This is a genomic window from Pseudomonas sp. SWRI68, assembly GCF_014269165.1.
Classification (GTDB): Bacteria; Pseudomonadota; Gammaproteobacteria; order Pseudomonadales; family Pseudomonadaceae; genus Aquipseudomonas; species Aquipseudomonas capeferrum.
The window spans coordinates 1-57,671 of record NZ_JABWRU010000027.1; the positions used below are offsets into that span (position 1 = coordinate 1).

Below are 57,671 nucleotides of genomic sequence, written 5' to 3' on the forward strand. Positions count from 1 at the left end.
CGCCCCCCCCCCCCCCCCCCCACTCCGTCTGCAGAATCTTTCCACGGTGCCCCCTCGTTGTCGCGTGCATTTCTCGGTATGGTGGTGTCAAAGAAGGATGTTTTACCCGCACAGGAAAGACTTAGATGCCTCAACGCCATGTCATAAATGCATCCGTCAGCCCCAAAGGCAGCCTGGAGACGCTGTCGCAACGTGAAGTGCAGCAACTGAGTGAAGTCGGTACCGGTAGCCTTTACACCCTGTTCCGCCAGTGCGCCCTGGCCATCCTCAATACCGGCGCGCATGTCGACAATGCCAAGACCATCCTCGAGGCCTACAAGGACTTCGAGGTGCGCATCCACCAGCAAGACCGCGGCGTACGCCTGGAGCTGTTGAATGCCCCAGCCGATGCCTTCGTCGATGGCGAGATGATCGCCAGCACCCGCGAAATGCTCTTCAGCGCCTTGCGCGACATCGTCTATACCGAAAGCGAGCTGGCCAGCCAGCGCATCGACCTGGAAAGCTCCCAGGGCATCACCGATTACGTATTCCACCTATTGCGCAACGCCCGCACCCTGCGCCCCGGCGTAGAGCCGAAGATGGTGGTGTGCTGGGGCGGCCACTCGATCAGCACCGAGGAATACCAGTACACCAAGAAGGTCGGCCACGAGCTGGGCCTGCGCAAGCTGGACGTCTGCACCGGCTGCGGCCCTGGGGTGATGAAGGGCCCGATGAAGGGCGCCACCATCGCCCATGCCAAGCAACGCATGCACGGCAGCCGCTACCTGGGCCTGACCGAGCCGGGCATCATCGCTGCCGAGGCGCCGAACCCGATCGTCAACGAACTGGTGATCCTGCCGGACATCGAGAAACGCCTGGAAGCCTTCGTCCGCGTCGGCCACGGCATCATTATCTTCCCCGGCGGCGCCGGTACAGCCGAGGAGTTCCTCTACCTGCTCGGCATTCTCATGCACCCGGACAACCAGGGCCTGCCCTTCCCGGTGGTGCTGACCGGGCCGCGCAGTGCCGAGCCGTTCCTGATGCAGTTGCACGCGTTCGTCGGCGCCACCCTGGGGGACGCCGCCCAGCGCCACTACCAGATCATCATCGATGACCCGGCCGAAGTGGCGCGGCAGATGGTCGAAGGGCTCAAGGAGGTGAAGCAGTTCCGCCGCGAGCGCAACGATGCCTTCCATTTCAACTGGCTGCTGAAGATCGACGAGGGCTTCCAGCACCCGTTCGACCCGACCCATGCCAACATGGCCGAACTGGCCCTGCGCCGCGAGCTGCCGCCGCATGAACTGGCCGCCAACCTGCGCCGGGCGTTTTCCGGGATTGTGGCGGGCAACGTCAAGGACAAGGGCATCCGCCTGATCGAGGAACACGGGCCGTACCAGATCCGTGGTGACAGTGCGGTTTTGGCGCCGCTGGGGCACCTGTTGCAGGCGTTTGTCGACCAGCACCGGATGAAACTGCCGGGTGGCGCGGCGTATGTGCCTTGCTATCAGGTTGTGACCTGAGTGTTTGGGGGCCGCTTTTGCGGCCCCCAGCGTCAAGCGTTGCTAGCTACCCGAGCTGACCAGCGTCCGGTCAACCAGGCGAATGCTGTCGCGCCCACCGCGCTTGGACTGATACAGCGCTACATCTCCCTGCTCGATCAACGCCGCCAGGCTCGCGGGCGGCTGGTCGAACAGGTTGGCACCGATGCTCAAGGTCACGGCCTGCGGCGTGGGCACCGTTTGCAGCGCAAACTGCTGAAACTGTTCACGCAACTGGCTGCCCAGCGCCACCACGCGCTCGCTGGTCGCCGCACTGAGCAGGATGACAAACTCGTCGCCGCCAAGCCGCGCCGCCAGTGACCGCTCCGGCAACACCGCACGCATCATCTCGCTCAAGGCGATCAACAGCCGATCACCGGCAATGTGCCCGTGCAAATCGTTGACCAGCTTGAAATTGTCGATGTCGATCAGCAGCAAGGCGCCTGGCCGTGCCGGGCTCACCTCTTTGAAAAAGTGCGTCGCCCGCACTTCCAGCGCGCGGCGGTTGTACAACGCCGTCAGCGGGTCCCGTGCCGCCAGCCGGGCGATGCGCTCTTCACGGCGATAACGCACCGTGCCGGTCATCGACAGCGCAATCAGCATGATTGCCATCGCCCCCTCGACCAGGGAAACCTGGATGATCAGCCCGCCAAACGTCGCCAGGTCAATCAGCGTGCCCGGGGCAATCGCAATGATCGCCTTCGCCACATAGAACAGGCCATGAATCAGCAGCACATAACGCAACTGCACCGCGCCCACGCTCAACGACCTGCCGTGGGGCTTCAACAGGAAACTGGCTTTGAGCGTCAGCAACGCCACCAGCAACGAGTTGACCATCAGCATCACCTTCGACCACTCCGGGCCGGCGGGCAACAGCAGCAAGGCGAACCACACCCCCACCATCAGCAGCCAGGCGCGCGACAGGCGGTGCTGGGTGAAGCGCAACACCCCCAGCAGAAAAAACCCGTGCGCCACCACCAGCAAGCCATTGGCGAACCAGATACCGATCAGCAGCAAGCCGATGCCCCGCAACAGGGCCAGGGTGGAGCCGACGGTGATCGTGGCGAAGCCGGCGCTCCAGAACAGCAGCGAAGGCTCGCGAACACTGCGCCACTCGATCGCCAGGTACAAGGCAGCCGCAGCTGCCAGGGCGATGGTGATTGTCAGCATCGTTGGGGGGTCAAGCGCCATGGACGGTTTGGCCTATCTGGTTAACGTGGAAAAGGCCTGATTGTATGCGCTTGCAAGACTTTTTCAGAGCCCCCTCACCAGCGTTACAGCACCCGCTTGATCAACGGTTCCAGGCGGCTGTAGCGCAACCGCCGCAAGAACTTGCGCACTTCCTTGGGGTGCTCGGCCTTGACCCCCAGCTCGGCAGCTGAATCGATCCTGCGCGCATGCTGGCGCAACCCCGCCAACTCGGCTTCGCGCGGCACTAACCACTGTGCCTCGGGGTCATCGATCAGCAGGCCGTTTTCCAGGTCCAGGTTGAACCCTCGGGGGTTCAGGTTGTTGCCGGTCAACAGCGAGTAGCGCTGGTCGACCCACAGCCCCTTGGCATGGAAGGTGTGCCCTGGGTCGTTCCAGATACGCACTTCAAGCTGGCCACTGGCAAGGGCGGCCTGGCGACGGCGGGTGAAGGCGCGCAGGTTGTCCTCGTACAGGTAAGGCAACGCGCCGCTGGCACTGAACGGCTCGCCGGGCGCGATATAGAAGTCATTGGCGGTACGATCGCCGACAATCAGCTCCACCCGCACGCGTCGGTCGAGTGCATGGTCGATCTCGCGCATCAATACCCGTGGCGGGTTGAAGTACGGCGTGCTGATGACGATTTGCGTGCGCGCAGCGCCCAGCAGTGCGCAAAGCACCCGGTTGAGCAGATTGCCGCGCCCGACACCCAGCAGCGGGATCACCCGCAGGCCCTGCCCCGACGCGCTGGCAGGCACGTCATAGGCCATGCGCCGCAGCCGCGCGCGCAAGCGCCGGATGTCGCCGCGCAGGCTGCGGGACGAGGGCGGTGCCGGCAGGTCGAGGCGCGGCGTGGCAGTGTGGTGCAGCAGGCGACGCACCAGATCGACCATGGCATCGGCCAGGGCCGGTGAGTGGAACAGGTGGTAGCGATCCAGGCGGTAGCGGTCGAAACGGTGCAGGTAGACGTTGTTGAGACTGGCGCCGGTGTAGATCACGCAATCGTCGATGATGCTGCCTTTAAGGTGCAGTACACCAAACAGCTCGCGGGTTTGCACGGGCACGCCATGGATGACGATGTCCAGGCCATGGTGCTGGCGCTGGGCCTGATACCAGGCAGCGTTGCCCGGCTGCCGCCCTCCCCCCAGCAGGCCACGCCGGGCACGGAACCAGTCGACCACGATGGTGATCTCCAGGCCTGGCCGCGCGGCTTTGGCCTGGTACAAGACATCCAGCACTTCCTGGCCGGCTTCGTCTTCCTGCAGGTACAACGCGACGATAACGATACGCCGGGTCGCCGCCCTGATGCGCTCGAGCAGGCAGGCGCGGTAGGCCCTGGCATCGGGCAGCACCTCGATCGACGCGGGTGTCATGGCGAAACCTGGCAATGCCGCCAGCATGGATTCGGGGTTCACTGAACGTTCACCTTCTATAGGCAATCACTGTTGGCAGCCGCCAGCCGGCGGAGCCATTCCTGGCCGCTGCGCCGGGGGTGTAAGATCGACCCGGCAACGACCCATAACAACAAGAAACACGCGAGGCTTGGATTTTTCACTGCCCCTGACCAACTATGCCTCAGCTTGCACAGGAAGATCGCAATGGTCCACCCCGCTACAGCACCCGTATCACCCTGCACCGTCAAGACCTTCGGCTTTCTGATCCTGCCCAACTTCACCACCATCGGCCTGGCGTCGGCGGTGGAGACCCTGCGCATGGCCAACCTGGCCGCCCGCCGCCCGATGTTTCGCACTGTGCTGATCGCCGCCAGCCACGAGCCGGTAATGGCCAGCAACGGCATGCGCGTGCTGCCTGACCACAGTATCGACAACGCCCCTGCGCTGGACGCCCTGCTGGTGGTCGGTGCCAACCCGATCGACCGCAGCCGTGGCACCCGGCCACTGATCGACTGGCTACGCCAACTGGCCCGTCAACGCCTGCCGCTGGGCGGCATCTGCACCGGCAGCTATTTGCTGGCCAAGGCCGAGCTGCTCAAAGGCTACCGCTGTACCATCCACTGGGAAGACATGCAGACCTTGCAGGAGCAGTTCCCCGGTATCGTCATTTCCGGCCAGCTGTTCGAACTGGACCGCGACCGCTATACCTGCTCGGGCGGTGTGGCGGCCATGGACATGATGCTGCAACTGGTGGCCCGTGAGGAAGGTGGCCAGGGCATCGCCGCCAAGGCGGCCGAGCTGCTGCTGTGCGACCGGGTGCGTGGCGAGCGCGAACGCCAGCGGGTGCCGCTGCGCACGTTGCTCGGCAGCGCCCAGCCCAAGCTGAGCCAGGTGGTGGCGATCATGGAGGCCAACCTGGAAGAGCCACTGGGGCTGGAGGAGCTGGCCAGCCTCAACGAGGTGACCGTGCGCCAGTTGGAGCGGTTGTTCCATAAATACCTGCAGCGGACACCCAGCCAGTACTACCTGGAGTTGCGGCTGTCGCGCGCGCGGGAGCTGCTGCTGCGCAGCGATGTGCAGGTACGTGAGGTGGCGCTGGCGTGCGGCTTCAGCTCGCCGGCGCATTTCTCCAAGAGCTACAGCCGCTTCTTTGGGCTGTCGCCGTTGGGGGAGCGGCGCCAGGCTTCGTTGCACTGAGTGAGGTGATGCCGCTTCGCGGGTAACCCCGCGAAGCGGCCGGCAAAGCCCGCTAGTCTTTCAAGGCCGCATGCGCCGTCTCCCGGCACATCAACATCGCCACCAGCGCCACCAGTGCCGCCGCCAGCAGGTACCCGGCCGGCGCCAGCTTGCTGCCGGTCACTTGTATCAACCAGGTGGCAATGAACGGCGCCGTCCCGCCAAACAAGGCATTGGCCACATTGAAGCTCAGGGCAAAGCCGCTGAAGCGTACCCGGGTCGGGAAGATCTCCGCCAACAGGCACGGCAAGGTACCGTCGTTCATCGCCAGCATCGCGCCGAAGAGGATCTGGATGGCCAGGATCACCAGCAGTGGCTGCCCATCTAGCAGGGTGAACAGCGGCACGGTAAGCCCCAGAAACAACAGCGAGGCGATCACCAGCATGGTCTTGCGGCCGAAATGGTCAGACAGCCGCCCCATCAGGAAGATCAGGCCGATGTAGGTGGCCAGCGAGACGGTCGAGGCGATGAAGGCATCCCGCTCGCCCATGCCCAGCTCGGTGGACAGGTACGTGGGCATGTAGCTGAGCAGCAGGTAGAACGCGACCGCGTTGAGGCAGGTGACGCCGATACCGATGGCCAGGCTGCGGCGGTGCGCGGTCAGCAGCTCACGGATCGGCGCCGGGGCCATGCAGGCCTTGTTCTCCAGGCGCTGCTCCATCTCCAGAAACTTGGGGGTGTCCTGCAGGCTCATGCGGATATATCGGCCTACCAGGCCGAAGGGTGCCGCGAGCAGAAACGGCAGCCGCCAGCCCCAGCTGTGCAGGTCTTCGCTGCTAAGCACCTCATGCAGCACCGCCACGAACGCCGCGCCGAACAACAACCCCGCCGCCGTACTGGCCGGTACGATGCTGGTATACAGCCCGCGCCGGCCCTGTGGAGCGTACTCAGCCAGAAACGCCGACGCCCCCGCGTACTCGCCCGAAGCAGAAAAGCCCTGTACCAGGCGGATCAACAACAACAGACACGGCGCCCACACGCCGATTTGCGCGTAGCCGGGCAGCAGCCCGATGCAGAAGGTCGAAATCGACATGATAAGGATCGACAACGACAGCGCGTTGCGCCGCCCGTGGCGGTCGCCGAAATGGCCCCAGACCACACCGCCCAAGGGGCGAACGAGAAACGACAGGGCAAACACCGCGAAGGTTGCCAGCAAACCGCTGGTCTTGTCGGTTTGCGGGAAAAACGTAGCTGCAATGATGGTTGCAAGGTAGCCGTAGGCGGCGTAATCGAACCATTCGACGAAGTTGCCCATGAAACTGGCGCGCGCGGCCTTGCGCAAGGCCTGGCGTTCGGCGCTAGGCGCGGAGCCGTCGAGAGTGGAAGCGTTCAGGGTGGTGCTGGACATGACGGGTACCCTCTGATTCTTCTAATTGGAGGCAGGGTCTAATGGTCATTCAGTAATTATTGTGGTGTGCGTGCCGGCCTCTTTGCGGGGCAACCCCCCGCCCAAGAAGGCCGGCACCGGGCGTTATTTGCGAATGATGTTGTGCTCCGGGCCATACGGGAAGCGCGTGATGTTCTCGGCACCGTTGTCGTTGACGATCAGGATGTCATGCTCGCGGTAGCCGCCAGCACCCGGCCGACCCTCGGGCAGCATGATCATCGGCTCGATCGACACCACCATGCCGGGCTCCAGCACGGTGTCGATGTCTTCGCGCAGTTCGAGCCCCGCCTCGCGGCCGTAGTAGTGGCTGAGGGTGCCGAACGAATGGCCATAGCCGAACGTGCGGTACTGCAGCAGGTCGTGACGCAGGAAGATCTCGTTCAGTTCACGGGCAATGTCGCTGCAGCGCATGCCCGGGCGCACCAGTTTCAGCCCTGCTTCGTGCACCTCGACGTTGGCCTGCCACAGGCGCAGGTGATCATCCGGGCAATGGTCAAGGAACAGGGTGCGTTCAAGCGCCGTGTAATAGCCGGCGATCATCGGGAAGCAGTTGAGGCTGAGGATCTCGCCCTTGCCGACCTTGCGGCTGGTAACCGGGTTGTGCGCGCCATCGGTGTTGAGCCCGGACTGGAACCAGGTCCAGGTGTCCATCAGTTCGCCGTCGGGGAAGCGTTTGGCAATTTCACGCACCATGGCCTGGGTAGCATGCAAGGCCACTTCGTACTCTGGCACATGCTCACGCAGGGCCTCGACCACCGCAGCGCCGCCGATATCGGCCACCTGGGCACCGTGGCGGATCAACGCCTGCTCTTCGGCGGACTTGATCATGCGCATGCGCATGCACGGGGCGCCGATGTCCAGCAACTCGGCCTTGGGGTAGCAGGCGGCGAGCTTGCCATGGTTCTGCAGGTTGAGGTGGTCGTACTCCACGCCGATGCGCGAGGCCAGCGGCAGCGCCTGCTGGATGGCGACGAAGTAGTTGTCGCGTTGCCAGTCGGTGTAGACGATGTTGTCGGTGCCGACCGTGCGCCGCCAAGGTTGGCCGCCATCGATATTGGCGCTGATCGAGACGACCTTGTCCTGGGTCACGACCAGCGCGTACGGGCGGCCAAACGAGCAATAGAGGAAGTCGCTGTAGTAATTGACGTTGTGGTACGAGGTGAAGATCGCCGCCTCGATGTCCTGCTCGGCCATGTAGGCCCGCAGACGGGCGTGGCGGGCTGCGTATTCCTGTGCGGAGAAAGTCGCTTTGACCTTTTCGCCGTTACGGATCTTCAGGGTCTTTGGCATTTGCATGGTCGGGTTCCTTGTCGTTGTGAGCACGCTGTTCAGGCCGGCCGCCTGAGAAGCATTGCAACAGAACGAACAAGGACGCTTTTGTATCTATCCGACCTGGAATTGGCGGGATGGCCAGGGCTGCTTTGCCGGCCATTTGCGACAAAAGGCCGCCCCCACACCCTGTGGAAGCGGCCTTGCGCCGCGAATGGGGCGCACAGCGCCCCCACGTACTGATGGCGTTACTTCAGATCAAAGCGATCAAGCTCCATCACTTTTACCCAGGCAGCAACGAAGTCCTTGATGAACTTGGCCTGGCCATCGCTGCTGCCATATACCTCGCTCAGCGCGCGCAACTGGGCATGCGAGCCGAACACCAGGTCGACGCGGCTGCCAGTCCATTTCACCTGCCCGGTCTTGCGGTCCCGGCCTTCGAAGGCTTCGTTGTCGGCCGAGGTCGGCTTCCACTCCACGCCCATGTCCAGCAGGTTGCGGAAGAAGTCGTTGCTCAGGGTACCGGGCCGGTCGGTGAACACGCCGTCCTTGCTGCCACCCTGGTTGGCGCCCAGTACGCGCAGGCCACCGATCAGCGCGGTCAGCTCGGGGGCGGTGAGGGTCAGCAGTTGCGCCTTGTCCAGCAACAGCTTCTCGGCCTTGACGCTGTAACGGTCCTTGGTGAAATTGCGGAAGCCATCCGCCAGCGGCTCCAGCACCGCGAACGACTCGACGTCGGTCTGTTCCTGGGTCGCGTCGACGCGACCGGGGCGGAACCGCACGCTGCCCGTGTAACCGGCATCCTTGGCGGCCTTTTCCACCGCTGCAGTACCGGCCAGCACGATCAGGTCGGCCAGGGAGACCTGCTTGCCGCCGTTGTTGAACTCGCCCTGAATTTTCTCCAGCGCCGCCAGTACCTTGTCCACGCCCTGGTTGGCAGCCCAGCCTTTCTGCGGCGCCAGGCGCAAGCGCCCGCCATTGGCGCCACCGCGCTTGTCCGACCCGCGGAAGGTGGAAGCCGACGCCCAGGCGGTCGACACCAGTTCACCCACGCTCAAGCCCGAGGCCAGCACCTTGGCCTTGAGGGCAGCGATGTCCTGCTCATTCAGCGACGAGGGCTCGGCTTTGGGCAACGGGTCTTGCCACAGCAGTACCTCGTTGGGCATTTCCGGCCCGAGGTAACGCGCAAGCGGGCCCATGTCGCGGTGGATCAGCTTGTACCAGGCGCGGGCGAAGGCGTCTGCCAACTGCTCGGGGTTGTCCTTGAAGCGCCGGGCGATCGGCTCGTAGATCGGGTCGAAACGCAGCGCCAGGTCGGAGGTGAGCATCGAAGGTGCGTGTTTCTTGCCCGGGTCATGAGCATCCGGGACGGTGCCGGCGCCCTTGCCTTCCTTCGGCCGCCACTGGTGCGCGCCGGCCGGGCTCTTGGTCAGTTCCCAGTCGAAGTTGAACAGGTTGTTGAGGTACTCGTTGCTCCAGCGCGTCGGCGTCGAGGTCCAAGTCACTTCGAGGCCGCTGGTGATGGTATCGGGGCCTTTGCCGGTGCCGAAGGTGTTGGCCCAGCCCAGGCCCTGCAGCTCAAGCCCGGCGGCCTCGGGTTCGGCGCCGACATTGTCGGCGGGGCCGGCGCCGTGGGTCTTGCCGAACGCATGGCCACCGGCGATCAGGGCCACGGTCTCTTCGTCGTTCATGGCCATGCGGCCGAACGTTTCGCGGATATCCTTGCCCGAGGCGACCGGGTCGGGGTTGCCTTCCGGGCCTTCCGGGTTGACGTAGATCAGGCCCATCTGCACGGCGGCCAGCGGGTTTTCCAGGTTGCGCTCGGCCTGCAGGTCGCGGCTTTGCTCTTCGCCATGCTTGGCAGGCTCGGCCACCAGGTCACCCTGGCCGGGCGCCTGGGCCTTGAGCTGTTCCTTGCCGTAGCGGGTGTCGCCGCCCAGCCAGACCTTTTCCGAGCCCCAGTACACGTCTTCGTCCGGTTCCCACACATCGGCGCGCCCGCCCGAGAAACCAAAGGTCTTGAAGCCCATGGACTCCAGCGCGACGTTGCCGGTGAGCACGATCAGGTCGGCCCAGGAAATCTTGTTGCCGTACTTCTGCTTGATCGGCCATAGCAGGCGCCGGGCCTTGTCCAGGCTGACGTTGTCCGGCCAGCTATTGAGCGGCGCGAAGCGCTGCTGACCAGAGCCTGCGCCACCCCGGCCATCACCAATACGGTAGGTACCGGCGCTGTGCCAGGCCATGCGGATAAACAGCGGGCCATAGTGGCCGAAGTCGGCGGGCCACCAGTCCTGCGAGTCGGTCATCAGGGCCGTCAAGTCTTGCTTGAGGGCCTGGAAGTCGAGGCTCTTGAAGGCTTTGGCGTAGTCGAAGTCCGGGTCCATCGGGTCGGACTTGGACGAATGTTGGTGGAGGATTCTCAGGTTGAGCTGGTCAGGCCACCAGTCACGGTTGGTGGTGCCGCCACCTGCGGTTTGATGGAACGGGCATTTCGATTCGTTCGACATCTGTGGGTACCTTTGGGTCGGTTATCCAGATTTCCGGTCTATGCCAGGTGTTCTATCAGCCGAGCACTGGGGCTCGTGCCTACCCCTCATCAGGTCGGGTCGGTCTTTTGCCGACACGGGGCTTGCAACGCTGTCACGCCATGGCGGCAGGGTCTTGAATACAGGTGCTCAGACGCCGCCCACATGCGCAATTCGCAGGGCCAGAGGAAAGACTAGTCGAGCTTGGGCAGACTTCTAATAGAGCCAGTATTCCGGCGTAATAGGCTGGCTCTGTCAGCGCCGATCCGGCCCGCCATAAGGCCGGCACATCCATACAAGGCACAACGGCCGGCGCCGTGCTTCAATGCACCGCGAACCTTCCAGCCAACGTGAGCCAAGCCCCATGAACCGCAACGACCTGCGCCGCGTCGACATGAACCTGCTGGTGCTGTTCGAAGCCCTGATGATCGAACGCAACCTGACCCGCGTCGGTGAAAAGCTGTTCATCACCCAGCCCACCGTCAGCGCCGCCCTCGCCCGCCTGCGCGAGCTGTTCGACGACCCACTGCTGATCCGCAATGGCCGGGCCATGGAGCCCACGCCGCGGGCGATGCAGATTTTCACCGAGCTGGGGCCGGCCATGGATGTGATCTCCTCGGCCATCAGCCGAGCGCGGGCATTCGACCCGGCCAACAGCTGCAATGTATTCCGCCTCGGGCTGTCGGACGATGCCGAGTTCGGCCTGTTCCCCGCCCTGCTCCAGGCCCTGCGCGAAGAGGCGCCGGAGATCAGCGTGGTGGTGCGGCGGGCCAATTTCCTGTTGATGCCGGGGCTGCTGGCCAGCGGCGAGATTTCGGTTGGGGTGAGCTATACCACCGACCTGCCCGCCACCGCCAAGCGCCGCAAGTTGCGCGACATTGGCGTACGGGTGCTGCGCGCCGACGATCGCCCGGGGCCACTGACCCTGGACGAGTACTGCGCCCGGCCGCATGTGATGGTGTCGTTCTCTGGCGACATGAGCGGCAATATCGACCTCGACCTGGCGCGCATCGGCCGTTGCCGCAAGGTGGTGCTGGCCGTGCCGCAGTTCGGCAGCCTGCGTGCGCTGCTGCGCAACACCGAGCTGATCGCCACGGTACCGGACTACGCCGCCTGCGCCCTGGCCGATGACGGCAGCCTGCGCGCCGACCCGGCCCCCTTCGAGATCACCGAAGCGGAGCTGTCCATGGTCTGGAGTGGCGCCCAGGACAACGACCCGGCCGAACGCTGGCTGCGCGAGCGTATCCTGCAGTTCATGGCGTTGCCGTGAACACGGGCAATTTCACTTGCGCCGCTGCATCCAGGCGGCGCCCAGGCCACTGAGGCAGATGATCGAGATGCCCACCAGGCTCAGGCTGTCCGGCACCTGGCTGTAGAACAACATACCGAGCAGCCCGGCAAACACGATCTGGCAGTAACTGAACGGCGCCAGCAGCGCGGGGGCGGCATGGCGAAACGCCTGGGTCAGCAGCAGGTGGGCGGTCATGCCGAACCCGCCGAGCGCCAGCATCAACAGCGCGTGGTCCCAACGCGGTACCTCCCAGAAGAACGGCACCAGCGCACTCATCGCCAGGGTGTTGCACAGCCCTGCATAGAAGTTGCTGGTGGTAGGGCTGTCGTGAGCGGCCAGAATCCGCGTCAGCAACTGATAGAAGCAAAAGCCCAGCGCCGAGCCGAAGGGGTACAGGATTGCCGGTGTGAACATTGAGCCGCCGGGGTGCACCACCACCAGCACGCCGATAAAGCCCATCACCACCGCCACCCACTGCCCCACCGTCACCCGCTCCTTGAGCAGCGGGGCCGACAAGGCCGTGACCAGCACCGGCGCCAGGAAGTTGACCGCAGTGGCTTCGGCCAGCGGCAGATACTGCAGGCCGGTAGTGAACAACAGGCTGGTGCTCAACAGGCTCAGGGCACGCAGGGTCTGCAACAGCGGGCGGCGGGTGCGCAGCACATTGAGGCCCGACTTGGGCAGGAAGATCCCGGCCATCAGCAAGGTGTGCACCAGATAGCGCGCCCATACCACCATGATGATCGGGTACAGGCCACCGAGGAATTTGGACAGGGCATCGTGACTGGCAAACAGGAACGTCGCCACCACCACCAGGGCGATGCCACGCAGCGGTTGGTTGACTCCGGACAGCGGTGTGCTGGAACTCATGGCGTTCTCGACGGCGGCGCGGCTGAATGCAGCGCCCAGGGAAAGCCGCACAGGGCTGGCCTGGCGGATGTAACAGCTGGAATTCTAGAAGAGATGCACGAGCATAAGGAAGTTCAATTGCCGCCTGTCCAGGCCAAAAGCAATTTCCGTTCGCTGATCGACCACTTTCCGCCTGCCGCGCATGGTTCGCACCGGGCTGATCGAAGACCATCCGTTACGGACTCTGTAACCACTACAAGGAATCGTCATGCGAAGGCTCACCACTCACGACGGCCTGGACCTGCCCTGCATCGGCCTGGGTACCTGGCCGATGACCGGCACCGAGTGCACCCACGCCGTGCGCCAGGCCCTGGAACTGGGTTACCGACACATCGACACCGCCACTGCCTACGACAATGAATCCGCCGTGGGCCAAGCCCTGCGCGACAGCGACGTGCCACGCGAGCAGATCCACCTGACCACCAAGGTGTGGTGGGATCGCCTTGAACCCAAAGCCATGCGTCAGTCACTGGAAGACAGCCTGCGCGCCCTGGGCACCGATCAGGTAGACCTGTTTCATATCCACTGGCCCGGCAAGGACTGGGACCTGGCCCGCAGCATCGAGACCCTGGTAGCGCTGCGTGACGAGGGCAAGGCGCGCAGCATCGGCGTGGCCAATTTCCCCCTCGGCCTGCTGCGCCAGGTGATCGAGACGCTGGGCGCGCCGTTGTCGGCTATCCAGGTGGAGTACCACGTGCTGCTCGACCAGCAACCGCTGCTCGACTATGCCCGCAGCCATGACCTGCTGCTTACCGCCTATACCCCGCTGGCCCGTGGCCAGGCGGCGCAGCAGCCGGTGATCCAGTCGATTGCCCGCAAGCACGGCGTACTGCCAAGCCAGGTGGCGCTGCAGTGGCTGCTCGACCAGGACGGCGTCGCGGTGATCCCCAAGGCCAGCAGCCGCGAAAACCAACTGGCGAACCTGGCGGCGCTGGAGGTACGGCTGGATGATGAAGACCGGGCGTTGATCGCAGGCTTGCCGAAGGATCAGCGCGTGGTAAGCCCCGATTTTGCACCCGACTGGAACAGCTAAGGCCAACGCCCAGCCTATACGGTTGGGCGCACTTTACTGCACCATCTGCGCCTGCAAGAACCCAAGCAAAGCCTGCGCCGCCGGCGACAGGCTGCGGCCTTTGCGAGTCAGCATGCCAATCTGCCGCTCTACCTTCGGCGCCGCCAGGGGCAGGAATGCGAGCTTGTCGTTTTCCTGCGGGAACGCCAGGTACGGCAGGGTACTGATACCCACGCCCTCCTCCAGCATCGCAATCAGCGAAATCATGTTCGAGACAAACAGCCGGCTGTGGGCGAGCAAGCGCTCGGCATCCGTACCTTCGAGCAACCGCGAGGTGCCGTTGCGGATCATCGCCAGCCCCTGCAACTGTGACCAGTGCAGCGTCGCACCGGCCAGCACCAAGGGGTGGTCGGCCCGGCACACCACCCCGACCTGATCGTGGATGATCGGCGCAAAGGCGATCTGCTCATCGCTCAGCCACAGGCTGCTGATACCAAAATCCACCTGCCCGTGTGCCAGCAGATGCTGAACGCTTTCAGCGGTGCCGTCCTGGATGCTGACCTGTACGTTCGGGTGCTCGGCCACAAAGCGCGCCAAAGGCCCCGGCAGCAGGCGGCTGGCCACCGATGGCACGGTGGCGATACTGACCTGGCCGATCTCGTGCCGGGCCAGCAAGGTGGCCTCCCGAGCGATGCGGTCGTGGTGCTCCAGCAGGCCACGAAACAGGGGCAGGCAATGCTCGCCGAACGGCGTCAATTCGACCCGACCACCGCCCTTCTCCACCAACGCCTGGTCAAGCTTTTGCTCCAGCTCACGCACCGCCAGTGAGATCGCCGGCTGGGTGCGGCAGGCCTGGCGTGCGGCGGCGTGGAAGCTCTTGAGTTCAGCGACCAGCACAAAGTAGCGCAGCTGGGTGATTTTCAGCTCGGGCAACATGGTTAGCTTTCCTTATCGAAGAATTTTTTTTATTAATTTTTATTTGGGCCATATTGCTCGCAAGATGAACGCCAGGCAAACAGAGGCTTTCATCCATGTCACACAACACCTACAAAAACTTCATCGATGGCCAGTGGTGCGAAGGCCAGGCCACCCTTGCCAACCACAACCCCTCGGACATCAGCGACCTGATCGGTGACTACCATCAAGCCAGCACCGAGCAGACCCTGCAGGCCATTCAGGCGGCCCGAGCCGCACAACCACAGTGGGCGGCCATTGGCCTGGAGGCGCGCCAGCAAGCGCTGATGGCGATTGGCGATGAGTTGATCGCCCGCAAGCAGGAGCTGGGTGAACTGCTCTCACGTGAAGAAGGCAAGCCACTGGCCGAGGGCATCGGCGAGGTCAACCGCAGTGGTCAGTTCTTCCATTACTACGCCGCCGAGGTATTACGCCAGATGGGCGAAACCGCAGCGTCGGTGCGCGCGGGCGTAGACATCGAAGTGCACCGTGAACCGGTGGGCGTGGTCGGTATCATCACCCCCTGGAACTTCCCGATGGCCACTGCCGCCTGGAAGATCGCCCCGGCCCTGGCCTTCGGCAATGCCGTGGTGTTCAAACCCGCCAACCTGGTGCCGGCCAGCGCCTGGGCACTGACCGAAATCATCAGCCGCCAGCAGTTGCCGGCCGGCACCTTCAACCTGGTCATGGGCAGCGGCGCCAGTGTCGGCGAAACCCTCGTGCAATCCGCTGACATCGACGCGCTGACCTTCACCGGCTCACTGCAGACAGGCCGACGGGTCGCCGTGGCCACCGCAGGTAACTTGGTGCGCTGCCAGCTGGAGATGGGCAGCAAGAATGCCCTGGTGGTGATGGATGACGCCGACCTTGAACTGGCTGTGGACTGCGCCCTCAACGGTGCCTTCTTCGGCACTGGCCAGAAGTGCACAGCCTCTTCACGGTTGATCGTCTGCGACGCTATCCACGACCGCTTCGTCGAAGCCCTGCGCTTGCGCATGCGCCAGCTCAAGGTTGGCCATGCCCTGCACGCCGGCTCGCAGATCGGCCCGGTGGCCGAAGCACGACAGCTGGAGCAAAACCTGGAGTACCTGCGCCTGGGCCAAGCCGAAGGCGCGACCCTTATAGAAGGCGGCGAACGCCTGCACCTGGAAACTGACGGCTACTACATGCGCCCTGCGCTGTTCATCGACAGCCGCAACGACATGCGCATCAACCGTGAAGAAGTATTCGGCCCGATCGCCTGCGTGATCCGCGTCAGCGGCTTTGAAGAGGCCGTGGCGACCCTGAACGACACCGAGTACGGCCTCACCGCCGGCATCATCACCCAATCGCTGCGCCATGCCAGCGCGTTCAAGCGCCGCGCCCAGACCGGCTGCGTCATGGTCAACCTGCCGACCGCCGGCACCGACTACCACGTGCCGTTCGGCGGCCGCAAAGCCTCAAGCTTCGGCCCGCGCGAACAAGGCCAGTACGCCCGCGACTTCTACACCGTGGTCAAGACCACCTACCTGCGGCCCTGAAGGAGTACGGACCATGCACGACATCCTGATGATCGACGGCCTGCAATACTCCAACTGGAGCCCGGAAATATTCCAGCAGATGCAGGCCGGTGGCCTGAGCGCCGTTCACGCCACCATTGCCTACCACGAAAACGCCCGTGAAACCCTGTCACGGCTGGGCGAGTGGAACCGCCGTTTCGAGACCTGGCCCGAGCTGATCCGCCCGGTGCGCTCGGCAGGCGATATCCGCCTGGCCCAGCAGGAAGGCCGGGTGGGCATCTTCTTCGGCTTCCAGAACTGCTCGCCGATCGAAGACGACATTGCGTTGGTAGAGGTATTCCGGCAGCTCGGCGTGTTCGTCATGCAGCTCACTTACAACAACCAAAGCCTGTTGGCCAGTGGTTGCTACGAGCACGAGGACAATGGCATCAGCCGCTTCGGCCGCCAGGTAATCGCCGAGATGAACCGGGTCGGCATGCTGATCGACATGTCGCACAGTGCCGAACGCAGCACCCTGCAGGCCATCGAGCTGTCCAGCCGACCGGTGATCATCTCCCACGCCAACCCGTCGAGCTTCCATGCGGCCAAGCGCAACAAGTCTGACGCCGTGCTGCGTGGTATCGCCGAATCCGGCGGCCTGCTGGGCTTCAGCACCTACCCGTTCCACCTCAAGGGTGCTTCTGACTGCAGCCTGGAAAGCTTCTGCGACATGGTCGCGCGCACCGCCGACCTGATGGGTGTGGACCATATCGGCATCGGCACCGACCTGTGCCAGGCACAACCACTGGCGGTGCTGGAGTGGATGCGCAACGGCCGTTGGAGCAAGGACAAGGACTACGGCGAGGGGTCCAAGGACAACGCCAACTGGCCGGCGCCCCTGCAGTGGTTCCGTGACAGCCGCGACTTCCCCAACATCGCCCGGGGCCTGCGTGCCAGGGGCTTTGCCGAAGACGAGGTAGGCAAGATCATGGGGCTGAACTGGTTGCGCCTGCTGGAGACCGCCACCCCGGCGCCAGCTTGAGCCCTACGCACGGACAGCATCAACAATAACAACAATCGCAGGTTCCGGAGGCATCATGAAAAACCCCACCACCCTGCCGGCCGAAGGCCAGGCCATGCGCCTGCCACTGGCACGGGACATCGACTGGCCGCTGTTCCTGATCAGCGGCGGCTTTCTTGGCGCATTCCTGATTGCGGCGCTGGTCGACATCGATGCGGTGTCGGCGTTGGTCAACACGCTGTTCGCCTGGTCGACCAAGTTCTTCGGCCTGTACTGGCAGGTGCTGATGCTGGCGACCTTCGCGGTCAGCCTTGGCATTGGTTTCTCCCGCTGCGGGCGGGTGCGCCTGGGCGGTGTGGCTCAGCGCCCGGACATCAGCACCTTCAACTGGATTGCGGTGATCATGTGTGCGCTGCTGGCAGGTGGCGGTGCCTTCTGGGCCGCCGCCGAACCGCTGATGCACTTCGCCAGCCCGCCGCCCTTGTTCGCCGGCGTACAACCGCACAGCGCAGCCGCAGCAACCGCAGCACTGGCGCAGTCCTTCGTGCACTGGGGCTTCCTGGCCTGGGCCGTGCTCGGCAGCCTGTTGGCGATCGTGCTGATGCACCTGCACTACGACAAGGGCCTGCCACTGGCGCCACGTACCCTGCTCTACCCCCTGTTCGGCGAGCGTGCATTGAAAGGCCCGATCGGTACCCTGGCCGACGCCACCTCGATCATTGCCGTGGTCGCCGGCACCATTGGCCCGATCGGCTTCCTCGGGCTGCAGATCAGCAGCGCCCTGCACGCCGTATGGGGTGTGCCCAACGGCATTCTCACCCAGTCACTGACCATCGTCCTGGTCACACTGATGTACACCGTATCGTGCCTGGTGGGGCTCAAGGGCATTCGTTTCGTCAGCGAGATCAATGTCTGGCTGATGATCGGCCTGGCGCTGTTCATGGTGGTGTTCGGGCCGACCCTGTTCATCCTCGGCGGCTTCCCGGCAGCGTTCGCCCTGCACGTGGAGAACTTCATCCCCATGACCCTGTTTCGCGCCGACCCGAAATGGCTGGACTGGTGGACGGTGTTCTACTGGGGCTGGTTCATCGGCTATGCACCGATGGTCGCGCTGTACGTCGCCCGAATCTCGCGCGGGCGCACCATCCGCGAGATCATCATGACGCTGTCGATCATCGCCCCGCTGGTGACCATGTTCTGGTTCACCGTGGTGGGTGGCACCGGCATCGGCCTGGAACTGCAGACACCGGGCATCGTTACTGCCCATGGCACCCAACCGGAAGACTTGCTGCTGGGGGTGACGCAGAACTTGCCGCTGGGCGGCCTGATCAGTGCGCTGTTTCTGTTCCTGAGCTTCATCTCGGTGGCTACCAACGGTGATGCCATGGCCTTCACCGTGGCCCTGGCGATGTCCAGCAACGATAAACCGAAGAAGTGGCTGTGCGGCTTCTGGGCCATCGGCATGGGCCTGGCGGCGGTGGTGCTGATCACCATTGGCGCGGGCGGGGTGACGGCCTTGCAGTCCTTTATCGTCATTACTGCGGTGCCGGTGTCGCTGGTGATCCTGCCAGCGTTGTGGGATGCGGTGCGCATCGCCCGCCACATGGCCCGCGAACAAGGCGTCTGAACCATGAAGCATGCAGGTACAACAACAATGCCCAACCCCGTGTTTGCAACCGCCCCACTGCGCCCGGCCAGCCAGGTCATGGACCTGGCCCGCCTGGGCAGCCACTTCCAAAGCCCCTTGAGCTTCGTGCGCAGCAGCATGCGGCGGATGATGACGCAGCGCTGGCAAATCCGACGCTGGCGCTTCGACCTCGACCACCAGGGCTTCGGTACCGCCATCTACCGGATCGACACGCCGCACGCCCATTACCATTGCGTGCTCTTCTCGGCTTACCTGCCCCCGGAAAAGCGCAGCGACCGGGTGATCGCCGACCAATGGGACGTGACCTTCGTGCTGGTTGCCGGCGATGTCGATGACGCGCAATTGGCCGACCTGCAGCGCAATGTGCCCTTGCAGGAAGCCGGGCGCTTCGACGCCCGCGTACTGGTGCTGTCACGTGCCAACCGTAGCCTGCGCAACTTCAACCGCTTCCTCGCGGCGTTAGCCGAAGGTCACCAGCCTGCCGCGCAGCAACTGGCCGAGGTCGGCTACCTTTATCGCACCACCGCCGTGTACGGCAATGGCAAGTTCGGCATCGCCGACTTCGCCTGCCTGCAAGGCAACGCAGACTTCAATCAGCCTTTCAGCGCACAGATGTTCACGGTGTACCTGTTGCGCCATTTCAGCATCGAGCAGATCGAGCACATGGCCCGTGCGCTCAATCCGCATCGCGCAGCCCCCCTGGATGTAGCGTTGCAACGTTACCTGGGGGTGGGCAATGCCACCGGGCTGGGCATGGCGCCGTTCCTGATCAACCACCCGCAACTGGTCGAGCGCTGGGTCCACACGCGGGAAACCGCCTTGGCGCGGGTACTGGCTCAAACACCTGCGCCGGCAACGCTGGCCCGCCTGCACAACCTGCTGGCACGTGCCCGTGAGCATCTGCAGCAGACCCGCACCGAAGATCAGCGCCAACATCAACAGGACCAACAGACCCTCGTCGAGCTGGCTCAACTGGCCGACTGGCTCGCCTGCCAGCCTTGCAGCGAAGGGCTGTGGCAACGCGTGCAGGCCTGGGGCGAGGCACACGCGGGGGTGGGCTGCCAGGAACTGCTGGTGAGCGTACTGCTGGAGCTTTACCCCGAACAGGTTGCACCGCTGGCCGAGCAAATGGGGGTCGTCGAAGGGTGGCGCCTGGATGCACAGATGCCGCTGGGGCAGTTGCGCGAGCTTATCGAAACGCACTATGCCTGGGCCTTGGCCTACGACTTTGACAACGTCGAGGCCGAGCACTTCTTCTGGTACCGCTCAGCAGAAAAGGAAGAGCCACGCCTGGGCATGCGCAGTGAAGAACCTGGCGCCGAGAAAGAAATGCAACTGGGCATCGCGCGCAATATCCAGCGTTGCCACCGGGCCCTGCTCGCACACCTGCGCGCACAACCTCAGGCACTGACGGCACACTTCCTGATCGCCCAGCCGGGGTTCAAGGGCACGGTGCGTCGCCTGCAAGGCATGGCGCAGAGTGCCTATGGCGAAATACGCGCCAACCTGCTGGCCAGCGACATGCTGCCCATCCACCTGCTGCGCTGCAAACTGGCGTTTTTCGGCGCCGGCAAGTTCGACCCCAAATCAAGCCGTTGGGTGCGCATTACGCTGTTCCAGGGCGCGCCCCTGGTCAGTGAAATCGGCCAGCCGTTCGACGACGACTGGAACTTCGCCGTCATGCCGCACGGAGGCCTTTGACCATGCGCGTGTCACTCAACGAAATCCAGGTGATGTGCCGCAAGGCCTTCGAAGGCATGGGCTTTGCCGCCGGCGACTGCGAGGACGCCGCCGAGCTGGTCGGCTGGCTGCACCTTCAAGGGCTGGACGGCTTGGGCACGCTGGAAAAAGCCCTGGACTACCTGCACCACGAAGCAGCCCAGCCCTACACCCTGTGCCTGGAAGACAGCGCCCTGCTGGTGATCGACTGCCAAGGCCAGAGCGTGCTGCGCTGCGCGGCGACCGTGGTGGAGCTGGCCATGGACAAGGCGTTGCAGGTTGGCCACGGCGTGCTGCGCATCCAGCACTGCCACAACCGCGTGTTATTGCTGGGCTACCTGAGCCGGGCCGCCGAGTTGGGCCTTGAGGTACAGGCGCGGTGGGGCGATGCGCGCCAGCAGCATGCGGCGTTCTTCGCCGCGGGTGCCACCCGCCCGCAACTGCTCAGCGACGACCAGCCTTGCGCCGGTGCAGCAGTCGACCAGAGCATCACGGTGCTGCTCAATCGCCCTCTGCAAACGGCCCAGCCGGTTGCCCCCCATGCCCCGGTCAGCCTGGGGTTCACGGTGCAAGCGCACACCTGGCAGCGCCTCAAGCAGCTTGCCGAGCAGATCCTGGTCGAGAGCACCGATGCCTCGCGTCAGCATGGCGCAGGTGGCGGTAGCGATGCCGACTGAGCACTTCGAACACTCAAGGAATTACCCATGAAACATGCCATCAAGACTGATCTGTATGCCTCCAAAGCGCCGCTGGAATGGGCGGTGGTGGGTAACGGCACGCTGTACACGGCACAAATCCCCATCGACGCCCAGGGCCAGGTGGTCGCCGGTGGCATCGAGGCGCAGACTCGCCAGACCCTCGACAACCTGCGCCACACCCTGGAGGCTGCGGGCGCGTCACTGGACGCCGTGACCCAGGTGCTTATCTACGTTACCGACCGCAGCTACCTGGCAACGGTCAACAGCCTGTATGCCGAGTATTTTCAGCCGCCCTACCCTAACCGGGCAGCGGTCGTGGTGGCGGGGTTGGCGCGTGAGGAAATGCTGGTGGAGCTGGTGGTGTATGCCTGCGTGTAAGGCGTCAGGCTAGGAGGCCTCAAGCCGGGGGACTCAAGTCACAGCCCCCTCGGGGACACGAACGAACACGCTGTACTTGCCCCCCTCCATCTGCTCGAAGGCAATCAGCTTTTCCACCAACGCCGTACTCAGCACCTTGCCGGCATTGAGCAAGAGCATGCCGTTGTCCGCATTCAGATTGCGCACCAGGACCATGCCGGCGGCCAGGTCGCGGGTACCGAGGGCCTGCACCGTCGGGTCGGCCAGGGTCACATCGCTGAGAAACTCCGCGCAGACGTTTACAAAGTCTTCCACAAGCGCCGGGTCATACAGCTTGCCTGCGTATTTGCGGATGTACATCAAGGCCTCATCGCTGTTCATCTGCCGCTCCAGCACCAGGCCGCGTTGCAACTCGATGAAGTCCACGGCCAGCTTCAACCAGCGCGCCCCAAGGGGGATGGCCTCGCCCTTGAGATGGTCGGGGAAGCCGCTGCCATCCCAACGTTCCTGATGGTGCAAGATCAGTTGCGCCGCTTCTTTCATCGGCTCCAGGGTCATCACCAGCGATTCGCTCTGTTTCGGGTACGACCGGTACAGGTCGCGCTCGGTATGCGGCAGCAGGTCTACCGGGCAGGTCAGCATGCTGTCGGTCCAACTCATCTTGCCGATGTTGTACAGGGCGGCAGCCATGGTCAGGTCGCGGCGGCTGGCTTCGTCCAGGCCATGGCGGGTGCAGTACACACGAATCAGTTCGATGACCTGGCGGTTGGTCTGCTTGGGCTTGGGCAGGCGCAGGTTGGCCAGCAGCGAGAACACCTCGGTGCCGGTGACGTAACTGTGCTTGAGCTCTTCGTAGGCAAGGTCGAGCATGTCGGCCGTTTGCTGCAGCTCGGCGGTGCGCGCCGCGACACGCTGTTCGAGGCTGGCATTGAGCACCTTCAACTGCTGGTTCTGTGTCTGGGTCAGCGCCTCCAGGCGCCGTCGCTCGCTTTCCGAGTGTTGCAAGGCCAAAGCCTGGCGCACGGTCACCAGCATCTCTTCGTCATTCCAGGGTTTGCTGATGTAGCGGTGAATCTGGCCGTCATTGATTGCCTTGGTGATCGTGGCCATGTCGGCATAACCGGTCAGCAGGATGCGCAAGGTGCCGGGAAAGCGCTGGTGCACCTGGGCCAGCAAGGTCGCGCCATCCATGCCGGGCATGCGGGCATCGCTGATCACCAGGTTGACGGGGTGCTGTTCAAGCAGCTCAAGGGCCTGAGCGCCGCTTTCTGCCAGCAACACATCATAGGGCTGGCCACGCAGCAGCCGGCGCAGACTGTTGAGAATCGAGGCCTCGTCGTCGACCAGCAGCACAACGGCTTTCTCACAGGCGCTGTCGGCCACATCATCCATTACCGGTTGTTCCATGGTCCCCTCCGTGCACCGGGTAATCAAACGGGTCCTTGATTACAGGCTAGATGACATTTGCCCCACCGGTTAGCGCTGGCGCACGGCACTGACTATTCTCAGCGGCATAGCGCGTTGTCACCAGGGAGGGTTGCCCGATGCCTATCCACCCGCCGTTTCGCACGTGCGCGGGCGTGCTGTTGCTCCTGGTGCCTTCGATTGGGTTGGCACAGGCCATTGGCGGGCCCCTCACCCCATTGCCCGCGGTGCCTGCATTAGCGCCTGAGCGGGTCGAACTGGGCCGCAAACTGTTCAATGACCCGCGCTTGTCGAGCAACGCCAGCCTGGCCTGTGCCAGTTGCCACCGGCTTGACCAGGGGGGCGCCGACGGCCAGGTGCGCTCGCTCGGCGTCGATGGCAAGCCCTTGCCGGTCAATACCCCCAGCGTGTTCAACGCCAGCCTGAACTTTCGCCAGTTCTGGGATGGTCGTGCGCAAACCTTCGAAGAGCAGGCCCACCTGGTGGTCCAGCGCCCAGGCGAAATGGGCAGCGACTGGCAGGTGGTTGTGCAGCGCATCGCCGCAGACCCAAGCTACCGCGCAAAGTTTGCCAAAGCTTATGGCAAGGCGGTGGATGAACACACCCTTCAGGACGCGCTGGCCACCTTTCAACGCACGCTGTTGACCCCGGGTTCACGCTTTGACCGCTACCTGCAGGGCGACACCGAGATCCTCAGCAAGGACGAAAAATACGGCTACGCGCGGTTTCAGGAGTACGGCTGCATTGCCTGCCACCAAGGCGTCAATATCGGCGGCAACATGCTGCAGAAGTTCGGCGTGCTGGGCGATTATTTCGCTGACCGCGGCAACCCTATGCCTGCCGACCTGGGGCGCTTCAACGTGACCGGCGATGAAGAAGACCGGCATGTGTTCAAGGTGCCCAGCCTGCGCAATGTCGCGGTCACCGCCCCGTACTTTCACGATGGTTCGGCGCCGACCCTGGAAGCGGCGGTGGACGTCATGTTCCGCTACCAAGTGGGGCGCACGCCAAGCACCGACGACAAAGCGCTGATCATTCAGTTTCTCAAGACCCTGACCGGTGAATGGGAGGGCAAATCCCTATGAGGCTGACCCGCCGCCGCAGCTTGCTGTTGTTGACGACCAGTGCCGTGTTGCTGGCCTCGGTGCTGATCTACCTGTACTTGATGTCCAAGGCCGACGAGAGCGGTACCTACACCCAGGCCCGTGACCTGATCCGGCAGATCAAGCAAAACGACTCGCAATGGGAAAACGAAATACTCAAGGCCCGCACCAGCATCAACTACAACTACGACCCCTTGGTCTGGCCAGTGGTCGAGATGAAGCGCCTGTGGCGGGCTTTCGAAAGCATTGAAACCCGCAACCAGCACGGTGACTCCCCGGCATGGCGCCAGGCCTACGCCGACTACCAGCAGGCGTTCGAGGAAAAGGCAAACTACGTCGAGCGCTTCAAGTCGCATAACGCCGTGCTGCGCAACTCCCTGGCGTTTCTGCCCGCCGCCGCCGACGGTATCCAGGCACAACTGGGGCAGTTGGCCGATGCCGACGCACTGCGCTTGCACAACATTTCTACCGACACCTACGACCTGATGCTCAGCAGCCTTGAGTTCGCCCAGATGACCACGGATGACAAGGCGGCTGACATCCTCGTCGGCCTGAACAAGCTGGCGGTCAACAAAGAGCGCCTGCCGCTGGAGTTTCATGCGCCCATCGACACCCTCAGCAACCACATTGCGTTGATCCTGCGCGAGCAACCCAAGGTCAATCAATTGCTTGAGCAGATCGGCGCCTTGCCGGTCGCCGCGCACCTGGATGCCATTGCCATGATGCTCGACCGTGACGAACGCACGGCGCTGCTGGTCAATCAGCGCTACCACTTCTACCTGCTGGTGTTCTCTACCCTGTTGGTCTTGCTGTTGCTGTACATGGCGGTGTGGCTGTTGCGCAGCTTCGGCGAGATAAACCGGGTCAACCGCGCCTTGGTGGTCGCCAACGATGAACTGGAACAACGGGTCGCGCGCCGCACCCAGGCACTGACCCAGGCCAGCGCGGCGCTGCAGCGCGAGATCGATGAACGCAAACTCCTCGAAAGCCAGCTGGTGCAATCAGAAAAACTCGCCTCCCTTGGCCAGCTGGCGGCGGGCATCGCCCATGAGGTCAACAACCCGATCGGCTTCGTCTCCTCCAACCTGGGGGCGCTGGGCAGCTACTTCGCCCGCTTGCAGGACATGCTCAAGGCCTACCGTGACGCAGAGCCGGCCATCGGCCCGGCGACGCTGCAGGCAAGCTTGGTGAAGCTGCGCAGCGAAATGGAGCTGGCATACATTCTCGACGATATTCCGTTGCTGATCAGTGAGTCCAAGGACGGCATCAGCCGCGTCGGGCAGATCGTCAGGGACCTCAAAGACTTTTCGCGGGTGGACAGCAGCCAGGATTGGCAATGGGCCAACTTGCACCAGGGCATCGACTCGACCCTGAACATCGCGGCCAGCGAGCTCAAGTACAAGGCTGACCTGGTCAAGCAATACAGTGTGCTGCCAGAGGTCGAGTGCCTGCCGTCACAAATCAACCAGGTGATCATGAACCTGGTGGTCAATGCCGCCCACGCCATGGGCATCGAGCGTGGCACCATCACCGTGCGCACCGGTTGCGCCAACGACGACAAGGTGTGGATCGAAGTGGCCGACAATGGCTGCGGCATTCCTGCACAAAGCCTGCAGAAGATCTTCGACCCTTTCTACACCACCAAGCCGGTCGGCCAAGGCACCGGGTTGGGCTTGTCGCTGTCGTACGGCATCATCAAGCGCCACTGCGGCGAGATCCATGTGCACAGCGAGGTCGGCGTGGGCACCACGTTCAGGGTCGAACTGCCGGTGCGCCAGGCACAAGCGGCCATTCGTTGATCAAGGCAGGCGCTTTTCCATCGGCTGATAGACCAGCCCGGCAATCTCGCCTACATCCCCTGCCAGTGCGAATCCGTAGCGTTGGTAGGCGGCCACCGAGCTCAACGATGCGCTGACCGTCACTACCGCCGCTCTCGCCTGCTCCAGTGCTGCGTTCATCAGGCGCGTGCCCACGCCCCGACGCTGCCAACTCGGCGCGACAAACAGCATCGCCACGTGGCGCCCTTGCTTGAGTTCGATCAGCCCGGTGATCACGCCCCCTGCGACACAGACCAGCATCAGGTTGTCGCCGGTCATGCGTTCGGCAAACGCCTGCGCCGCAGCTACCTTGGCGAAGGTTTCCACCCCCTGTGCCGACAGCGAGGGCGCAACGGCCTGGGTGAATGCATCCAGGCACAGGGCGCTGGCGTGGGGCAGGTCATCGTGGGTCAGCTTGCGTACTTGCACGGTCGTCGTCCTTGTCTTGTCGAAACCGGATAATGCATGCATTCACGGGTGCGGCGCACGCCCTACCTGTGGCTCAGCCTTGGCCGTTGGCCTCATGTCGGGAGATAGGGCGATGGCGGCTAGGTGCCTGTTTTGGTTTTTCGGGGGGCGGGCTGCCCTCGATCTCCGCCCCACCGCCAACCCCAAGCCAGGCGCCGCATACGTATGAACTGGCCTGCGTCACGCGCGCAGCTGATACCAAGTGGTCTTGAGCTGCGAGTATTTGTCGAACGAATGCAACGACAGGTCGCGACCAAACCCCGACTGCTTGCCCCCACCAAAGGGCACCGTGACATCCAGCGCATCCACCGTATTGACCGAAACGGTGCCCGCCTTCAACGCCCGCGCCACGCGATGCACCTGGTTGAAGTCATCGCTCCATACCGACGCGGCCAGGCCATAGACACTGTCGTTGGCCAAGCGCACGGCCTGCTCCTCGCTGTCGAACGCGCTGACCGCCAGCACCGGCCCGAACACTTCCTCCCGGGCCAGGCTCATGCTCGCCTCGACCCCGGCAAAAATGCTCGGCTCGATGTAGTTGTCCGACCCGCCCAGGGTCAGGCGCCGGCCACCACACACCAGCCGGGCGCCCTGCTCGTGCGCATGGTCGATGGCGGCCTTGATGCGGCCGGTCTGCTCGGCATCGACAATTGCACCCGCGCGGCTCGCAGGGTCCAGCGGGTTGCCTGGCATCCATTGGCGGGCCTTGGCTTGCAGGCGTTCGATGAACTCATCGTGGATCGAACGCTGCACGTACAGGCGCGAATTGGCCGAGCACACCTCACCCTGGTTGAAGAAGATGCCAAATGCCGCTTTTTCCGCCGCCAGGTCCAGGTCCTGGCAGTTTTCGAACACCAGGTTCGGGCTCTTGCCGCCACACTCCAGCCAGACCTGCTTGAGGTTGGACTGCGCCGAGTACTGCATGAAGTATTTACCGACCTGGGTAGAGCCGGTGAACACCAGGCAGTCGACGTCCGGGTGCAAACCCAGCGCCCGACCCGCCTGTTCACCCAGGCCAGGCACCACATTCAGCACGCCTTCCGGCAAACCGGCCTCCAGCGCCAGTTGCGCCAGGCGCAGCGCTGAGAACGGTGACTGCTCGGCAGGCTTGAGCACCACGCTGTTGCCGGCGGCCAGCGCCGGCGCAAGCTTCCACGCGGCCATGTCGAGCGGGAAGTTCCACGGCACCACGGCGGCGACCACGCCCAGCGCTTCGCGGGTGATCGTGGCCAGCGCGTTGGGCGCCGTGGGGGCCACCTGATCGTACAGCTTGTCCAGCGCCTCGCCGTACCAGGCGAAGACATGGGCCGAGCCAGGCACGTCGAGGGTGTAGGCATCCATCACCGGTTTGCCCATGTTCAACGAGTCCAGCAGTGCCAGCTCTTCGCGATTGGCCATGATCAGCTCGGCCAAGCGCAGCAGGACTTTCTTGCGCTCGACCGGGGCCATGCGCGACCACGCGCCCTGTTCGAAGGCCCGCCGTGCGGTGGCCACCGCGAGGTCGACTTCGGCCTCAGCGCAGGCGGCAACCTGCGCCAGCACCTGCTGGGTGGCCGGGTTGATGGCCGCGAAGGTGGCGCCGGAGTTGGCGCTCACCTGCTGGCTACCGATCAAGGCCTTGTCGATAAAACGCAGGCCTGCGGCGCGGGTTTGCCAGTATTCGAGACTTTTCATTTGCGCTCCATACGACTGTCTTGGATTTTGCGGCTGCCTTGCGGCCCCAGATACTCAGAGCCTGCCCACCAACTTGGCAGTGCGGTCCACGGCAATGCGGGTCTTGTCGACCAGCTCGTCCAGCTCGGCGCGGTTGGCCACCAATGCCGGCGCCATGATCATCCGCCCCAACGTCGAGCGAATGATCAAGCCTTCCTCGAAACCGAAGGTGCGGCATTGCCAGGCCAGGTCGTTCTCGTTGGCAAAACGCTTGCGGCTGGGCTTGTGCTCGGCAAACTGCAGCGCCGCCACCAGGCCGGCACCCTGCACCTGGCCAATCAGCGGGTGGTCGGCGAACACTTCGCGCAGGATGCGCTGCAAGTACGGCCCGGTGTCGTCCTTGACCTGACGCACGATGCCTTCGTCACGCAGCGCCTTGAGGTTGGCGATGGCCACCGCCGCCGCCACCGGGTGGCCCGAATAGGTCAGGCCGTGGGCAAACACCCCGCCGCGCTCCACCAGTGCCTCGGCGATGCGCTTGCTCAACACCAGGCCACCCATGGGCACGTAGCCGCTGGTCAGGCCCTTGGCGATCGACAGCGTGTCCGGCTCGAAACCGAAATACTCATGGGCAAACCACTCGCCGGTACGACCAAAGCCGCCGATCACTTCGTCGGCACACAGCAACACGTCGTACTGGCGGCAGATGCGCTGAATCTCGGGCCAGTAGCTTTCCGGCGGGAAGATCATGCCCCCAGCGCCCTGGAAGGGTTCGGCGACAAAGCCTGCGACGTTTTCCGCGCCCAGTTCGAGGATCTTCTCCTCCAACTGCAGGGCGCAGCGCCGGCCGAACTCGGCCGGGGTCAGGTCACCGCCCTCGGCGTACCAGTACGGTTCGTCGATGTGCGCCACGTCCGGGATCAGCCCGCCCATCTCGTGCATGAACTTCATCCCGCCCAGGGCCGTGGCCGCCAGGGTCGAGCCGTGGTAGCCGTTCCAGCGGCCGATCATGACCTTCTTGTTCGGCTGGCCGACCACCTGCCAGTAACGGCGCACGGTGCGGATCAGCACTTCGTTGGCCTCGGACCCGGAGTTGGTGTAGATCGCATGGCTGTAGTGGCCTGGCAGCAAGCTGAACAGCAATTCGGACAGTTCGATCACCGCCGGGTGGGTGGTGTGGAAGAACATGTTGTAGTAGGCCAGTTGGTCCATCTGTGCGGCGGCCGCGGCGGTCAGGTCCTTGCGGCCGTAACCCAACTGGGTGCACCACAGGCCCGACATACCGTCCAGGTAGCGCTTGCCCTCGCTGTCCCACAGGTGCAGCCGTTCGCCACCGACCATGACCCGCGGGCCTTCGGCATTGAGCGCCTTCTGGTCGAGGAAGGCATGGATGTGGTGCGCCGCGTCAGCGGCCTGGTAGTCACGGGTCTGGCGTTTGGGGGCAAAAGGCGCGTTCATTGGCGGGTTTCCTTGTGGTTATAGGGGCGGGCGAGGCAGCTGCGCTCAGCGCAGCTTGCCCATGTAGCTTTCCAGCGGGTCCTTGCCCAGCACGCCCTGGGCATTGGCCAGCGCGTCGATGAACAAGGAGAACAGCTCGGACTGCGTGCCGATGTCGAGCTTGGCGTAGACGTGCTTGCGGTGTGACTTGATGGTGTCTTCCGAAACCCCCAGGCGCTCGGCCAGGGACTTGGTCGAGTGGCCACGCAAGATGAGCTGGGCAATGCGGCATTCGCGCATCGTCAGCAACGAACTGCCGAAGTTGTTGAGGGCGGCATGGATGCGTTGCTCCAGCACATTCTCGAAACGCCCACCGCGGCTGCCCAGCCCGGCAAAGTGCTTGCTGAGCACCGCCAGCACCCAGGGCGTGATACGCCCGAACAGATCGCGGCTTGGGGCGTCCAGCTTGTCGGTGAAGGCCAGCGACACTGCCAGGCTCTGGCCGGGCGCGACCTGCAGGATGTAATTGAGCTCATCCTCCAGGTGTGAATGGCGGTAGAACGACTGGTAGTACTCACTCACTTCGAAGTGGTCGGGCGCCACGTCGAACAGGCCATAGCAGCCCGACGCGACCTGCTCGACGCAGGCGCCGTAGAACGGGTCGAGCAGATAGAAGCCGGAAAGGTAGCGGCTGACGTTGCCTTCTGGCTGCCAGGGAGCCTTGTCATCCTGCTCGAACAACGCGCATGGCATGCCGTCATGCGGGTAGAGGTAGACCGTGGTGGCCTGGATGGGCCGGATCACCCCGAGCGCTGCGAACAAGGTGGCGGCAAAGCCCGGTTGGCCGATCATGTCGGTAACCCTGGCAATGTGCTCGAACCACTGTGTTGAAGCCAATTGATCACTGGTCACTGGAAATCTGCCGGTAGCGGGAAAACGGTATCGCCGTCGGGGCGGCGCGTTGTTTCCAGATACTCCCATGGCCAGGCGAAGACCGAAATCACCCTTTGGGGTGAGCGTTTTCAGGCGACCAGCGGCTCACCCCAAAGGGTGATTTCGAGCAGGCCCGGGGTATGGGAGCATCGTCCGGCCCCACCCCTGAGGGCTGCGCAACCCAAGCTGGCCCAGCCTCCTTTCATGGCCCCTCAACAGTATCGAGCCCGCTCGCATACTGCGGCGTCCTGCATCCGATTTCAGGAGTTCGCAATGCATACAACAACAACTACGGCCCAGACCCACTCCGCCAACGCCTCGTCACCCTCCGCGTCTTCCGGCCGCTTCAGAAAGTCCATGGGGCTCAGCGCCCTGGTGCTGTTCGGCCTTGCCTACATGGTGCCCCTGGCGGTGTTCACCACCTATGGCCTGGTCACCCAGATGACCAAGGGGCACCTGCCCACCGCCTACCTGCTGACCCTCGCCGCCATGCTGTTGACTGCCTACAGCTACGGCCGCATGGTGCAGGCGCACCCCTACTCCGGCTCGGTGTACACCTACACCCGCAAGGCATTTGGCACCCACATCGGCTTCATGGCCGGCTGGACGCTGCTGCTCGATTACATCTTTTTGCCGTTGCTCAGCTACCTGCTGATCGGCATCTACATGTCGGAGTACTTCCCGGCCATCCACGCCTGGGTATGGGTCGCCGGCTCCATCGCTTTGGTGACCTTCCTCAACCTGATCGGCATCGAGTCGATTACCCGGGTCAACTGGATCCTGGTGGTTGTGCAACTGGTGTTCATCGTCGTGTTCGTCGGCTTGTCGATCAACAACCTGGCGGGTCAATCGGCGCCGGTGTCACTGCTTGCCCCCTTCCACCACGAAGGGTTCAGCGTGCCGCTAATCATGACCGGTGCCGCGGTGCTGTGCCTGTCGTTCCTTGGTTTCGACGCGGTCTCGACCATGGCCGAGGAAACCAGCAACCCGACGTTTCGCATCCCACTGGCGATCATGGCCGTGTCGCTGATCGGTGGCCTGCTGTTTCTGGTGGTGTCGTACTGCGCGCAGAGGGTCTTCCCCGAGTGGGGCGCCTTCGCCGACCCCGATTCGGCCTCGGTGGACGTGATGCGCCGGGTCGGCGGTGAACTGCTGGTGACGGCGTTTACCGCCACCTACGTGGCCGGCTGCTTCGCCTCGGCCATGGTCTCCCAGGCAAGCGTGTCGCGGGTGCTGTTCGCCATGGGCCGCGATGGTGCGTTGCCAGGGGTGTTCGGCCAGTTGGTGACGAAAAAACGCGTACCGGCTGCGGCCATCATGCTGGTCAGCATCCTCTCGCTGATCGCCCTGGTCATCACCCTGGACACAGTCGCCAACATGATCAGCTTCGGTGCGCTGTTCGCCTTTTCGGCAGTCAACCTGGCGGTGGTCAAGCACTACCTGGTCGACCAGAAGCTGCGCGGCACCCGCAATTACCTGCTGTATGGCGCGATTCCAGGGTTGGGGTTTCTCAGCACGCTCTGGCTGTGGAGCAGCCTGTCGAGCCTGTCGTTCACCATCGGGCTGTGCTGGATGGCCGTGGGCTTCCTCTGCCTGCTCGGGCTGACCCGGGCGTTTCGGGTGAAACTGCCCGAGTTGCAGATGGCCGAATGACGCTCAGAGCGTCATGAGCATTTCGTGCCAGGCCATGCCGCCGTGGTCGGACGGCGACGGTTTAACGTAGGCGTAGCCGAGCTTGGCGTACAGCGCGACATGCTGTTCCTTGCACATCAGGTGGATGGTCTGCTTGCCTTGCGCCTTCATGCGCTGGATGAACGCGCCCATCAGCAGCTTCGCATAGCCTTTGCCCTGATGGGCGGGGTCGACCACGACCGACATGATCACCACGTTGGGCGCCGCCGGGTCATGGCCGACCAGTTCCTTGAAGGCTTCGTCGGACATGACCACGTCATGGGCACAGCCACTGTTGATGAAGCCGACGGTTTCACCCTCGGCTTCGAGCAGCAGGAACCCTTCAGGATACTGCGCGATGCGGGTGCGGATTTTTTCCAGGGTTGCCGCTTCATCCCCTTCATAGGCGCCGATTTCGATCGCGTAGCAGCGTTCAGCGTCGGTAGGTTCGGGGTTGCGGAACTGGGGGGCGCTCATGCGCTGACTCCTTTGGGACATGACAACAGACTGCATGATAAATCACTGCCGTTTATTTTCGGCGTGACAGGATCGTTTCCTAGGCTGAGTGATCTTATTACCATGCTCCTTTTGCCACTTCGACATGGAAATCCCCGATGACTGCAACCGCCACGCGTCTCACCGTCCCCGGCCGCTGCGCGCGCCTGAAGGCGTCCAGCAGCCGCGACCACGACAGTGTCGATGAACTGGTCATGGCCGCACGCCCCTTCGAAGACCGTGAGCGCTATGCGCGCTTTCTGCAGGTGCAACACCGCTTCCATGGCAGCCTGCTGGCGTTGTACCACGATGAGTTGCTCAACGATCGCCTGCCAGGGCTGATGCAATTGTCGCGCTTCGCGGCGGTCGAGCGCGATCTGCTTGACCTGGGCCTGGCGCTGCCTTCGGCGCCGCCGACGGTCATTGCCAGCCCGGCCCAGGCTTTGGGTTGGCTGTATTGCAGCGAGGGGTCGAACCTTGGGGCGGCGTTTTTGTTCAAGCAAACCCAGCGCCTGGGCCTTGACGGCAACCAGGGGGCTCGGCACCTGGCGCCCCATCCCGACGGGCGTGCCCTGCACTGGCGGGAGTTTGTTGCCAGGGTTGATGGCCTGGCACTTGATGCCGGGGAAGAGGCTGAGGCGATTGTGGGGGTGATTGCGGCGTTTGACAGTTATCGGGGGCATTTGCGTGCGGTGTTTGCCGGGGGGTGACGGTGTGGGGGCTGACTGGTGCCTGGCATTGGATCTCACAGGCGCTAAAAGCCTCAAGCCAGGAACCCCCAAAACACCGCGCGAGCACCCGAGCCCAAGGCAACCATCAAACCTACCTCACCAGAACTTTTCCCAATTTAAAGGTCTATGTGCTCAGGAAAAATGGTTTACCAGAGGTTGCCTTCGCTGATGAAAATGCATGTCGCACGGTTGATGCTTCTCGGCCTGTTCACCTTCGCGGCGGTGGGCTCGGCATCCGCATCACAAATGAAAACCCCGAACGCTGCCTCGCCTGTCGCAGCCCCTGCCGAATCCCCCTGGCCCAGCGTGGCCAGCCTGGCTGGCGAGCACTCAGCGCCCTTGCTCGCCCATGATGACCGCTACCGGCACGACGACCGTTGGCACGATCACCGAGGCGACTGGCGCCGGGACCAGTGGCGCCGGGAACAAGCCCGCCGAGAAGCCGAGCGACGTCGCGACTGGGAACGCCGGCGGGACTGGGAACGTCATCATGAGCGGGCGATGCATCACCGCTACCAGGACGACCATCGTTACTATCGCCGTTGATACGTCCAGCCCTCACCCGCTCAGCTCTGGGCGTCTACAACCGCACCCTCGGCAGCTTCGGCTGCCAGCTTCAACCGGTCGGCTTTACTGATGTACTTGGGCTTGCTCTTGGGCGCCAGCTTGGCACTGGCCTTCTTGGCATGCGCCTGCATCAACTGTTTGATCTTTTTACGACGGTTCATATTCCACTGCGCCTGTAGGTCTGGTTACGCTGCCGACATCATACCTGCACGCGTGGCGGCGACCACGGGTTAAGTTATCGCAGCCATTACAGGACAGGCGTTGGCGCCCTTGGCAGTTCGCGCAATGGCGCAATACGGCTGGGCCTCCTTGCCAACGGCATTGACGTTATTTTCACAGCCATCAGATTAGCGTCACGCCCTTTCCGGCCGCCCGCACATTGGGTGGCTGCCAAGGTTCAACGAGGCATACGTGTCAGACACTACAACAACCCCCTCCCCGCGCAAACGGGTGGACTGGGCCGGCCTGGGCTGGCTCCTGCTGTTCTTCTGGTATTTTTCCGGCGTAACCCAAGCGCTGCTGCTGTTCAGCGGTACCACAGGGTTTGCCGGTTTTCGCGATGCGCTGTTCCTCAGCAGCCTGTGGCTGGCCCCGGTGCTGCTGCTGCCGCGCTTCACCCGGGCCACTTCGGCGGTCATCGGCCTGGTGCTGTGGGGCGCTTCGCTGGTAGGCCTGAGCTACTTCGGCATCTATCGCCAGGAGTTCTCGCAAAGCGTCATCTTCGTGATGTTCGAGTCCAACACCGCCGAGGCCGGCGAATACTTCAGCCAGTATTTCAGCCTCTGGCTGGGCCTGGCGCTGCTGCTGTACAGCCTGGTTGCCGTGGTGCTGTGGAAACGCGTGCGCCCGGTCACCTTGCCTATGCGCAGCCGAATCCCGGTAGTTGTCCTGCTGTTGCTGGCCAACCTGGTCTACCCCTTCTACAAGCAGATGGTTACCCAGGAACGCAACTTCCTCGACGCCGCAGAAAAGGTCCAGCAGCGCATGGAGCCCGCCGTGCCCTGGCAACTGCTGGTTGGCTACAAGCAATATCGCCAGCAACTGAACAACATGCAGCAGCTGCTGGCACAGAACGCCGCGCTGCCGCCCTTGCAGAACCTGTGCAACAGCAGCGGTGACACACCGCGCACCCTGGTATTGGTGCTGGGCGAATCGACCACCCGCGAGCACATGCACTTGTATGGCTACCCGCGCGATACCACACCGAATCTCGACGCGCTGGCGGCCAGCGACAAGGGCCTGACCGTGTTTCAAAACGTCGTTTCGCCGCGCCCCTACACCATCGAAGTGATGCAGCAGATCCTTACCTTCGGTGACGAACAGCACCCGGACCGCTTCCTCACCGACCCGTCGCTGATCAACCTGATGAAACAGGCGGGGTACAAGACCTTCTGGATCACCAACCAGCAGACGATGACCAAGCGCAACACGATGCTGACCACCTTCTCCCAGCAAACGGACGCACCGGTCTACCTGAACAACCAGCGCAACCAGAATGCCAGCCAGTACGACGAGGTGGTGCTGGACCCGTTCCAGAAGGCGTTGCAAGACCCTGCACCGAACAAGTTCATCATCATCCATCTGCTGGGTACGCACATGGATTACCGCTACCGTTACCCGAAAACCTACCAGCACTTCAGCGATCGCCAGGGCGTACCGGCCAAGCTGACGCAGAGCCAGGCAGAAACCTACAACTTCTACGACAACGCGGTGCGTTACAACGACCACGTCGTCGCCAGCCTGATCAAGCGTTACTCGGCCAGTACCCCCAACGGCTTCCTGCTGTACCTCTCCGACCATGGCGAAGATGTCTACAGCTCTGGCGATCATGACCGCCTGGGGCGCAACGAAGGTGCCCCGACCCGACCGATGTACACCATCCCGTTCCTGCTCTGGACCTCGCCGAGCTGGCAGGCGGCCCACCCACGCGACCTGCAGGCCATGGCCAACCGCCCCTACAGCAGCTCGCACTTGATCCACACCCTGTCCGACCTGGCCGGGCTCAGCTATGACCACTACGAGCCGGCAAAAAGCATCGTCAACTCGCAGTTCGTGGTGGCGCCGCGCTGGATCGGTGACCCTTACCGCAACAACGGCCTGCGCGAGTTCGACAAACTGCCCCAGGACAAGGCCGCACGGGTGCAGGAGACTGCCAGTAGCGCCAAGGCGCAGCCAGGCAACAACCTCAACTGATCGACCGGTGCTATCAACCGGTGCAAGCGCCTGGCAGTGCCGCACCGGCCACCGCGCCCAGGCGCCGGTAACTGCACAGCGCAACCAGTGCAACGGCAACCCCTGCGGCCACGGCCACCTGGTAGCCCGCCGTGGCCCCCAGCAGGTCGACCACCTGCCCTGAGGCCAAAGCCCCCAGCGCGACGCCGACATTCAGCCCGGCCAACAGCCAGGTCATGCCTTCGGTGAGCTGGTGCGCGGGCACGCTGCGCTCCACCAGTGACATCGCCACGATCAGGGTCGGTGCGAAGAACAGGCCTGCCAACAGCACGGCGCCTGCAAGCGCGAAAACGCTGCCCGCCAGTAGCAACGGCAGGGTCGTCGCCGCCGTCGCCAGGCCGCCGAGCAGCAACAGCCGGTGCGGCGGCATTGGCAATTTCAAGGCACCGAACACCAGCCCCGCCGCGCATGAGCCAATGGCGTAGCACGCCAGCACCAGGCTGGCCGCGGCCGGCATGCCGGCCTGTTCGGCGAATGCCACACTGACGATATCGACGCTGCCCACGATCACCCCCATGGCTACCATCAACAGTGCCAGCAACTGTACCTCCAAGCGCCGCAACACCGACCCCTGACCATTCAAAGCGCCTGCGTCTGCGTCCACCGCTGGCTCGGTGCCGGTTTGAACGACCAGCGCGAACACCCCGATCGCCAGCAGCACCGCCGCAGCCAAGGGCCCGGCCTGGGGCGACAGCCCCACGCACAGCCCTACCGACAGCGGTGGCCCAGCGATGAAGGTGAGCTCGTCGAGTACCGTTTCCAGCGAATAGGCCATCTGCAACTGCGGTGTACCCCGGTAAAGCGCCGTCCAGCGCGCACGCACCATCGCCGACAGGCTGGGCATCAAGCCTGCCAGCGCGGCCCCGATGAACAGACTCCAGTCAGGCGCCTGCCACCCGCTGCACGCCAACAGCAACAGTATGCCCAGCACACTCAAGGCGGCAGCGACAGGCAGCACACGGCGCTGGCCGTGCCGATCGACCAGGGCGGACACCTGAGGCGACATCAGCGCATAGGTCAACACGAACGTCGCCGCCACGGCGCCCGCCAGGCCATAGCTGCCGCGCAGTTGCGCCAACATGGTGATGATGCCGATGCCCATCATCGGCAAGGGCAAGCGAGCCACCAGGCCAGCCAGGGCAAAACCTGCCGTGCCTTTGGCCTGGAACAGTTGGCGGTAGGGGCTGAGCATGATCGGCTCTCCTTAGGAAAAAACGTTTACATACACTCCGTATGATTATGATCTTATTATCATACGCAATGAATGTAAAACGGCCCGCAAGTCCGAGAGCAGTCGGTGTTTTGTTTCGCACGGACTATCCTGTGAAAGGGGGTCACGCCCACAGGAGGTGTGCCATGCGTTCGTTTACTTGGAGTTACCTGCTGGTGCTGCTATGCACAGCACCTGCCGCCCAGGCGCAGACAGTGGTGCCGCTGAAGGGCCAGAGCAGCCAGCAGATGCAACAGGACATCAATGAGTGCAATAGCGTCGCAACCAATGCCGCGAACAGCACCGCGACTTCCAGCGATGCCCACGTCGGTGGCCGGGTTCGCGGCGCAGCGGCAGGTGCTGCCGCAGGTGCCGTAGGTGCGCAGGTGCGTGGCAATCAGCATGACGAGGTGTATGACCGGGCCAGTGACGATGCCAAGCAGGCGTACCGGCAGAACCGTGCCGGTGAAACCGCCGCCGCCGGGGCTGCGGTCGGTGGCATGCGCCAGCGCCAGGACCGTCGAGAGGATCGGCGCACGCAGGACCAGGCGCAGAGCTCGGCCCATGCCAGCGCGTACAGTGGTTGCTTGCAGGGGCGCGGGTATCAGCTCAACCCTTGACCCTCAGGCACGGTCAGCCCAGCGGCGCGCATCAGAATTTGGCCAGTTCTTCACGGCAGAACTCCACGAACAGCTGCGCCGGTTTGGTCAGCTGTACCCGCTTCAAGCGGGCTGCCGCCAGCCCTGACAACGCCACCGGCTCGGCGATGTCCACCATCGCCAGGCGCTGCCCGTCGTAGGTGCACTCCGAATGCGGGCGTGTCACCAGCAACGAAAAGCCGAACCCCTGCCCGACCATGCCGCGCACCATCTCGATCGACGGCGAGCTGAAGACGATGTTGGGGGTCAACCCCATTTCGTTGAACAGGCTGACGAAGTAGGTACGGCTGGGTGCCACGTCCAGCAGAATCATCGGCTCGGGGCAGAGGTCGCGCAGCGACACCTGGCTTTGCCCGGCGAAGCGGTGCTTTTCGGGCAACAGCACATAGGGTTTTTGCGGCGGCATCAGTGGCTCGGCCTCGATCGTGCCATCCAGGTCGTGGTCGTAGAGAAACACCAGGTCGAAGGTGCCGGCGGTCAGGCCCTGGATCAGGTCCTGCTGCTCGCCATCGCGCAGGCGGATATCGACGCCCGGGTAACGCTCGCGAAAACCGGCGATCAGCCGCGGCAGGTACAGCGGCGCCACCGTTTCGAAACAGCCGATGTCGATCTGCCCGGCCACGGTGTCGTTGTCAGCCAGTGCGTTCTGCTCGAACTCGTGGGCCATTTGCAGCAGCGATTTGGTCTTGGCGTAAAAGCGCTTGCCGCTGGGGGTCAATGACACACCTTGGGCGTGGTGGCGGATGAACAACTGCACGCCAAAGCTTTCTTCCAGGCTCTTGATTGCCGTGGAAATCGACGGCTGGGCGATGTACAGCTGGCGCGAGGCCTCGGCGACGCTGCCGGCCTCCACGGTGGTGACGAAATACTTGAGTTGTCGCAAGGTATAGGAAGCCACAGGTACCTCTCTGGCGCTGTCTGGGCGCTCGGGGATTTTGCCTGTCACTGTAACGTGCGGCCTGGCTGCCGGGGGATCGGCCGATGAAGGATTTACCTATGGCTTGAGCATGTTTTTTGTAGCCGGCGACTGGCGCCCTGTGAAGCCTGCCACTGGTCAAATAGGCCCGAGCGTCTTTACTAAGAGTGAACGAGCCCCGCAAACGGTGTGTGCCTATGAAGATCGTGGTCACCAGCATCCTTGTCGACGACCAGGCCAAGGCCTTGGCTTTCTATCACTACGTGCTCGGTTTCATGCCCAAACATGACATCCCCCTGGGCCGGCACCGCTGGCTGACCCTCACCTCACCTCACGACCCCAATGGCGTCGAGCTGCTGCTCGAACCCGATGCCCACCCCGCAGCCAAGGTGTACAAGGCAGCGCTCAAGCAAGACGGCATTCCCGTCACCTCATTCGGCGTGCGCGACATCCAGGCCGAGTACACCCGGTTGTGCGCGGCCGGCGTGCAATTCACCCAACCCCCCACAGTGGTGGGGCCGGTCACTGTGGCAGTGTTCGACGACACCTGCGGCAACCTGATCCAGATCGCCCAGAAACACTAGCAACCGCCCGCCCGGCGGGCACCTGTGGCCCGCCCTCCGCTAGCGTTGCCATTGCTCACTTGCGCACCTGACAAGGAAAACAAATGCGCCACGAATTCAGTGAAGTCCTCAACGACCTGATCGATTACTTCCTGGTCGGTGACATCCAGCTACTCGAACGCTTCAAGCAGGAAAACGGCCTGGCCGACGACCTGGCCCACGCATTCACCCATGACGACAGCGGCGATCAGGCAGTACGCGAAGGCGTGGTGCTACCCATGGCGGGCATCGACAACCTGCCCTACCGGATCATCTTCACCCTCGATGGCCACCCACCCGCCCTGCGGGAACCGGGCAGCCGGCTGAAGCATCAGCGTTCTGGGTATGTACTGCACGTCGAGCACCGTGCGGTGATGCTTTATACCTGGCGCATCCTGCAGCACTTCACCAACAAGACCCTCGGCGACCTGCTGGCACGCTACCAGGCGCCGGGGAGGCCGATCATCGAGCTGGAAAATGGCTGGTACGACGTGGAGGTGCTCGGCGGTGCGGTGGTGCGCGACGGGCTGTACGAGCCGGCGTTCGAGTTCGTCTTGAGCAAGCGCTGGAGCCGGGCTGAAGCCGCAGAGGTAGATACCGGGTACGCCTTTACCCTGCGGGGCTATTTCGACTGACGCCGCTTCCCGCCATGCGCCCTTGCAGGGGCGCCCGTGCCAGGGCGCTCCTGCATACAGCGACAGGATCAGGTGTGGCTGATGTCCCGGTCCTTGGTCTCCGGCATGAAGAAGATCCCCAGCACCGCCGTCATCAGCGCGATCACGATCGGGTACCACAAGCCGTAGTAGATATCCCCGGTCGCCGCCACCATGGCAAACGCCACCGTCGGCAGGAAGCCGCCGAACCAGCCGTTGCCGATGTGGTACGGCAGCGACATCGAGGTGTAACGGATGCGCGCCGGGAACAGCTCCACCAGCCAGGCCGCAATCGGCCCGTAGACCATGGTCACGTAGATCACCAGGATGGTCAGCAGCAACAGCACCATCGGATAATTGATTTTCGCAGGGTCGGCCTTCTCGGGGTAGCCCGCCTCTTTCAGCGCACCGCCAAGGGTGGCGGTGAAGGCATCGTTCTGCGCCTTGAAGTCGGCTGCGGCCAAGCTGCGGCCGTCAAAGCTCGGGATCACCCGCTCGCCGATACGGATCTGCGCCACACTGCCAGGCTCGGCTTTTTCGTTGGAGTAAGGGATCGCGCGCTTGGCCAGCACACTCTTGGCAAGGTCGCAGGAGCTGGTGAATTTGGCCTTGCCCACCGGGTCGAACTGGAACGCGCACTGGCCGGGGTCAGCCACCACCACTACCGGGTTCTGCTCCTGGGCGACGAACACGTCGGGGTTGCCGTACTCGGTCAGCGCCTTGAAGATCGGGAAGTAGGTCAGCGCCGCGATGATGCAGCCAGCCATGATGATCTTCTTGCGCCCGATGCGGTCCGACAGGCTGCCGAAAATGATGAAGAACGGCGTGCCGATCAGCAGCGAACCGGCAATCAGCAGGTTGGCGGTCTGTGGGTCGATCTTCAATGTCTGCAACAGGAAGAACAGCGCATAGAACTGCCCGGTGTACCACACCACGGCCTGGCCGGCGGTACCGCCGAGCAGCGACATGATCACCACCTTGAGGTTCTCCCAGCGGGCGAACGATTCGGTCAGTGGCGCCTTGGACGCCTTGCCCTCGGCCTTCATCTTCAGGAACACCGGCGACTCGTTGAGCTGCATGCGGATGTACACCGAGATGGCCAGCAACAGGATCGACAGCAAGAACGGAATGCGCCAGCCCCAGGCTTCGAAGGCCTCGGTGCCCAGGGCCGTGCGGCAAGCCAGGATCACCAGCAGCGACAGGAACAGGCCCAGGGTAGCGGTGGTCTGGATCCAGGCGGTAAAGAAGCCACGCCGGCCCTTGGGCGCATGTTCGGCCACGTAGGTTGCCGCCCCTCCGTATTCACCGCCCAGTGCCAGGCCTTGCAGCAGGCGCAGGGTGATGAGGATGACCGGCGCCGCCACGCCGATCGTCGTATAGCTGGGCAGTAACCCGACCAGCGCGGTGGACAGGCCCATGATGACGATGGTGATCAGGAAGGTGTGCTTGCGCCCGATCAGATCGCCCAGGCGGCCGAACACGATGGCGCCAAACGGCCGCACGGCAAAGCCTGCGGCAAACGCCAACAGGGCGAAGATGAACGAGGTGGTCTCGTTGACGCCGGCAAAGAAGTGCTTGGCGATGATCGCGGCCAGTGAGCCGTACAGGTAGAAGTCGTACCATTCGAACACTGTGCCCAGGGACGAGGCGAAGATAACCTTGCGCTCCTCCCGGGTAATACCGCGTTGGGGCGCGCTACTGCCCGTGGATGCGCTGTCGATAACCGCCATGGGTTGCCTCCGTCTTGTTGTTATCCCAGGCCGGAGCACCTCACACCCATTTCACCGTCGCACCCAGGCCCTAGGGCTTTCATTGGTTGCGCGAAGCACGACGAGGCGGGCCGCCTCGGATCGCAGCAAGTATCTGAAGCATAATCGGCTTTACCGGGATATCCACCCGCCGTGATGGCGAACTGGCACAACGGGCGCGTCATTGCCTTTTCGGCGCCTCGGGCGACGGAATCGGCCCTTTGAGCTCGACCTGGTTGCCGTCCGGGTCAAAGCAATACAACGACAACCCCTCGCCCTCGGCGCCGTAGCGCTTCTCGGCAGGCTCCACCTGCACCCCCGCAGCGCGCAGGTAAGCGGTCAATGCCTGTTCATCGAAGGGTTCGATACGCAGGCAGAAATGATGCAGGTTGCGCCCCTCTGCGCCCGGCGCAGCGCCACCGGGCTGCCCCAGCACACCGTCCAGCGTGACCAGGTCGATCATCGCCGCCCCCGTGGCCAGGTGGACCATGCCCAGGTCTTCACGCACCCTGCTGACTGTGCAGCCGAGCACATCCACATAGAAGGCGATGCTGCGCGGCAGGTCGCTGACCCGCAGCACAAGGTGGTCGATGTGCTTGATGGCGAACGGTCGCATGTGGGGGCTCCTTGTGGCGTCTGCGCGAGGTGAACCGCCACCATAGCCCAGTACCCGGCGCGCTGGCCATTGCCCGCTACTCGTTGACCAACCGCTGCAGTACCCCGCCTTCGTGCCGCGCCAACAACCGCAGAAGCTGATCGACCAGGGCCCGATCGGGCGACTCCAGGTGGAAGTGGTGCCCGCCGGGGTGCAAGGAAACCTTGGCATGGCTGGGCAAGGCCGCCTCACGCTGGGCAAAGGCGTTACCGCTGAAAGCGCCTTGCCGACCGAACATCAAGTACAGCGGGCAGCGGATCTGGCCGAGCAGGTCACAGGCTTCGCGCTCGGTCAACGGCATGGGCTCGGGCAGCACCAGGCGCGGGTCGTGGCGCCAGCAATAGCCATCGCTGAGCTGCAACAGGTCGCGTTGCGCCAGCAGCCGTGCGGCGCCCTCCGACAGCTCGCCATCCAGGCGCGTGCGCCGCTGCTCCAGGGCAGAGGCGAGGCTGTCGAAACGGCTCGCATCGGGCTCGGAGAAACCCTGCAACTGGCTGCGCTGAACCATGCGCTTGAGCCGATAGGCGCGGGCCAGGTGCTGTACGCGGTCATCCTCGGCGACCGTGAACGGCGCCCCCATGCCATCGAGGAAAACCATGCTGGCGATACCGCTGGTCATGGCCGCCAGCAGCGATGCGACACCGGTGCCCATGCCGTGCGCCAGCACATGAAATTGCGCCAGGCCCAGGGCGTCGGTCACCGCCAGCATGTCCTCGGCGTGCTCCCACAGGTAGTAGCCACTGTCGTGGCGACGATGGTCCGAACGGCCATGGCCAACCAGGTCGGGGGCCACCACGAAACAGCCATCGAGCATCGGTGCCAGGCGCTCGAACGAGGCGGCGTTGTCCAGCCACCCATGCAGGGCCAGCACGGGAATGCCGTCCTCCGGGCCCCAGCAGCGTATGGCAATCTGGATGCCATTGAGGTCAAGCAGGTGATCCTTGGGTGTTGCACGCATGGGTACGCTTCCTGACTTGAAGCCTGGCACGACCCCACCAGGCCGAATACGCCGCCGGCCTCTTCGAAGCAGATCGCCAGCGACAACCCTCGCGCCGGGCCGCACGGGGCTCCGACAGGTTACCTTGGCGTAACGGCAGGCGACTGATTGGCCCGTCACCGACTGTGACTTAGCCGTCACCGACCCCCAGGTTCAAACCCGTGCCCCCATGCACGTCACTGGCCGCGCAGGTCCTCGAAGAAGGCCTGCCGGCCATCCACCTGGCCCGACGCCCGGGGCGCCGCCGGCGCTTCGCTGTTGGCCGCTTCCACATGCCAATAGCAGTGCCTGACAGCACGCGTGACCGCCACGTAGGCCAGCCGCTGGACCTCTTCCTTCTGCGCCGTATCGAATGCCTGGGCATCACCGGGCTTACCAAGGCCGGCCAAGCGATACACCTGGTTCTTGTAGGGCGAACTGGTCAGGTATTGGCAGTCGCCGAGCATGAACACCGCATCGGCCTGCAAGCCTTTGGCGCTGTGATAAGTCAGCTGCCGCAGCCGACGCTGCTCGGCGGGCAATCCAGCCTCGGCGTGCAGCACCGCTTGCAGGTGTTCGTTCATCAGGGCTTTGTCGCTGCCCTTGCGGTACAGCATCATCACCGACTCGCCACGTTGATAATGCTCGATCAGGGTCTCGCCCAGCGCCGCCTCATCACGGTCGAACACCTTGACCGGCGAGCCCGGCAACTCGGCTGCAGGCCCACTGGCCCGGGCCTTCTTGCCGGTGATCGCCGGGGTGCCCTTGACCAGGAACTCGGCAGCGTCGATCACCTGCTGCTGGCAGCGGTAGTTCTCGACCATCATCACCCGGGTGTTGGCCGGCGACACGAATGCCTTGGTGAACTCCATGAAGTACTTCGGCGAACTGCCGCGCCAGCCATAGATCGATTGCCAGTCGTCCCCCACACACAACAGCGAGGAATGCTGGGCGTTACGACCGGTGTGCATCGACGGCCCGCGCCGGCGGATCTCGGCAAGGCTGGCACGCAGCCAGCTGACGATCTGCGGCGAAACGTCCTGGAACTCGTCGATCATCAGGTGCGCCAGCGGCCTGAGCAAGGGGTCGGGCAGCAGTTGCAGGTTTTCCGGGTTGTTCTCGCCAAACAGGGCGAACATGCGGTTGTAGCTCATCACCGGTGGCGACTGGCTCAGCAGATGTGCCTCCAGGGCTTTCCAGTACAAGGCCAACGCTTCGAAGAACAGGCCGTCGCTGTCGCCTGCCGGGAAGCTCATCGCCGCCACGGCGCTGCTCACGTCAAGGCCCAGGTTTTCGATGAAGTTGGCGGCGCCGACAAAGGCGTCGAGCAGCGGTGCCGGGGCCAGTTCACCCTTGACCTTGTATTCGAACCCGGGGCCGGCCACCGCATCACCGGCCAGGGACGCAGCCAAACGCCGGGCGGCTGCATAGTTGTCCAGCCAGATCAGGGGCTTGTCGCAGAACGCCTGCAACAGGGTGCGCTTGACCGCCCACTCGGCACGCACCGCCAGCTTGGCGCCGGGGCGCTGGTACTGCGCGCTCTCTGCGGGGTCGAAGCCCAGCACCACCCAGGCACCCTGCCCCTGCAGGCGGCCATGCACATGGAAGCGGCTGCCGCGGATTTCGAGCGTGTCGCGACACGGCTCGATGCCCTTGATCGGCCAGGCACCTGCAGCGAACCACAGGTCCTCGATCACATCGCACAGCTCTTCGTCGCGCTGGGCGGCCAACTGCGTCACCTGCGCACGCTTTTGCACATCGGGGTGGTTGGGGTCCAGCGGCTTGAGCTGCAACGCCTCGCTGCGCAACAGGCCAACAAGCTCGGCGAAACGCGGGTTCTCGCCCAGCAAGGTGCTGTAGCAGAGGTTGAGCTGCTGGCGTTGCGCATCGTTCAGGCGCAGGTCGAACGGGTTGCTCTCGGCCTCGGCCTCACGGCCGGCCGGCATCTCGTTGCCCAGCGTCTCGAACGCACGCACCTGGCCAAAGCCTGGCAGGCTGCGTACCAGCGGCAAGATGCGCGAATGGAAGGTGCGCACCAGCTCACGGGCAAGCGCGGGCTGCAGGTCGATCTGCCACAAGGCGAACACCTGCAACAGGCGCTTGATGAAGTCTCTGCGCGACTCGCGGGTGAAGGTGACCACGGTCATCGCATCCAGCTCGTAGCCCAGGTAATGGCGCAGCAGCAGAATCCGCAGTACCAGCGAGGTCGACTTGCCCGCCCCGGCCCCGGCCACCACACAGGTGGAGGGGGTGTCGCTGAAAATCAGCTTCCACTGCGCCGCACTGGGTTGCGCTTCGGCCGGCAGGCGCTGCGCCACATCTGCCTTGAAGCGCTTTTTCAGTTCGGCGGTCAACGGCAGGCGCCAGTCGTCGAAAAGGTTGTTGTCCTGGCCGGGCACGGCGGCGGTATCGGGGCGGGTATCGCGAATGACCAGCACCTGTCGCCCCGCCTCGTAGCCTTCTACCCGCCCGCGCTCGAAGCCTTCACGCACACCGTCTTCATGGCCACTGCGCTGCCCCGTGGCATGGCCGAGGAACCAGGAGTCGCGATGCTGGGCTTGCAGGCGGCTCAGGCCTCGGCCCAGCAGGCGGGCGGCCAGGCGGCGAAACCAGGGTAACTGGGCAGGTGGGGTCAGGTCGGCAGGCGCCTGGGGATGCTCGTGGGCCACGGTCACTCCGATGGAAAACAAATCAGCGTGCCATGTTCGCCGCATCTACTAAAAATCACCAGCGAATGCTTGCAGATCAGTGGATTAGGCGATGAAACGGATAAAACACCGCACCCAGAACAATCAATTTAATTGATTATATTTAGCCGATATTTACGCTTATTTTCGATCTTTCTTTGACGCATCATGGCCCCATTCCACCCATTCAAGGAGCACGACCATGCTGCAACTGCGACCCTTCGAAAGCCTCGGCCACGCCAACCACGGCTGGCTCGATGCCCATCACCATTTCTCGTTTGCCGAGTACTACGACCCCGCCCGTATGCACTGGGGCAACCTGCGAGTCTGGAACGACGACCTGATTGCGGCTGGCAGCGGTTTCCCGTCGCACCCGCACCGGGACATGGAAATCATCACCTATGTCCGTGAAGGCGCGATCACCCACCAGGACAGCCTGGGTAACAAAGGCCGTACCGAAGCGGGTGATGTGCAGGTAATGAGTGCAGGCTCCGGCATCGTCCATAGCGAGTACAACCTGGAGGACGTCGATACGCGCATCTTCCAGATCTGGGTGGTGCCTGAGCGGGTGGGCGATGCGCCGACCTGGGGCAGCCGGCCCTTCCCTAAAGGAGAACGTGGCGAAGGCTTCGTGACCCTGGCCAGTGGGCGTGCAGGTGACGAAGACAGTTTGCAGATTCGTACCGATGCACGGTTGGTGGCTGCGACGTTGCAGGCGGGGGAAAGCGCCGAGTACCGCTTTGATGCCGGGCGCCGTGGTTATCTGGTGCCGGCCAAGGGGGTGGTGGAGGTCAACGGAGTGCGCGTCAAGGCACGTGATGGGCTGGCCATCGAGCAAGAAGCAGTGTTGCGGGTTACGGCCATCGAAGACAGCGAGATCGTGCTGGTGGATGTTGCCTGAGGATCTGGGGCTGCGAAGCGGCCCCAAAATTCCGCCTCAACACAATCACCGCAGGGGCATTGGCGCCAAACGCCAGCCTGCACTAGCGTTGTGCTATCCAGCCAACCCCCTGCCGTTGATGCGGAGCAAACACCCAACATGCCGGATATGCGCCCGAACCCGACGCAGAACCTGGAATATCGCGCCGAGCGCCCGATCTTTCACGCCTTTGTGGAGCAAGCAAAGCACTCGCCCGATGCCACCGCCATCATCGCCCACGACGCCACCTGCAGCTACGGCCAGCTAGACCGCATCAGCCAGGGCATTGCCACGTACCTGCTGGAAAACGGCGCCAATGGCACCGATCGGCTGGTAATCGTCGCCAGCCGTGGTGCCGCGCTGGTGTATGCCATGCTCGGCGCCTTGCGCGCCGGGCTGACCTTTACCGTGGCCGACGCCGCTTACCCTGCTGCGCGCATTGCGCAGATCATCCACACCCTTCAACCAGCCTTTGTCTTGCGCTGTGGCGATGCCCAGGTCGAGCCAAGCCTTGCCCGCACCGTCAACGTGCCGCCCTGCCCCGACCAAGCACTGCAACACATCGCCAGCAAGCAGTCGCCCCTGCCCGAGGTTAGCCCCGCGCAGCCGGCCTATATCATCTTCACCTCAGGCAGCACTGGCGAACCGAAGGGTATCATCACCCACCACGCGCCCCTGGTGCATTTCATCGACTGGCATGTGCAGCAGCAGGGTTTTACCCGCGGCGACTGTTTTTCCCTGCTCTCGGGCCTGGGCCACGACCCGGTCTACCGGGACGTGTTCACGCCGTTGTCGATCGGCGCAACGGTCGTCTGCCCGGCCCAGGCAACCCTGACCGACCCGTCGCGCCTGGCCGCCTGGATACACCACCACGGCCTGTCGGTCATCCACCTGACCCCGCCCCTGGGCAAGCTCATCGAAACCGGCGCGCGCATGAACGGGCAAGTGTTCGAGCGCCTGCGCTACCTGTTCTGGGGCGGCGATGCACTCAGCCCTACGCTGTACCAGCAGGTGTGCGCGATTGCGCCCAACGCCAGCAGTGTGAACTTCTACGGCACCACCGAAACGCCGCAGGCCATGGCGTACCACCCACTCGACCCGGGCGCCGACAACAGCCGCATCCCTTTGGGCAAAGGCATAGACGGCGCGCAGCTGTTGATCATCGATGAAGCCAACCGCTTGGTCGAAGCAGGCGAAGTCGGGGAAATCCTGATCCGCAGCCCCTACCTGTCGCTAGGCTATTGGGGTGACCCGGCACTGACCGCAGAAAAGTTCGTGGCCAACCCCTTCACCGGCGCCCAGGCCGACCGCTGCTACCGCACTGGCGACCTCGGCACTTACCTGGCCGATGGCAGCGCCAGCTTCCTGGGGCGCGGCGACAGCCAGGTGAAAATTCGTGGCCACCGCATCGAACTGGCGGAAATCGAAAATGCCCTGTGCCAGCATCCGTGCATCAAACAGTGCGTGGTACTGGCCAACCACGACAACGCGACGGTCAGGCTGGTTGCCTATTGCGTTGCCGAGCAACCCGTAGCCACCGCTGAACTGCGCCAAGCCATGGCGGGCATGCTGCCCGACTACATGGTGCCGGCGATGTTCCTGTTCGTGCCCGGCATCCCCCTCACACCCAACGGCAAGGTCGACAAACGCGCCTTGCCAGCGGCGTTCGACAGCAGCGACACCCTCGACAACACGGCCACGCGGCCCCTGTCACCGCTCGCCCTGAAACTGACCGACGCTTGGTCACAGATCCTGCAGGCCCCGCGCATCGATGCCCGGCTCAGCTTCGTGGAGCTCGGCGGCGATTCATTGTCGTTCGTGCGCGCGTCGATGGTGCTGGAAGAACTGATCGGCCACCTGCCGGATCGCTGGGAAATGATCCCGGTCCAGGACCTGGCCGAACTGGCCGAGCAGCGCAGCAAGGCCTCGAAGTGGTCGATGCGGGTCATGGAGGTGCCGGTTTTCCTGCGGATGATCGCCATCATCCTGATTGTGGTTGGCCACCTGGAGGTGTTTTCCGAATGGCGGATCGTAGGCGAGACGTCGGTGCTGTTCCTGATCTCTGGCATCAGCCTGGCCAGGTTCCAGTTCAAGGCCATCGACGAGCGCGGTGACGCCCGTATGCTGGTCAAGTCGGTGGCAGCCATCGCGGTGCCGACCATTGCCTATACGGCGTTGGTTCAGGCGCTGTTCGACCAGGTACATTGGCAATCGCTGCTGTTGATCTCCAACTGGTTCCCCCCCGACAAGGTCGGTATCTTCGCCTACTGGTACATCGAAGTGCTGGTGCAGATGATCCTGGTCATTGGCCTTGTGTTGTCGTTCAAACGCGTGCGCAAGGCGATCCTTGCCAACCCGTTCCGCTGGCTGACCATGGCCGCCTGCGCGCTGGTGGTGGCGGATCTGCTGCTCAGCCATTTCGTCTTCGACGCCACGGCCCTGCTCAACCGCGTGCCCCAGCATTACCTGGCGGTGATGGTGCTGGGCATGGCGATTCACTACGCCGACTCGACGCTGCGCAAAGGCGTCGCCAGTGCAGTGGCGGTACTGCTGATTGCCGAGCTGGACCTGGTGGCCATTGCCGGCATCGGCTGGCAAGCGTTTGCCAGTTACTTCGATATTGCCCTGCCGGCGATGCTCGCCTTGATCTGGTTCCGCGCTGTGCCCGTGCCGGGCGTGGTTGCCAGGGCGGGGGCGATGATCGCGTCGTCGACCTTGTTCATCTACCTGACGCACTTCCAGTTCCAGTCGCTGGCGCGCCACATCTACGATCAGCCGTTGTTCGCGGTGGCCCTGGCGCTTGTCGGTGGCGTAGTGCTGAGCTACTGCTGGAACACCCTGCTGCGCAGCGTACTGACACGCTGGCACGTGAGCAGGAAGGCGCGCGCAGCGCAGGCCTTGGAACGCGTGACTTCCTCTTGAACAAGGCAATGCCCGCCCGCTGGTGATTGCCAAGCCTGAAACAGTTTGCATAAAATGCGAACCATTAACATTTGCAACTCTTTTCAGGCGGCATGGATGAGCACCCCGGACGTAGCCCTCAATTCCCAGGTCAGCCAGCTCTACCGTGCGCAGAGCAAATGGCTGCACGGCTGGCTGACACCTAGGGTCAACTGTACCCACCTGGCCGCGGACTTGGTCCAGGACGTGTTCGTTCGCGTGATGACGGCCGCCGATGCGGCGGCCAAGCTCGAAGCGGTCCGCGAACCCAAGGGCTACCTGGCCACGATCGCCCGTCGCCTGATGATCGACCACCTGCGCCGGGTGCACCTGGAGCGGGCCTGGCTGCAGGTACTGGCCGAGCAACCCGAAGCCTTGGATATCTCGGCCGAACAACGCTTTTCGCTGCTGCAAACGTTGTTTGAACTGGATGCGATGCTGGCAGCGCTTGGCGCCAATGTGCGGGAGGCATTCTTGCTGTCGCAGGTCGATGGCATGCCGTACAAACGCATCGCCGCCCAGTTGGGCGTCTCTGAAGTGACGGTGCGCCGCTACATTGCCAAAGCGGCGGAACACTGCATGATCTACAGCCTGACCCACGGCCAGTGAGCATGGCTTTGAGTGCCGAGCAGCGCACAGCCCTGCGTCAGGCCGCGCATTGGTACAGCCAGCTAAACAGCGGTGAAGTGCAGCCCAGCGACCATAGCGCCTGGCAGTCATGGCTGAACGCTGCGCCCGCCAATGCCTGGGCCTGGCAGCAGGCCGAACGTTTGCAGACCCGCATGAGCGCAACCCCTGCCCCGGCCACCAGCCGTGTACTGTCGCTGGCGGCGCATGGCCGCCACGCCACCCGCCGCCGCGTGGTCAAGGCCGGGCTGGTGCTGCTGGGTGGCAGTGCACTGGGCTTGGGTAGCTATCGCGAAATGCAGTATTCACCGTTGCTGGCTGATGTACGCAGTGGCGTGGGTGAACAGCGCTCACTGACCCTGAAAAACGGCAGCACGCTGCTGCTCAACAGTGACTCGGCAGTTGATATCGATGACACCCGCGAACAGCCGTATGTGCGGCTGCGCCAGGGCGAGATCATGGTCGAGGTGCCAGAGCAGCAACGCTGCAGCGTGGTGACCCGGCACGGCAGCATCGCGGCTGGCCACAGCCGCTTTTGCGTGCGGCTGTTCGATGACGCCAGCAAGCTCGATGTGTTTGGCCAGCAGGCACGTGTGACGCTCGCCTCGGGCCAGGCCATGGAGGTGCACGGCGGCCAGAGCTGCCAGTTCGATGGCAAGGGCTTTTCGGCTGTGCAGACGCTGGCCAACGCCGCAGACGCCTGGAGCAGAGGCTTGCTGATCGTCAATGACCAACGCCTGGACACCTTCGTCACCGAGGTTTCACGGTACCGGCCAGGTTGGCTGCACTTCGCGCCGTCGGTGGCTGGGCTGCGCATCAGCGGCACCTACCGGCTCGATGATACCGAACAGATCTTGCGGGCACTGGCTACCTCCTTGCCGGTGCAGGTGCAGCGCCGCACGCGTTTCTGGGTGACGATTACCGCCGCATGAAATAAACGCAAAATGCCTGATCACTTTCGCGCGGCTCATCCGACTCATAGGTAACCCCAGCTGTGGCTGCCTCTTTACCTTTCCGAGACCTCGACGATGACCTGCCGCTTCACTCTCAGGCCCTTCAGCGCGCCAGACCTGCGCACCTGCCTGCTGTTGACTGTTTTGCTCGGTGGGCCGGGCGCAGCCTGCGCCGCGCAAGCGCATGACTACCACCTGCCGCAAGGGGACCTGGGCGAAACATTGACCCAGTTCGCTGCAGAGTCCGGCATTGTGCTGTCGTTCGACACCCAGTGGACACGCGGTAAACGCTCGCCGGCCTTGAATGGCCAGTACCCGGTCGACCAGGCCCTGCAGATTCTGCTCAGCGGCACAGGCTTGCAGGCCGTCAAGGAAAGCGACGGCCGCTACTCGCTGCTGCTCACCACCCAGCAGGGTGACGTGGTTGAACTGGCCCCCAGCCGCATCGACGGCCAAGGCCTGGGCAACATCACCGAAGGCACTGGCAGCTACACCACCGGTGGCTCCACCACCGCAACCAAGCTGCCGCTGACCCTGCGCGAGACGCCCCAGTCTGTCAGCGTGATAACCCGCCAGGCCATCGACGACCACGGCTCGCAAGACATCGGCGAAGTGCTGCGCAACACCCCCGGGGTTTCGGTGCAGGCGTATGACAGCGAGCGCATGGAGTATTCCGCGCGCGGCTTTGCCATCACCAACTACCAGTACGATGGCGTCAACACCATCTATGACGGCGTCTACGACGAGGGTGCGACCCATGTCGACATGGCCGCCTACGACCGCGTGGAAGTCATCAAGGGCGCAACCGGGCTGATGACCGGCTCTGGCGACCCCTCCGCCACGGTCAACCTGATCCGCAAGAAGCCTACCCACGACTTCAAGGCCTCGATCACCGCCAGCGCTGGCTCCTGGGACAACTACCGCACCGAAGGTGACATTTCCGGCCCGCTCAATGCCAGCGGCAGCGTGCGCGGCCGCTTCGTCGGCGCCTACCAGGACCGCAAGTCGTACCTGGATCACTACAAACAGAAGAAGGACGTCTACTACGGCATTCTCGAAGCCGACCTGACGCCCGACACGCTGCTCACCTTCGGCATCGACAACCAGACCACCACCCCGCGCGGCTCGTCCTGGACCGGTAACCCGACGTACTTCTCCGACGGCAGCCGCACCGACTTCTCGCGCTCGCACAACCCGGGGGCCGACTGGAGCCGCCGCGACTTCCAGTCCACCACCTACTTCGGCTCGCTGGAGCAGGCGCTGGCCAACGACTGGAAGGTCAAGCTCAGCCTCAACCACATGATCAGCGACCATGACACCCGCCTGGCATCAGCCAGTGGGGGCAACCCCGACGCCACGACCGGCGAAGGCATGTTCTTCTATTGGGGGCGTTGGGAAGGGCATCGTGTGCAGAACACCGCAGACCTGAGTGTGTCGGGGCCCTTCACCCTGTTCGGCCGTCAGAATGAGCTGGTCGCAGGCTTCATGACCTCGCATTCGCGCCTGACCGGCGACACCTACGACGGCAGCGCCTTCGCCCAGGTACCGGGCTCGATCTTCGACTGGAACGGCAAGGTTGCGGAACAGGACTTCCCGAAGAACGGCGATTACACCACCACCCAGAGCCAGAACGGCGCTTACGTGGCCACCCGCCTGAAGCCGACCGACAACCTCTCGGTGATCCTCGGCACCCGGGTCAGCACCTTCAAGTACAACGACGACCAGGACTACTACCCGACCTCGCCCCTGGATGACACCCACGCCAGCTACAAGCAGCACGGCGTCGTCACCCCTTACGCCGGCGTGGTCTATGACCTGGACGACACGTACTCGGTGTACGCCAGCTACACCTCGATCTACCAGCCGCAAGTCTACAAGGACGTCAGCGGCGCCACCCTCGACCCGGTGGAAGGCGATGGTTATGAGGCAGGCCTCAAAGCCGCCTATTTCGATGGCAGGCTGAACGCCACGCTGGCGTTCTTCCGTATCGAACAAGACAACGTCGCCTCTTCGGTGGGCACCAACCCGGTCACCAACGAGGGCATCTACACCGCCATCGACGGTGCCACCACCCAGGGCGTCGAACTGGAACTGGCAGGCGAACTGGCCCCGGGCTGGAACATCACCGCCGGTTACACCTACGCCCGTACGCGCGACGCTGACGACAACCGCCTGTTCGGCTTCCCGCTGGCGACCACCAAGCCTGAGCATGTGGCGCGGCTGTTCAACACCTACCGGTTGCCCGGCGTATTGGACCGCATCACAGTCGGCGGTGGGCTGCGCTGGCAGAGTGGGTTCTACGGCAGCATCTACAGCCCGGCCGCCAACGACTACACACGCATCAAGCAAGGCGGTTACACCCTGGTGGACCTGATGACCCGCTACCAGTACAGCGAGCACCTGAGCTTCACGGTCAATGCCAACAACGTGTTCGACAAGGTGTACCTGACCGGGCTTGGCAACTTCGGTACCACCTACTATGGCGAGCCACGCAACCTGATGGTCACCACCCGCTGGGACTTCTGAGCAAGCCCCCACCTGCAGCGCCCCTCATGAATCAATGGCTACGTATTGATCCAGGAGGCGGCGCTGCAGGGGCGGCCAGATCGGGCTAGCTGGCCTGTACGATGATCTGGCTCTGCAGGTCCCTGACCATCGCCTCGATGGCCGGCTTCATGGCGGCAAAATCTTCAGGTGAGCAGACCACATCCGGGCGGCTGAACTTGAAATGCCGCTCGATCACTACGGCATTGCCCTCCTGGGCATACTGCGCGCTGTACTCAACGTTGGCGTCCTGCAGACGCACTTGTTTGGGGATCGCCAGCACACTGACCTCAGGCGGGAATTCGAAGCGCGACTTTTCCACGGTGTCATTGGAAATGCACACGAAGCGCTGGCTGCGTTCCTTCTCCATGGCAAAGCTGTAGACGTTCTGCGAGATACCCCCCGCCAGGCTGCTCAAGGCCACCATGCCCACAGGCCCTGGCAGGTTGACGAGGTTTTCCGTGCGCCCATCGACGGTGCTGACAAAGTCGCCATTGGCGTTGCTCGGGCGCACCTCGAAGGTACCGCTGCCACGCTGCCCATAGGCACCGAGCACCTTCTCGACGAGCAGGTCGCGGTCCGCCGGTTTCATCGATTTCACACCATAGCGGCTGACCTCGCTGGCCCAACCCTGCACGGTCGCGACGTTGGTGAAGTCTGCGCCACCATCGCCCTTGACCTTGAACTGCAAGTCACTGGAAACCTTGTTGAGCTGGATGGCCGGGGTTCGCCCGAACTCACCCGTCGCGGTCAGCAGCACCCGCTTGTTCAACACGGCCAACGGCAGGTAGCCCGCGGCGATCGACGGGTCGGTGGAGTCCAGGTACAGGTCCAGGCTCGGCACATAGGTGATCACATGGTTCAACACCCCCAGCGCGGGCACCTTGGGGAACACGTAGGCGTTGCCCAGGTTGATCAGGGCTGGCGTGCTTTTGATCCCCGCCGCCGTCAGCAGCGCCTCAAGCAGGGCAACATGGTCCTTGCAGTCACCGTAACGGTTGTCCAGCACGGTTTGCGCCGCGTGCGGCACTACCCCACCGGCGCCGACATACACGGCGACATAACGGATGTTTTCACGCACCCAGTCACTGAGCGTCAGTGCCTTTTCCCGCGTGGTGGGCAAATGGGCCGTGAGGCGTTGCGCCAACTCGCGGATCGGTGCCGTGACCTCGACCTTGGCGCGTGCCTGGTAGGCCTGGGCGAACGCTTTGAAATCGGTGAATGTCGACACCGCCAGGTAGTGCCCGTAGTCCAGGTAGGACACCGCACTCGCCTCGATCCGCGCACGGTCCGCCGGCACGTAATCCCAGCGATAGACCTTGCGCCCTGGCGCAGCCGCCGGCAGCGACGCCTTGAAGTTGCGCGCATCAGCCTGCAGGGGCATGCCCTCAGGCATGTCATAGATGAGCGTGAACTGCCCGACCGGGTGGAATTCCGGCACGGTGATGTCTTCGTACTGGCCAGGGAACAGCGGCGTGAAGCGGTTGCGCTGATAACGCAGCACCAGACGGTCCCCCACCGCAACCTCAGGGAAGATGATCACCTTGTTGACGCTGTCCTGAAACATCGGCGCCTGCGCGGATGCCTGCTCCTGCTGCTCCTTGATGTGCGCGGCATCCACCATCACCTTGCGCCCATCGGGCTTTTGCGTGTACGCCTCGATCACATCCAGGGTTTCCAGCGACCGGTTGTAACTCACCGGGCGCTGGGCACTGGCCTTGATCGCGCGCTCCTCGTTGATCAACAGCACACTGTCGACGTCCAGACGATTACTGCCATCCATCTGCACCACGAAGGTCTGCTCGACCTTTTCCAGGGTCGCGGAGTGGTCGGTGCCGTCGGTGAAGGCGTGCGCCAGGGCGCACCAATTCATGGCAACCGGCAGCAGCACAGCCACAAGGTAAGACTTTTTCAGCATGGAGATCCTTCTCGATCCAGGTGTATCAAAGTTGCCATCAATCGACAATGATACTCATTGACGAATGACGATGGCAAAATGATTGCACCGCTAGCGCCTTTTGCCCTCACCCGTGCAGCGAGGCCAGCACTTCAGCAGCGGTCGTCACTTGGCCAAAGTGATGCTTCCACAGGTCGATGCCCAACTGGCCGGACCTGTCCAGCGATGACCCTACCGTCATGTCGGTCACCAGCGTAGGCGCCAGCCCTGCATCGAACAGGGCGAAGCCAGCGGCAAGCACGCAGGTTTCGGTTTGCATGCCACACACCAGTACCCGCTCCACGCCCAGCTGCTTGATGTACTCGAGGGTTTCGACGGTCTGCCCGTAGCCATGCTTGACGAACACCTGGTCCGCCTCGATCAGGCTCTCGTCCTCGGCCGCCGGGTGCCAGCCAAGCTGGCGCTGAAACGGCGTGACCTGCTCATCGTGCAGTTCGACCGAGGCGACGGTCGGGATGTTCGCCGACAACCGCCGCAAACCGTCTACCAACCATTCGGGCGGGCTGAAGGTGGATTGAACATCGACGATAAGCAAAACCTGGCGCATAGGGCTCTCCGGCCACGGGCAAAAGGCGCCAAGTATAACGTGGCGCCCGTGCTGGGGTTTGTTGATAGCACGGGCGCTCTACCCTCATCGAGGCTGCCGACGATGCGCCCTGCATCGTATACGGTGCATTTTTCTGAAAACTGCCTTATATGCATCGTATTTGATTCATAAGAACCTGCAGTTTTTACATCGCGCACGCACGCGTAGAGGTGAACAATAATGGACTTGCGATCAACCATACGACTCGCCCAGCCCGAGGACGTCGAGGCGCTTTTTGCGCTGGACGCGATCGCTCGGGGTGATCGGCAACGGCAAACATTCATTGCAGACGCGGTCGCCTACGGCCAATGCTGGGTGGCCGCAGACGCGCACGATACATCCCAGCTGACAGGGTATGGCGTGCTCAACGATACCTTCTTCGATCAACCGTTCATTGCGCTGGTCGTGGTGAAGGAATCGGCACGCCGCCGCGGTATCGCGGCGGCCATCATGCGCACACTGGAGTCGCAGTGCCGGGGTGGCAAGCTGTTCACGTCGACCAATGCTTCAAATGCGCCGATGCAGGGTGTGCTGGCTCAACTCGGTTTCATCAGGAGTGGGCAGATCGACAACCTGGATGACGGTGATCCAGAGCTCATCTTTGTCAAATTCCTCTCCTGAAATCGCGCCGGTCACCAATCGTAGGTCATCTCCACCGAGGCCACGCGCTCCTGGCCGTAGTAGCAACCGAACGCATAGTTGCAGTCCGACACGTATTCGCGGTCGAAGATGTTCTGCACGTTCACGCTGGCCTGCAGACCGCGAAGGCTTGGGTCGAGTTTGCCCATGTCGTAGCTGACGGTGGCGTCGTATACCGCATACGCCGGTACGTCGAACGAGTTGGACGAGTCACCCGGTTTGCGGCCGGTATAGCGTGCGCCTGCGCCGAATGTCAGGCCATTGA

Annotated in this window: 48 protein-coding genes (1 of these 48 running past the window's edge); 25 read left to right on the forward strand and 23 right to left on the reverse strand. The window is 63.5% G+C overall.

Features of this window, described 5'->3' with window-relative positions:
* Positions 1–125: 125 nt before the first annotated feature.
* A complete protein-coding gene (gene ppnN, locus HU770_RS24485) occupies positions 126–1,499 on the forward strand; it encodes a nucleotide 5'-monophosphate nucleosidase PpnN (protein ID WP_033697295.1) in 1,374 nt (457 codons plus the stop codon).
* A gap of 42 nt (positions 1,500–1,541) precedes the next feature.
* Here ppnN and HU770_RS24490 read toward each other — a convergent pair whose 3' ends face one another.
* Positions 1,542–2,708, reverse strand: a complete 1,167-nt coding sequence (locus tag HU770_RS24490) for a GGDEF domain-containing protein (RefSeq protein ID WP_186660053.1) — start codon at positions 2,706–2,708, stop codon at positions 1,542–1,544.
* Positions 2,709–2,791: 83 nt separating this feature from the next.
* Complete coding sequence (pssA, locus tag HU770_RS24495; RefSeq protein WP_346014127.1) at positions 2,792–4,120, reverse strand: CDP-diacylglycerol--serine O-phosphatidyltransferase; 1,329 nt, start codon at positions 4,118–4,120, stop codon at positions 2,792–2,794.
* Between the two features lie 183 nt (positions 4,121–4,303).
* Between pssA and HU770_RS24500 the strand changes: the two genes are divergently transcribed.
* Complete coding sequence (locus HU770_RS24500; protein WP_033697293.1) at positions 4,304–5,296, forward strand: GlxA family transcriptional regulator; 993 nt, start codon at positions 4,304–4,306, stop codon at positions 5,294–5,296.
* A gap of 52 nt (positions 5,297–5,348) precedes the next feature.
* Here HU770_RS24500 and HU770_RS24505 read toward each other — a convergent pair whose 3' ends face one another.
* From HU770_RS24505 to katG, 3 genes are all read right to left on the reverse strand, one after another.
* Positions 5,349–6,683: an MFS transporter gene (locus tag HU770_RS24505; protein ID WP_033697292.1), complete on the reverse strand. Its 1,335-nt coding sequence runs from the start codon at positions 6,681–6,683 to the stop codon at positions 5,349–5,351.
* A gap of 123 nt (positions 6,684–6,806) precedes the next feature.
* Positions 6,807–8,018 (reverse strand): M24 family metallopeptidase, encoded by a 1,212-nt coding sequence (locus HU770_RS24510; protein ID WP_033697291.1) that lies wholly within the window; start codon positions 8,016–8,018, stop codon positions 6,807–6,809.
* Between the two features lie 221 nt (positions 8,019–8,239).
* Positions 8,240–10,498, reverse strand: a complete 2,259-nt coding sequence (gene katG / locus HU770_RS24515; protein WP_186666042.1) for a catalase/peroxidase HPI — start codon at positions 10,496–10,498, stop codon at positions 8,240–8,242.
* A 382-nt stretch (positions 10,499–10,880) separates the two neighbouring features.
* On the opposite strand from katG, the gene HU770_RS24520 reads away from it, so the two are divergent.
* Positions 10,881–11,786 carry a LysR family transcriptional regulator gene (locus HU770_RS24520; RefSeq protein ID WP_033699993.1) on the forward strand — a complete coding sequence of 302 codons (906 nt, stop codon included), beginning with the start codon at positions 10,881–10,883 and terminating at the stop codon, positions 11,784–11,786.
* Between the two features lie 12 nt (positions 11,787–11,798).
* Here HU770_RS24520 and HU770_RS24525 read toward each other — a convergent pair whose 3' ends face one another.
* Entirely contained in the window at positions 11,799–12,677 is an 879-nt protein-coding gene (locus HU770_RS24525; RefSeq protein WP_186666099.1) for a DMT family transporter, read from the reverse strand.
* Positions 12,678–12,924: 247 nt separating this feature from the next.
* Between HU770_RS24525 and HU770_RS24530 the strand changes: the two genes are divergently transcribed.
* Positions 12,925–13,749: an aldo/keto reductase gene (locus HU770_RS24530; protein WP_186666050.1), complete on the forward strand. Its 825-nt coding sequence runs from the start codon at positions 12,925–12,927 to the stop codon at positions 13,747–13,749.
* 33 nt (positions 13,750–13,782) lie between these two features.
* On the opposite strand, the gene HU770_RS24535 is transcribed toward HU770_RS24530, so the two are convergent.
* Complete coding sequence (locus HU770_RS24535) at positions 13,783–14,664, reverse strand: LysR family transcriptional regulator (protein ID WP_186666052.1); 882 nt, start codon at positions 14,662–14,664, stop codon at positions 13,783–13,785.
* Positions 14,665–14,759: 95 nt separating this feature from the next.
* Between HU770_RS24535 and HU770_RS24540 the strand changes: the two genes are divergently transcribed.
* The 6 genes from HU770_RS24540 to HU770_RS24565 are packed head-to-tail and all read left to right on the forward strand — an operon-like array spanning position 14,760 to position 21,624.
* A complete protein-coding gene (locus HU770_RS24540; RefSeq protein WP_186666054.1) occupies positions 14,760–16,202 on the forward strand; it encodes an aldehyde dehydrogenase family protein in 1,443 nt (480 codons plus the stop codon).
* Between the two features lie 13 nt (positions 16,203–16,215).
* Complete coding sequence (locus HU770_RS24545) at positions 16,216–17,202, forward strand: dipeptidase (RefSeq protein ID WP_186660039.1); 987 nt, start codon at positions 16,216–16,218, stop codon at positions 17,200–17,202.
* A gap of 55 nt (positions 17,203–17,257) precedes the next feature.
* Positions 17,258–18,808 carry a BCCT family transporter gene (locus tag HU770_RS24550; protein ID WP_186660037.1) on the forward strand — a complete coding sequence of 517 codons (1,551 nt, stop codon included), beginning with the start codon at positions 17,258–17,260 and terminating at the stop codon, positions 18,806–18,808.
* A gap of 27 nt (positions 18,809–18,835) precedes the next feature.
* The gene (locus HU770_RS24555) at positions 18,836–20,530 is read left to right on the forward strand and encodes a hypothetical protein (protein ID WP_186666056.1); all 1,695 of its coding nucleotides are present in this window, start codon (positions 18,836–18,838) and stop codon (positions 20,528–20,530) included.
* 2 nt (positions 20,531–20,532) lie between these two features.
* Positions 20,533–21,225 (forward strand): DUF3726 domain-containing protein, encoded by a 693-nt coding sequence (locus HU770_RS24560; RefSeq protein WP_186666058.1) that lies wholly within the window; start codon positions 20,533–20,535, stop codon positions 21,223–21,225.
* Between the two features lie 27 nt (positions 21,226–21,252).
* Positions 21,253–21,624, forward strand: a complete 372-nt coding sequence (locus tag HU770_RS24565; RefSeq protein WP_186660031.1) for a RidA family protein — start codon at positions 21,253–21,255, stop codon at positions 21,622–21,624.
* A 33-nt stretch (positions 21,625–21,657) separates the two neighbouring features.
* On the opposite strand, the gene HU770_RS24570 is transcribed toward HU770_RS24565, so the two are convergent.
* Complete coding sequence (locus HU770_RS24570) at positions 21,658–23,010, reverse strand: HD domain-containing phosphohydrolase (RefSeq protein WP_186666060.1); 1,353 nt, start codon at positions 23,008–23,010, stop codon at positions 21,658–21,660.
* Positions 23,011–23,147: 137 nt separating this feature from the next.
* Here HU770_RS24570 and HU770_RS24575 point away from each other — a divergent pair, with 137 nt between their 5' ends.
* Both HU770_RS24575 and HU770_RS24580 read left to right on the forward strand, forming a co-directional pair.
* Positions 23,148–24,113, forward strand: coding sequence for a cytochrome c peroxidase (locus HU770_RS24575; protein ID WP_186666062.1), 966 nt, complete (start codon positions 23,148–23,150; stop codon positions 24,111–24,113).
* Entirely contained in the window at positions 24,110–25,930 is a 1,821-nt protein-coding gene (locus HU770_RS24580) for a DAHL domain-containing protein (RefSeq protein WP_186666064.1), read from the forward strand. Before HU770_RS24575 ends, HU770_RS24580 begins: the two co-directional genes overlap by 4 nt.
* Here HU770_RS24580 and HU770_RS24585 read toward each other — a convergent pair whose 3' ends face one another.
* From HU770_RS24585 to HU770_RS24600, 4 genes are all read right to left on the reverse strand, one after another.
* Positions 25,931–26,377 carry a GNAT family N-acetyltransferase gene (locus HU770_RS24585; protein WP_186666066.1) on the reverse strand — a complete coding sequence of 149 codons (447 nt, stop codon included), beginning with the start codon at positions 26,375–26,377 and terminating at the stop codon, positions 25,931–25,933.
* A gap of 219 nt (positions 26,378–26,596) precedes the next feature.
* Positions 26,597–28,090, reverse strand: a complete 1,494-nt coding sequence (locus HU770_RS24590) for an aldehyde dehydrogenase (protein ID WP_186666068.1) — start codon at positions 28,088–28,090, stop codon at positions 26,597–26,599.
* A 54-nt stretch (positions 28,091–28,144) separates the two neighbouring features.
* Positions 28,145–29,527: an aspartate aminotransferase family protein gene (locus tag HU770_RS24595; RefSeq protein WP_033697281.1), complete on the reverse strand. Its 1,383-nt coding sequence runs from the start codon at positions 29,525–29,527 to the stop codon at positions 28,145–28,147.
* 45 nt (positions 29,528–29,572) lie between these two features.
* Positions 29,573–30,358 (reverse strand): helix-turn-helix transcriptional regulator, encoded by a 786-nt coding sequence (locus HU770_RS24600; RefSeq protein ID WP_050506037.1) that lies wholly within the window; start codon positions 30,356–30,358, stop codon positions 29,573–29,575.
* 354 nt (positions 30,359–30,712) lie between these two features.
* Here HU770_RS24600 and HU770_RS24605 point away from each other — a divergent pair, with 354 nt between their 5' ends.
* A complete protein-coding gene (locus HU770_RS24605; RefSeq protein WP_186660012.1) occupies positions 30,713–32,092 on the forward strand; it encodes an APC family permease in 1,380 nt (459 codons plus the stop codon).
* 3 nt (positions 32,093–32,095) lie between these two features.
* Here the strand turns inward: HU770_RS24605 and HU770_RS24610 are convergent, their stop codons facing one another.
* The gene (locus HU770_RS24610) at positions 32,096–32,587 is read right to left on the reverse strand and encodes a GNAT family N-acetyltransferase (RefSeq protein WP_033697279.1); all 492 of its coding nucleotides are present in this window, start codon (positions 32,585–32,587) and stop codon (positions 32,096–32,098) included.
* 137 nt (positions 32,588–32,724) lie between these two features.
* Here HU770_RS24610 and HU770_RS24615 point away from each other — a divergent pair, with 137 nt between their 5' ends.
* Positions 32,725–33,315 carry a biliverdin-producing heme oxygenase gene (locus HU770_RS24615; RefSeq protein WP_186666070.1) on the forward strand — a complete coding sequence of 197 codons (591 nt, stop codon included), beginning with the start codon at positions 32,725–32,727 and terminating at the stop codon, positions 33,313–33,315.
* A 189-nt stretch (positions 33,316–33,504) separates the two neighbouring features.
* Positions 33,505–33,882, forward strand: a complete 378-nt coding sequence (locus HU770_RS24620) for a hypothetical protein (protein ID WP_186666073.1) — start codon at positions 33,505–33,507, stop codon at positions 33,880–33,882.
* Positions 33,883–33,902: 20 nt separating this feature from the next.
* On the opposite strand, the gene HU770_RS24625 is transcribed toward HU770_RS24620, so the two are convergent.
* Entirely contained in the window at positions 33,903–34,064 is a 162-nt protein-coding gene (locus HU770_RS24625; RefSeq protein ID WP_186660006.1) for a DUF2986 domain-containing protein, read from the reverse strand.
* Positions 34,065–34,314: 250 nt separating this feature from the next.
* Here HU770_RS24625 and HU770_RS24630 point away from each other — a divergent pair, with 250 nt between their 5' ends.
* Positions 34,315–36,096 (forward strand): phosphoethanolamine transferase CptA, encoded by a 1,782-nt coding sequence (locus HU770_RS24630; protein ID WP_186666074.1) that lies wholly within the window; start codon positions 34,315–34,317, stop codon positions 36,094–36,096.
* A gap of 13 nt (positions 36,097–36,109) precedes the next feature.
* Here the strand turns inward: HU770_RS24630 and HU770_RS24635 are convergent, their stop codons facing one another.
* A complete protein-coding gene (locus HU770_RS24635) occupies positions 36,110–37,327 on the reverse strand; it encodes an MFS transporter (RefSeq protein WP_186660002.1) in 1,218 nt (405 codons plus the stop codon).
* A 164-nt stretch (positions 37,328–37,491) separates the two neighbouring features.
* Here HU770_RS24635 and HU770_RS24640 point away from each other — a divergent pair, with 164 nt between their 5' ends.
* The gene (locus HU770_RS24640) at positions 37,492–37,965 is read left to right on the forward strand and encodes a YMGG-like glycine zipper-containing protein (RefSeq protein WP_047583536.1); all 474 of its coding nucleotides are present in this window, start codon (positions 37,492–37,494) and stop codon (positions 37,963–37,965) included.
* 31 nt (positions 37,966–37,996) lie between these two features.
* On the opposite strand, the gene HU770_RS24645 is transcribed toward HU770_RS24640, so the two are convergent.
* Positions 37,997–38,902, reverse strand: coding sequence for a LysR family transcriptional regulator (locus tag HU770_RS24645; protein WP_033697274.1), 906 nt, complete (start codon positions 38,900–38,902; stop codon positions 37,997–37,999).
* Positions 38,903–39,117: 215 nt separating this feature from the next.
* On the opposite strand from HU770_RS24645, the gene HU770_RS24650 reads away from it, so the two are divergent.
* Both HU770_RS24650 and HU770_RS24655 read left to right on the forward strand, forming a co-directional pair.
* A complete protein-coding gene (locus tag HU770_RS24650; RefSeq protein ID WP_186660000.1) occupies positions 39,118–39,504 on the forward strand; it encodes a VOC family protein in 387 nt (128 codons plus the stop codon).
* Between the two features lie 83 nt (positions 39,505–39,587).
* Complete coding sequence (locus tag HU770_RS24655) at positions 39,588–40,157, forward strand: hypothetical protein (protein WP_186659998.1); 570 nt, start codon at positions 39,588–39,590, stop codon at positions 40,155–40,157.
* A 68-nt stretch (positions 40,158–40,225) separates the two neighbouring features.
* Here HU770_RS24655 and HU770_RS24660 read toward each other — a convergent pair whose 3' ends face one another.
* The 4 genes from HU770_RS24660 to HU770_RS24675 all read right to left on the reverse strand — a co-directional run bounded on the left by HU770_RS24660 (position 40,226) and on the right by HU770_RS24675 (position 46,268).
* Entirely contained in the window at positions 40,226–41,905 is a 1,680-nt protein-coding gene (locus HU770_RS24660; RefSeq protein WP_186659996.1) for an MFS transporter, read from the reverse strand.
* A gap of 199 nt (positions 41,906–42,104) precedes the next feature.
* Positions 42,105–42,539: a VOC family protein gene (locus tag HU770_RS24665; protein ID WP_186659994.1), complete on the reverse strand. Its 435-nt coding sequence runs from the start codon at positions 42,537–42,539 to the stop codon at positions 42,105–42,107.
* A 76-nt stretch (positions 42,540–42,615) separates the two neighbouring features.
* Positions 42,616–43,536 carry an alpha/beta hydrolase gene (locus HU770_RS24670; RefSeq protein ID WP_186666076.1) on the reverse strand — a complete coding sequence of 307 codons (921 nt, stop codon included), beginning with the start codon at positions 43,534–43,536 and terminating at the stop codon, positions 42,616–42,618.
* Positions 43,537–43,751: 215 nt separating this feature from the next.
* Complete coding sequence (locus HU770_RS24675; protein WP_186666078.1) at positions 43,752–46,268, reverse strand: UvrD-helicase domain-containing protein; 2,517 nt, start codon at positions 46,266–46,268, stop codon at positions 43,752–43,754.
* A 175-nt stretch (positions 46,269–46,443) separates the two neighbouring features.
* Here HU770_RS24675 and HU770_RS24680 point away from each other — a divergent pair, with 175 nt between their 5' ends.
* From HU770_RS24680 to HU770_RS24700, 5 genes are all read left to right on the forward strand, one after another.
* Positions 46,444–47,142 (forward strand): pirin family protein, encoded by a 699-nt coding sequence (locus HU770_RS24680; RefSeq protein WP_033697268.1) that lies wholly within the window; start codon positions 46,444–46,446, stop codon positions 47,140–47,142.
* 138 nt (positions 47,143–47,280) lie between these two features.
* Positions 47,281–50,082 carry an amino acid adenylation domain-containing protein gene (locus HU770_RS24685; RefSeq protein ID WP_186666081.1) on the forward strand — a complete coding sequence of 934 codons (2,802 nt, stop codon included), beginning with the start codon at positions 47,281–47,283 and terminating at the stop codon, positions 50,080–50,082.
* Between the two features lie 96 nt (positions 50,083–50,178).
* Entirely contained in the window at positions 50,179–50,709 is a 531-nt protein-coding gene (locus HU770_RS24690) for a sigma-70 family RNA polymerase sigma factor (RefSeq protein ID WP_186659984.1), read from the forward strand.
* Between the two features lie 2 nt (positions 50,710–50,711).
* On the forward strand, positions 50,712–51,659 hold the full coding sequence (locus HU770_RS24695) for a FecR domain-containing protein (RefSeq protein WP_186666083.1): 948 nt from the start codon (positions 50,712–50,714) through the stop codon (positions 51,657–51,659).
* Between the two features lie 96 nt (positions 51,660–51,755).
* Positions 51,756–54,206, forward strand: coding sequence for a TonB-dependent receptor (locus HU770_RS24700; RefSeq protein ID WP_186666085.1), 2,451 nt, complete (start codon positions 51,756–51,758; stop codon positions 54,204–54,206).
* Between the two features lie 85 nt (positions 54,207–54,291).
* Here HU770_RS24700 and HU770_RS24705 read toward each other — a convergent pair whose 3' ends face one another.
* Complete coding sequence (locus HU770_RS24705) at positions 54,292–56,142, reverse strand: DUF3857 domain-containing transglutaminase family protein (protein ID WP_186666087.1); 1,851 nt, start codon at positions 56,140–56,142, stop codon at positions 54,292–54,294.
* Between the two features lie 106 nt (positions 56,143–56,248).
* Entirely contained in the window at positions 56,249–56,728 is a 480-nt protein-coding gene (locus tag HU770_RS24710) for an isochorismatase family protein (protein ID WP_186659976.1), read from the reverse strand.
* A gap of 219 nt (positions 56,729–56,947) precedes the next feature.
* Here HU770_RS24710 and HU770_RS24715 point away from each other — a divergent pair, with 219 nt between their 5' ends.
* Positions 56,948–57,388 (forward strand): GNAT family N-acetyltransferase, encoded by a 441-nt coding sequence (locus HU770_RS24715; protein WP_186659974.1) that lies wholly within the window; start codon positions 56,948–56,950, stop codon positions 57,386–57,388.
* Between the two features lie 11 nt (positions 57,389–57,399).
* Here the strand turns inward: HU770_RS24715 and HU770_RS24720 are convergent, their stop codons facing one another.
* On the reverse strand, positions 57,400–57,671 hold the final stretch of the coding sequence (locus tag HU770_RS24720) for a TonB-dependent siderophore receptor (protein ID WP_186666089.1). The gene runs 2,206 nt beyond the window's last position; only the last 272 of its 2,478 coding nucleotides appear in the window; its start codon lies beyond the right edge, outside the window; the stop codon is at positions 57,400–57,402.

Coding starts and splice junctions, on each gene's coding strand:
- HU770_RS24670 (WP_186666076.1), bottom strand. CDS start 43,536: ATGCGTGCAACACCCAAGGATCACCTGCTTGACCTCAATGGCATCCAG.
- HU770_RS24535 (WP_186666052.1), bottom strand. CDS start 14,664: ATGTTGCCCGAGCTGAAAATCACCCAGCTGCGCTACTTTGTGCTGGTC.
- HU770_RS24655 (WP_186659998.1), top strand. CDS start 39,588: ATGCGCCACGAATTCAGTGAAGTCCTCAACGACCTGATCGATTACTTC.
- HU770_RS24640 (WP_047583536.1), top strand. CDS start 37,492: ATGCGTTCGTTTACTTGGAGTTACCTGCTGGTGCTGCTATGCACAGCA.
- HU770_RS24705 (WP_186666087.1), bottom strand. CDS start 56,142: ATGCTGAAAAAGTCTTACCTTGTGGCTGTGCTGCTGCCGGTTGCCATG.
- HU770_RS24690 (WP_186659984.1), top strand. CDS start 50,179: ATGAGCACCCCGGACGTAGCCCTCAATTCCCAGGTCAGCCAGCTCTAC.
- HU770_RS24580 (WP_186666064.1), top strand. CDS start 24,110: ATGAGGCTGACCCGCCGCCGCAGCTTGCTGTTGTTGACGACCAGTGCC.
- HU770_RS24575 (WP_186666062.1), top strand. CDS start 23,148: ATGCCTATCCACCCGCCGTTTCGCACGTGCGCGGGCGTGCTGTTGCTC.
- HU770_RS24635 (WP_186660002.1), bottom strand. CDS start 37,327: ATGCTCAGCCCCTACCGCCAACTGTTCCAGGCCAAAGGCACGGCAGGT.
- HU770_RS24520 (WP_033699993.1), top strand. CDS start 10,881: ATGAACCGCAACGACCTGCGCCGCGTCGACATGAACCTGCTGGTGCTG.
- HU770_RS24570 (WP_186666060.1), bottom strand. CDS start 23,010: ATGGAACAACCGGTAATGGATGATGTGGCCGACAGCGCCTGTGAGAAA.
- HU770_RS24565 (WP_186660031.1), top strand. CDS start 21,253: ATGAAACATGCCATCAAGACTGATCTGTATGCCTCCAAAGCGCCGCTG.
- HU770_RS24615 (WP_186666070.1), top strand. CDS start 32,725: ATGACTGCAACCGCCACGCGTCTCACCGTCCCCGGCCGCTGCGCGCGC.
- HU770_RS24555 (WP_186666056.1), top strand. CDS start 18,836: ATGCCCAACCCCGTGTTTGCAACCGCCCCACTGCGCCCGGCCAGCCAG.
- HU770_RS24695 (WP_186666083.1), top strand. CDS start 50,712: ATGGCTTTGAGTGCCGAGCAGCGCACAGCCCTGCGTCAGGCCGCGCAT.
- HU770_RS24660 (WP_186659996.1), bottom strand. CDS start 41,905: ATGGCGGTTATCGACAGCGCATCCACGGGCAGTAGCGCGCCCCAACGC.
- HU770_RS24590 (WP_186666068.1), bottom strand. CDS start 28,090: ATGAAAAGTCTCGAATACTGGCAAACCCGCGCCGCAGGCCTGCGTTTT.
- HU770_RS24530 (WP_186666050.1), top strand. CDS start 12,925: ATGCGAAGGCTCACCACTCACGACGGCCTGGACCTGCCCTGCATCGGC.
- HU770_RS24500 (WP_033697293.1), top strand. CDS start 4,304: ATGGTCCACCCCGCTACAGCACCCGTATCACCCTGCACCGTCAAGACC.
- HU770_RS24700 (WP_186666085.1), top strand. CDS start 51,756: ATGACCTGCCGCTTCACTCTCAGGCCCTTCAGCGCGCCAGACCTGCGC.
- HU770_RS24600 (WP_050506037.1), bottom strand. CDS start 30,358: ATGATCGGCCAACCGGGCTTTGCCGCCACCTTGTTCGCAGCGCTCGGG.
- HU770_RS24610 (WP_033697279.1), bottom strand. CDS start 32,587: ATGAGCGCCCCCCAGTTCCGCAACCCCGAACCTACCGACGCTGAACGC.
- HU770_RS24650 (WP_186660000.1), top strand. CDS start 39,118: ATGAAGATCGTGGTCACCAGCATCCTTGTCGACGACCAGGCCAAGGCC.
- HU770_RS24620 (WP_186666073.1), top strand. CDS start 33,505: ATGAAAATGCATGTCGCACGGTTGATGCTTCTCGGCCTGTTCACCTTC.
- HU770_RS24560 (WP_186666058.1), top strand. CDS start 20,533: ATGCGCGTGTCACTCAACGAAATCCAGGTGATGTGCCGCAAGGCCTTC.
- HU770_RS24605 (WP_186660012.1), top strand. CDS start 30,713: ATGCATACAACAACAACTACGGCCCAGACCCACTCCGCCAACGCCTCG.
- HU770_RS24550 (WP_186660037.1), top strand. CDS start 17,258: ATGAAAAACCCCACCACCCTGCCGGCCGAAGGCCAGGCCATGCGCCTG.
- HU770_RS24505 (WP_033697292.1), bottom strand. CDS start 6,683: ATGTCCAGCACCACCCTGAACGCTTCCACTCTCGACGGCTCCGCGCCT.
- HU770_RS24710 (WP_186659976.1), bottom strand. CDS start 56,728: ATGCGCCAGGTTTTGCTTATCGTCGATGTTCAATCCACCTTCAGCCCG.
- HU770_RS24540 (WP_186666054.1), top strand. CDS start 14,760: ATGTCACACAACACCTACAAAAACTTCATCGATGGCCAGTGGTGCGAA.
- HU770_RS24490 (WP_186660053.1), bottom strand. CDS start 2,708: ATGGCGCTTGACCCCCCAACGATGCTGACAATCACCATCGCCCTGGCA.
- HU770_RS24665 (WP_186659994.1), bottom strand. CDS start 42,539: ATGCGACCGTTCGCCATCAAGCACATCGACCACCTTGTGCTGCGGGTC.
- HU770_RS24715 (WP_186659974.1), top strand. CDS start 56,948: ATGGACTTGCGATCAACCATACGACTCGCCCAGCCCGAGGACGTCGAG.
- ppnN (WP_033697295.1), top strand. CDS start 126: ATGCCTCAACGCCATGTCATAAATGCATCCGTCAGCCCCAAAGGCAGC.
- HU770_RS24675 (WP_186666078.1), bottom strand. CDS start 46,268: ATGCGGCGAACATGGCACGCTGATTTGTTTTCCATCGGAGTGACCGTG.
- HU770_RS24525 (WP_186666099.1), bottom strand. CDS start 12,677: ATGAGTTCCAGCACACCGCTGTCCGGAGTCAACCAACCGCTGCGTGGC.
- HU770_RS24510 (WP_033697291.1), bottom strand. CDS start 8,018: ATGCAAATGCCAAAGACCCTGAAGATCCGTAACGGCGAAAAGGTCAAA.
- HU770_RS24545 (WP_186660039.1), top strand. CDS start 16,216: ATGCACGACATCCTGATGATCGACGGCCTGCAATACTCCAACTGGAGC.
- HU770_RS24595 (WP_033697281.1), bottom strand. CDS start 29,527: ATGAACGCGCCTTTTGCCCCCAAACGCCAGACCCGTGACTACCAGGCC.
- HU770_RS24625 (WP_186660006.1), bottom strand. CDS start 34,064: ATGAACCGTCGTAAAAAGATCAAACAGTTGATGCAGGCGCATGCCAAG.
- HU770_RS24685 (WP_186666081.1), top strand. CDS start 47,281: ATGCCGGATATGCGCCCGAACCCGACGCAGAACCTGGAATATCGCGCC.
- HU770_RS24680 (WP_033697268.1), top strand. CDS start 46,444: ATGCTGCAACTGCGACCCTTCGAAAGCCTCGGCCACGCCAACCACGGC.
- katG (WP_186666042.1), bottom strand. CDS start 10,498: ATGTCGAACGAATCGAAATGCCCGTTCCATCAAACCGCAGGTGGCGGC.